This window comes from Microbacterium sp. K27 (assembly GCF_004794435.1).
In the GTDB taxonomy this organism is placed as follows: Bacteria; Actinomycetota; Actinomycetes; order Actinomycetales; family Microbacteriaceae; genus Microbacterium; species Microbacterium maritypicum_A.
Window position 1 is genome coordinate 1 of record NZ_SSDK01000046.1, and the last position, 55,037, is coordinate 55,037.

Sequence of the window (55,037 nt, forward strand, 5' to 3'; positions counted from 1 at the left end):
CGCTGTTGAGTTCTCAAGGATCGGATGCTCCCACGACCCAGCCATCACAGCCAGGCCCGAAGGGCAACTTCTCTATCTTACCCACTCTCTCTTGCTTGTCAAATCGGCGCGCCGCGCGGATCGAAGATCCGCAGCGCAGCTGATGACAGCCGCAGAAGAGGTGGAGTCCCTATCCTAGACGCAAGCGCCTGATCTCTCAAGTGAGAGTGGATCGGGAGTGGTTCTCCGCTTGAGGGGGGTGAAGCTCTTGGCTCCTCCGCGTCCCTGTGGGGCGAACAAGTAATAAGTTACGTGGATCTCGGGGTTCTGGCAAATCGGGCCACACCACCCGGGCGTGTCGCTGGTGCTCTCTCCCATGTTTCCGCCGGATCAGGAGTAGTTTCCGCCCTCTGTGGGGGTCGGGAGTACGATCGCGCCATGCCTGCATCTGCGGATTTCCGCCCGGTCGTTCCCCCGCACGATGAAGCCTCGGGGAATGGTGACGCGGGCGCCGCGCTGCTCGATCGCGTGCGGCGTGAACTCGGGATCGACCGTGGCTCGACGGTGCTCCCGCCTCCCCCGACTGTCCCGCTTCCCTCCCGACTGGCCACCGGCACGCTGGCGTGGGCGAGCGTCAGCGCGGCGGTTCTCGCGGCTGGCTGTTCCCCCGTCTCGCTGGATCCGGCCCGCGTCGCCATCGCCTACCGGAGCGACCGCGTGCTCACGATCGATGGCGACGCTCCCCCGGTCTGGTCCCCGTACTCCGGGTTCTGGGAGACCACCGACGGATGGGTCCGCACGCACGGGAACTACCCGCATCACGCTGCCGCGCTGCGTGCGGGACTCCACCTGCGAGAAGACACCGATCCGGCTGCCGTTCGTGTTGCACTCGCGGAGCGGAGGACATCGACGGCCGTCTCCGACATCACATCCGCCGGCGGTCTGGCTGTTCCTGTCGCCGTCGAGAGGCCCGCCGTCGATCGGGCACTGCGCGAACGACCACTCCTCGAGGTCAGCCGGGTGGATGAGGAATCCGCCTCGCACCCCCGTCGATCGGAGCTCACGGCGACGTCACCCGGTTCCCTCCCCCTGAGCGGCATGCGCGTGCTCGATCTGACGCGCGTCATCGCGGGGCCGGTCTGCACGCGGACCCTCGCTCTTCTCGGCGCCGACGTCTTGCGCATCGATCCCCCGCATCTGCCGGAACCGGCGTGGCAGCATCTCGATACCGGCCACGGCAAACGATCCGCCATACTCGACGCACGCAGTGCCCGACTCCAGGAGTTGCTGGCCGAAGCCGATGCCGTGGTCCTCGGCTACCGACCGGCCGCTCTCGACAGACTCGGGCTGCATCCGGAGCTGCTCGCGCGCCGACACCCTGGGCTCATCGTCGCGCAACTCAGCGCCTGGGGTACGGAGAGTCCGAACCGCGCCGGCTTCGACAGCCTCGTGCAGGCCGAATCCGGCATCTCGCGCATCGAGTCCGCGGAAGGCGGGCGTCCAGGAGCGCTCCCGGCGCAGGCCCTCGATCACAGCGCCGGGTATCTTCTCGCCGCCGCGGTGACCACGCTGCTCAGGCGGCGGTCACGGGAGGGAGGGTCACGGATCGTGCGCACGTCACTGCGTCGCATCGCCGCGGAGCTGCTCGGGATGCCGCGCCGTGGAGACCCCGCAGCCGAGGTCGAGTTCGACGTTCGGCCGCACCTCGCGCGATTCGATGTCGACGGGAGCGCCCTCGTGACGGCGCGACCCGCTCTGCCGGGTTTCGAGTTCCGGGCCCCGCATCCCTGGGGATCGGATCAGCCCGTCTGGTGACGGCCGCGCACCGACAGCGCGACGCAGAGGACGAACGTGATCGCGCCCCACAGCGCACATGCCGGAGGAAGAACCCGGTAGGCGAGGTGCTGGACGGTGAACTCCGCGTCGAGCGGACCGAAGACGACGAGTCCACCGACCCAGGCGGCGAGCAGGATCACGGGAAGCGACACCCACCATGACACACGCAGCCAGGTGGGTACCGACTGCGTGATTGCGCGACGCGGAGCCTGCCGACGCAGCCACAGGAGCGCCCAGACACCGATGATGGCGAGGCCCACCAGGCTCGACCCGTGCTGAAGCCACTTGAAACCGGGGAGCGGACCCCACATCTCATCGAGCCCGGGAATCAGACCGACGCCCCATCGTCCCTCGTGCGTGAAGAGGTCCCACACGATGTGCGAGAGCACCCCGATCACGAGCGACGCGGCGAGCAGGACCGGATACGCGCGCTTCTGACCGATGCCGACCGCCGCTCGTGCTGCCGTGGCCCCGCGATCGGTCCAGTCCTCGGGCAGCCGCCGCGCCACCCACAGCGGACCGAGTTCGGGAACCGCCGGACGCAAGACGACCCGCCAGATCAGGAACAGTGCGAACGCGAGCAGCGCGGTCCACACGACGTTGCCGAACGTATGCGTGAACGAGTAGTTCAGTCCGACACCCCGCACGAACAGTGGCAGGTCAGGCGCCATCGCGCCGATCGCGATCGCCGCCGACACCAGCGGCGTGCGGACGAACGGCAGCGCGACCAAAGCGTGACTGGCGGTGAACGGCATCCGACCCTGCTACCCGAAGACCTCTGCTGCCGACAGCCGGGGACTCAGCCGAGGAAGACGCCGGCGAGGGTCTTCTTGCCGCGGCGGAGCACGGAGACTCCTCCGGGAAGGGTGCCCTGGACCGCGGCTGTCTCGTCTTCGACCCGTTCGCCGTCGAGAGTGACGCCACCCTGCGTGATCGCACGCCTGGCTTCGGACAGGCTCGCCACCAGACCGGTCGACACCAAGACCTCGACCACCGGTGCACCGAGAGCGACCGTCGCGTTCGGAAGCTCCTCCAGAGCGGTGCGCAGCGTGCCGGCATCGAGCGCGGTCAGATCACCCTGCCCGAACAGTGCCTCGGACGCGGCGATCACGGCCGCAGTCGCCTCGACACCATGCACCGTCGCGACGACCTCGAGGGCGAGCCGCTTCTGCGCAGCCCGACGGAACGGCTCGGTCGCCACGAGTTCGGCATATTCCTCGATCTCGGCTCTGCCGAGGAAGGTGAACACCTTCAGGCGATCGATCACGTCGGCGTCGGTCGTGCTCAGCCAGAACTGGTACATCCGGTACGGGCTGCACATGTCGGCATCGAGCCAGATGGCATTGCCCTCGCTCTTGCCGAACTTGGTGCCGTCGCTGTTCGTGATGAGCGGCGTGCCGATGGCATGCACCGACGCTCCCTCGGCACGACGGATGAGGTCGGTACCACTGGTGAGATTGCCCCACTGATCCGAGCCGCCGGTCTGCAGCACGCAGTCGTACTGCCGGTACAGCTCGAGGAAGTCCATGCCCTGCAGGATCTGGTAGCTGAACTCGGTGTAGCTGATGCCCTCGTCGGAGTTCAGGCGCGCGGCGACCGCATCCTTCTTGAGCATCGTGCCGACACGGAAGTACTTGCCGATCTCGCGCAGGAAGTCGATCGCGCTCAGCGGGGCCGTCCAGTCGAGGTTGTTCACGATGCGGGCGGCGTTGTCGCCCTCGAAGCTGAGGTAGCGCTCGACCTGCGTGCGCAGGCGACCGACCCAGTCCTCGACCGTCTCCCGAGTGTTCAGCGTGCGCTCGGCCGTGGGGCGCGGATCTCCGATGAGTCCGGTCGAGCCGCCGACGAGGCCGAGGGGCTTGTGGCCGGCGAGCTGGATGCGGCGCAGCGTCAACAGCTGCACGAGGTTGCCCAGGTGCAGGCTGGGAGCCGTCGGATCGAACCCGCAGTAATACGTGATGGGGTCTCCCGCGAGCAGGGCGCGCAGCGCCTCCTGGTCGGTGGACACATGGACCAGACCACGCCACACGAGTTCGTCCCACACGTTCTCGAACGTGGGATCGATCGCCTGGGGTGCGGTCGTCAGAGCGGGAGTTGACACGCGCTCCAGGCTATCAGCGCAGCGCACCGGCGAAACGACTCACACCGGCCCGTCGAGAAGAGTGATCTCGTCCGCAGACAGAGAGATCGACGCGGCATCCATCGCGACGTCGAGCTGATCGACCCTGCTGCCGCCGAGGATCGGGCGGATGCCGCGGGCCAGCTGCCAGGCCAGCACGATCTGCCCCCGTCCGAGCCCTCGCGCCGCCGCGACCTCGCCCAGCACCGCGAGCCGACCTGCGGTTCCGGGATGGTCGTACACCGGGGGCACGGGCTTCGCGGGATTGTCATAGGCCCCCGAGAGCAGGGGCGTGTACGCCCAGATCTCGAGCCCGTTCGCCAGGGCGAAGTCGCGCTGCTCATCGCTCAACACACCGAAAGGATGGGCGACCCCGGGGGGAAGCGTTCCCGGTCGCGTGCGCAGGTACGTGCTGTTCAACTGGAACGCGTCGATGGGAACGCTGCCGATGGACCTGGCGTGCGCACGGGCGCGCTCGATGCGCCAGGCCGGGTGGTTCGAGGCACCGACGCGGCTCACGGTGCCGTCTGCGGTGAGCGCCGCGAGAGCGTCCACGGTCTCCTCGATCGCGACGGCCCGATCCTCCTGGTGCAGCCACAGCAGGTCGATCCTGTCGACGCCCAGACGCGCGAGGCTCCCGTCGACAGCAGCGCGGACGGCTCGCGGGGAGAGCCCTGTCCGATGTTCGGGCCAGGACCCGGGCCACAGGGGTTCGGCACCGACCTTCGTCGAGATGCGGACCTGTGCTCGCGCCTGCGGTCGCGCCGCGAGCCAGCGTCCGAGAACCTCCTCGGAGGCTCCCCCCTGCCCCGTGTCGCTCACCCAGAAGCTGTAGCAGTCGGCGGTGTCGATCCAGATGCCGCCGCGCTCGACGAAGCGGTCGAGCAGTGCGAATGAGGTCTCCTCGTCGACGAGCGTGCCGAAGGACATCGCTCCGAGGACGAGCGGGGATGCAGAGGCGTTCCGGTTGGTCATGACCTCACTGTGCAACCTGGAGTGCGCTCCAGGTCAAGTCCTATGCTCGGTTCATGACCACCTACACGCCGGCGGAGGCTGCGGCACGCTCCGGATTCAGCATCGACACGCTCCGGTACTACGAGCGCGAGGGCATCCTGCCCGCCGTGTCCCGCACTGCGGGCGGACATCGGGCGTACACCGACACCGAGCTCGGACTTCTGGAGTTCCTCAAGTGCCTTCGCGAGACGGGCATGCCCGTGGAACGCCTGCGTCGCTACGGCCGGCTCTGCCAACGCGAGGACACCGTCCCCGAGCGGATAGCGCTCCTCGAGGAGCACGCCGCGACGGTCGAGAAGAAACTCGCCGACGTTCTCGCGCAGCAGCGGCGTCTGGTGGAGAAGCTGGACTGGTACCGGTCGAGAGGCTGAACTGCCGTCAGCTGTGCGCGGCCCACCACACGAGGAACGCGGCGCCGAGGGCGATCACCCAGCTCACCAGGCTGCCGACGAGGAAGTACTCCGCGCGGGCCCCGGTCTCGCCGTCGCGCGAGATCTCCGGGAATCGGACGATGCCCTTCGCCGCGAGCATCGCGGCCAGGATCGGATAGGCCGCAGCGAGAGTGAGGATCAGGACGAGGATGCGCTCCAGCGGTCCGATCAGTCGTCCGCCCTTGAATCCGCTGCGCGGATCTCGGGGCGCTGCCACCGGGAGCGTCGCCGACATCGCGACAGCATCCTCCGTGGCGTCGTCGGAGACACCATCGACCGTCTCGGAAGCCACCGGGGTCTCGGCGGCCGCGACAGTCCCCCTCGACGCGCTCGCTGCCGGGTCTGCCGGGTCCGCCGGGTCCGCCGGGAGCCAGGTGTGCTCCCCGTCGAGCGCCGCACGCACCACGAGATTCGAAGACTCGAGGAGGAAGACCCCGGCCCCCAGCGCCAGCAGCGCGAGGTCGAAGGGGACCTCACCGAACGGCGATCGGAGGTGCCAGATCGCGCCGATCAGACCGGCGTCGGCACGGGCACCGAGCCCGACGACGGCGCCGACGCTCACGACCGCGAGCAGCACGGCGGGCCAGAACCCCAGCGGGGCGGGGCGTCCGGTGGGCATGCACCACACCCAGAGGGCACCGACGACGATCGCGAGCACCATGGGAAGGAGCGCGTCGCTGACGCTGCCGAGCAGGAGCAGGATGACAGCGACGGAGAGATACCCGATCCAACGGCGCGGTGCGAACTGACGCACCAGGTCGGCGGCGCCGACCGCCAGCAGGATGAATCCGGCGACGATCATGCGCGCTCGCCTCGGAGCGCGGCGACGCCCTCGATGAGTGCGGCCGTACCCGCTGTGCGCAGCGACTTCGAAACGCTGGGCTGTGTGATCCCCTCTTCGGTCGCGAGCTCCTGCTGCGATCGACCGAGCAGACGACCGTAGGTGAGCCGTCGTTCCCGCTCGCTCATCGCGCCGACCACCTCGTCGCGGACGAGGAGATAGGCGTTCGATGCGGCGATCGTGCTCTCCATGACCTCATCTTGCCCCGGGGCTCCGACAATCCAGGATCTCGTGCGCGGCACGGCGCGACCCTCACGGGCGTGCACGGTCTCGATCGCCGCGCGGGCCGCATACCACCCCGGTCCGTCGGCGAGCTCGCGATGGACCGACTCGACAGGACGCACCTCCCCCACACCGATGCCGAAGCGGAAGGCGATGCCGTCGGGCAATCGCAGCTGGATCATCAGCAGCGACACCATCGCGTCGCTCAGATCGCGGTAGACACCCTGCTGCTCGTCTCCTACGGTGGGCGTGAGCGGCTGCGTCGCCAGCGGGAGGTCGACCTCCACCGCGGCTATGGTGTCGTCGAGGACGCGTTGCGCGGCGGTGCGATCGTCGAGTCGGCGAGACCCCACGATGTCAGCGAGTACCGCGATGACCATGGCATAACCATAACACGAATAATGCTCGACTTATGCGCTTATCGGCTATATCTTGAGAACATGCCTGAATCGCACATGATCCCCTGGTCTCAGGGCACCTGGACCAACGCCCCCGCCTCCCCGTCCACCCTCCCCGACGGTTCGGCTCCGCTCGACATCACCGCCGTGGAAGGCAGCGATGCCTGGCGGCACACCGCCTACGGCTTCGTGCACGATAACGAGCACGCTCTCCTCGCCCCGCTCGCGGTGGGCGAGGCCATGGAGGTCGCTTTCCGGGCCCCGTGGGACGGGCAGTTCGACCAGGCGGGCGTATTCGTGCGCATCGACGACGAGCACTGGGTCAAGACCGGCCTGGAATACGCCGATGATCACCTCGGGCTCGGCGCCGTGGTCACCGCGGGAGGCTCCGACTGGTCGGTCGGCCACGTCGACGAATGGTTCGAGAGCGAGATCACGGTGCGTGTCAGCCGCTGGGCGGACTCCGTGATCGTGCGTGCCCGCGCCGACGACGGACCATGGCGACTGGTGCGGGTCGCGCCGTTCGACGGGCAGTCCGCAGCTGCAGCCGGCCCCTTCCTCGCGGCGCCCACCCGGGCCGGACTCACCGTCCGCTTCACCCGCTGGGAGCGGTCGGCGGCCGACGCCGAGCTGCACTAAACCGCCGCGGACCGGCCGCCGACGCCTTCGGCTAGAGGCCGAGGGCGTGGGCGGCGGCCTGCGCGCGCGAGACCAGCTCGGCACGCTGCTCCGCGACCCGCACAGGGGCGGTCCCCCCGGCGCCGGTGCGCGATGCGACCGAACCCTCGATCGTCAGGACTTCGCGCACCTCGGGCACGAGATGCGGCGACACCGACAGCAACAGCTCGTCGGAGGCATCCTCCAGCCCGATCCCCTGCTCCTCGCACGCACGCACGAGCGCACCCGAGATCTCATGGGCATCACGGAAGGGCACCCGGCGCTTCACCAGCCATTCCGCGACATCCGTCGCGAGAGAGAAGCCCTGCGGAGCCAGAGCTGCCATCCGTTCGGTGTCGAAACGCAGCGTCGCGATCATGCCCGCGAAGGCGGGGAGCACCACCTCGAGGGTCTGAACCGAGTCGAACACGGGCTCCTTGTCCTCCTGCAGATCGCGGTTGTACGCGAGCGGAAGGCCCTTGAGCGTGGCCAGCAGACCGGAGAGGTTGCCGATGAGGCGACCCGACTTGCCGCGAGCGAGCTCGGCGATGTCGGGATTCTTCTTCTGCGGCATGATGCTCGAACCCGTGGAGTAGCCATCGTCGAGCGTGACGAAACCGAACTCGCGGGTGTTCCAGAGGATGATCTCCTCGGAGAGGCGCGAGATGTCGACACCGGTCATCGCCGTGATGAACGCGAACTCCGCCACGACGTCGCGGGCCGCGGTGCCGTCGAGGGAGTTCTCGGCCGGGCGGTCCAGACCCAGCTCCGTCGCCACGAGCGTCGGATCGAGACCGAGCGTGGAACCGGCCAGCGCTCCCCCGCCGTACGGTGAGACGCCGGCACGACGCCGCCAGTCCACGAGGCGTTCGAGTTCGCGCACCAGCGGCCAACCGTGGGCCTGCAGGTGATGGGCGAGCAGCACCGGCTGCGCATGCTGCAGGTGCGTGCGTCCGGGCAGGATCGCGGCGGGATGCGCTTCGGCCTGGGCCACCAGCGCGTCGATCACCCGCAGGATGTCACGGGCGATCACCCGCGCATGATCGATCAGGTACATGCGCACGAGGGTGGCGATCTGGTCGTTGCGGCTGCGACCGGCGCGCAGGCGCCCGCCCAGCTCCGGCCCGAGCTCGGCGATCAACGCCTGCTCGAGCGCACCGTGCACGTCCTCGTCGGTCGGCACCGGTCGCAGCGTGCCGTCGGCGACCTTGCGCGCCACGGCATCCAGCCCCTCGTGCATCCGTCGTGCCTCGTCGGGTTCGAGGTATCCGGCAGCTTCGAGCGCCGTGGCATGTGCATGCGAGCCGGCGATGTCGTACGGCGCGAGGATCCAGTCGAAGTGCGTGGAACGGCTCAGCTCGACCAGTTCCGGCGACGGGCCCGTGGCGAAGCGGGCGCCCCAGAGCGCGCCCTCGTTGGTGCCTTCGTGTGTCGGTTCGCTCATCACGCGTCCTTCTTGCCGAGGAGCCAGACCAGGAGGGCCTTCTGCGCGTGCAGACGGTTCTCCGCCTCATCCCAGACCACGCTCTGCGGCCCGTCGATCACGCTGGAGTCGACCTCATAGCCGCGATCGGCAGGGAGGCAGTGGATGAAGATCGCCTCGGGGTCGGCGAGCGTCATCGTCTCGGGGGTGACCTTGTAGCCGCCGAGATCGCGGATACGTGCGAGCTTCTCCTCCTCCTTGCCCATCGAGACCCATGTATCGGTCACCACGACGTCGGCACCGGCGGCAGCCTCGACCGGGTCGGTGTAGAGCGTGATCGAGCCACCGGTCTCGGCAGCGCGGCGATCCGCGGCCTCGATGACATCCGCGCGGGGCGCGTAGTCCTCCGGCGACGCGATGCGCACGTGCATGCCCGCCGTCACACCGGCGAGGGCGTACGAGTGCGCCATGTTGCTCTGTCCGTCGCCGAGGAACGTGAGCGTGAGCCCCTTCAGATCTCCCTTGTGCTCGCGGATCGTCAGCAGATCGGCGAGCAGCTGGCACGGGTGGAAGTCGTCGGAGAGCGCGTTGATGACGGGCACCCTCGTGCCTTCGGCCATCTCTTCGAGCCCGGACTGCGCATAGGTGCGCCACACGATGGCCGCGACCTGGCGCTCGAGGACGCGCGCGGTGTCGGACGGCGTCTCTTTGCCGCCGAGCTGGCTGCTCGCGGTCGAGATGATCAGCGGCGAGCCGCCGAGGTCGGCGATGCCCACCGCGAACGAGACACGGGTGCGCGTGGAGGACTTGTCGAAGATGACCGCGACCGTCTGAGGACCGGCCAGGCTCTTGTCGGCCCAGCGGTCCTTCTTCAGTTCGATGGCGAGGTCGAGGATCTCCGCCTGCTCGGCGGGGGTCAGGTCATCGTCACGCAGCAGGTGGCGGGTCATGCGGATACCTTTCCGGCTACAGAGGCCTGGACGTCGGCGAGAGCGGCCGTGAACAGCTCGCGGAACTCGGCGAGTTCGGCGTCGCCGATGGTGAGAGCGGGCGCGATGCGCACCGTCTCGGGGTTGGCGGCGTTGACGATGAGACCGCGCTCCTGTGCGGCCGCGACGACGGCACCGGCCACCGGAGCGGTGAGCGCGACGCCCACGAGCAGACCACGTCCGCGCACGCCCTCGACCAGTGGGGAGTCGATCCCGAGGATGATCTCGCGCAGCTCCGCGCCGCGACGGGCCGCGTTCTCCACCAGGCCGGCGCTCTCGATCTCGGCGAGCACGGCGTCGGCGACAGCGGTCGCCAGGGGGTTGCCCCCGAACGTCGAGCCGTGCGACCCCGGGGTGAACAGTGCGCTGGCGCTGCCGTAGGTGACCAGCGCGCCGATCGGGAAACCGCCGCCGATCCCCTTCGCGAGCGTGATCGCATCGGGAATGATGCCCTCGTGGCTGAACCCGAACCACTCACCGGTGCGGCCGGCTCCGGTCTGGATCTCGTCGACGATCAGGAGCGCGCCGTGCGCGAGGGTCAGCGAGCGGGCGGCGGCGAGGTAGCCCTCCGGCAGCTCGACCACTCCGGCCTCGCCCTGGATCGGCTCGACGATGATCGCGGCGACGCGGTCGTCCATCGCCGCTTCCAACGCCTCGATCGTGGCGGGGATGTGCTCGACGCCCGCGGGCATCGGCTCGAACGGCGCGCGCATCGATGCCTTCGCGGTGAGAGCGAGCGAGCCCATGGTGCGTCCGTGGAAGCCGTTCTCGAGCGCGAGGATGCGCGGACGCTCGGTGCCCCCGTGCAGCCGGGCGAGCTTGAAAGCGGCCTCGTTGGCCTCGGCGCCCGAGTTCGAGAAGAACACCCGCCCGTCGATACCGGCACCCGCGAGACGCTTGATGCGTGCGGCGAGTGCGAGCTGGGGCGGGGTGGCGAAGTAGTTCGACACGTGCGCGAGTGTGGCCGCCTGCGTCGAGACGGCCTCGACGAAGGCCGGGTGCGCGTGCCCGAGGGAGGTCACCGCGATGCCGGCGAGGAAGTCGAGGTGGCGTCGACCGTCGGCATCCCACAGGTACGAGCCCTCACCGCGGACCAGCAGCGCGAGCCGCTCCCCCGCATTGAGCACGAGATCGCGTGCCGCGTCGTCCTGCCAGACGGTCATCCCGTCACCTCCGACTTTCCCAGGACCACTTCGGTCCCGATTCCCTTGCTGGTGAACAGTTCGACGAGCACCGAATGCGGCACCCGTCCGTCGATGATCGCGGCCGCGTCCACGCCGCCTTCGACCGCGTCGAGGCAGGCGCGCATCTTGGGGATCATCCCCGACTCGAGCTTCGGCAGCATCTCGATGAGGGCCGACGAGGTCAGGTGCGAGACGAGGGAGTCGCGGTTCGGCCAGTCGGCGTAGAGCCCGGGCACATCCGTGAGGATCACGAGTTTGCGCGCATGCAAGGACACGGCGAGAGCCGCGGCGGCGGCATCGGCGTTGACGTTGAGCGACTGGCCGGGATGATCGAGATCAGGCGCGATGCTCGACACCACCGGGATGCGCCCGGCGGCGAGATGGTCGAGCACGGGAGTCGGATCGACTTCGACGACATCGCCGACGCGACCGAGGTCGACCTCTTGGCCGTCGATCACGACACCGCGACGGCGCCCGCCGAAGAGTCCGGCGTCCTCCCCGCTGAGGCCGGTCGCGATCGGGCCGTGCGAGTTGATCTTGGACACCAGCTGCGGATTGACCTGACCGGTGAGCACCATGCGCACGACGCTAATCGCCTCGGTGTTGGTGACCCGGTAGCCGCCCTTGAACTCGCTGGGGATCTCGAGCCGCTGCAGCATGTTCGAGATCTGCGGGCCGCCGCCGTGCACGACGACCGGCAGCACGCCGACGTAACGGAGGTAGGCGATGTCCTGCGCGAAGGCGTCCTGCAGCTCCTCCGACACCATCGCGTTCCCGCCGTACTTGATGACGACGATCTGGTCGCGGAACTTCTTCAGCCACGGCAGCGACTCGATGAGGGTCGTGGCCTTCTGTGCGGCGACTTCGGCCGGGGTGTCCTGGATGTCGGTCATGAGGCGTAGGCGCTGTTCTCGTGCACGTAGTCGTGGGTGAGGTCGTTCGTGAGCACGGTCGCCGTCGACTCGCCCACCTTGAGGTCGATCACGAGGTGCGTGGCGCGCGGCGTGAGGTCGACCTCTTCACGGGGACGGTCGGGGCCGCCCTCCGTGCAGACGCGGACGCCGTTCATCCAGACGTCGACGTCGTAGGGATCGAACTGCGCGTTCGTGGTGCCGATCGCGGCGAGCACACGGCCCCAGTTCGGGTCGTTGCCGAAGATGGCGGCCTTGAAGAGGTTGTTGCGGGCGACCGACCGGCCGACCTCGACGGCGTCCTGCTCGGAGACCGCGTGCTGCACCTCGATCGTGATGTCGTGACTCGCGCCCTCGGCATCGCCCTGCAGCTTGACCGCGAGCTCCTGGCACAGCTCGACCAGCGCGGCGGCGAAGTCGTCGAGGTCAGGCACGACCTCGGAGGCGCCGTTGGCGAGGAGGGTGACCTGATCGTTCGTCGACATGCAGCCGTCGGAGTCGAGCCGGTCGAAGGTCCGCCCTGTCGCACGGCGCAGCACGTCATCGGCCTGGAGCGGCTCGAGGACGGCGTCGGTCGTGATCACGACCAGCATCGTGGCGAGGCCCGGCGCGAGCATTCCTGCTCCCTTCGCCATCCCACCGATCGTCCAGCCGTCGCGGCTGACCACGGCGGTCTTCGCGACGGTGTCGGTGGTCATGATGGCGTGCGCCGCGCTCTCTCCGCCATCAGCGCTGAGCTCGGCGATCGCCTGCTCCGTGCCGGCGAGCACACGCGCACGGAACGTCTCGTCTCCTGTGCCGATGAGACCGGTGGAGCAGATCAGCACGTCCCCGGCGCTGACGCCGAGGAGCTCGGCCGCCTTCTCGGCCGTCTGATGCGTCGTCTGGAATCCGAAAGCGCCGGTGAAGCAGTTCGCCCCGCCGGAGTTGAGCACGACGGCCTCGACCACCCGGTCGGCGACAGCCTGCTGCGACCAGATGATCGGGTTGGCCTTGGCGCGGTTGCTCGTGAAGACGGCGGCGCCGACCTTGCGCGGTCCGCGGTTGACGACGACGGCGACATCGGGCTTGCCGGTGGACTTGAGTCCTGCGGCCACACCGGCCGCCTCGAAACCTGCGGGGGCGGTGACGCTCACGGCGCGACTCCGTTCACTGAGAGGGCGCGGGCCTCAGGAAGCCCCAGCGCGATGTTCATGGATTGGATGGCAGCGCCGGCGGTGCCCTTGACGAGGTTGTCGACCGCGGTGACCACGGTCACCCGGTTCGCGGCGCGATCGATCGCGAGCCCGATCAGCGCGGTGTTGGCGCCGAGCACGTCGGCCGTGCGCGGGAAGCGTCCCTCCGGCAGCAGCTGCACGAAGGTCTCGTCGCCGTAGGCGCTCTGCCAGGCATCGCGGATCTGCGCATCGGTCACGCCGTCGGCGATCCGTGCGGTCGACGTGGCGAGGATTCCGCGCGACATGGGCACCAGCACCGGAGTGAAGGAGATACGGATGCCGTCGGCGTCGATACCCGATGCCGCGGCGAGCGCCTGACGGATCTCCGGTATGTGCCGGTGGGTTCCCCCGACCGCATACGGGTTCGCGGTGCCGAGGATCTCGCTGCCGAGAAGACTCGTCTTGAGGCTCTTCCCCGCACCGGACGGACCGACCGCCAGCACCGAGACGATGTCCGAGGGGTCGATCACGCCGGCGGCGACGCCCGGCGCGAGGCTGAGACTCACGGTCGAGGCGTTGCAGCCGGGAGCCGCGATGCGCGTCGCGCCGCGGAGGTGCTCTCGTTGCTTGACCCCGTCGATCAGGAGCTCGGGGACGCCGTATGTCCAGGGCTCGTGGAACGCCCCGCCGTAGAACGCCTCCCACGCGGACGCCGACGTGAGCCGATGGTCGGCTCCGGCATCGATCACGAGCGGAGCCGCACCGAGCGCATCGGTGTACTGCCCCGACTGCCCGTGCGGGAGTGCGAGGAACACGATGTCATGGCCGGAGAGGATCTCGGGCGTCGTGTCCTGCAGGGTGAGGTGTGCCAGAGAGCGCAGATGCGGCTGGTGGTCGACGAGAGGCTGCCCGGCGTTCGAGTGCGCCGTGACGGTGCGGATCTCCATGTCGGGATGATCGGCCAGGAGACGGAGGATCTCGCCGCCTGCGTAGCCGGATGCGCCGGAGACGGCGACGGAATACGTCATACTTCTACCTTAACGGTCGGGTCCTTCCTCGAAGGGAGGACCGGGGACGGGGCCGGAGGCGGCGACACCGGCTCTCGACCGCTGCGCGTGCGCAGGCAGGAGGGCGGGGTCGCCTACAGTCGGCGGCCGCGGCGTCGGCGCACAGCGATGACGCTCGGAGCGAGCGTCGGAGAAGCGGTGGCGGCCGAAGGCATGTCGCGACAGTAGCGCGGCCCCGGCGGCCACCGCAAATCCACCCCGTCATCTGAGAGGCTGCAGCCCCATCGGCGCGGCGAAGAAGGCGAGCTCGTGTGCGCTCGACACCGCGAACACCCGGCGCATGCGCGCACGGGTCGGGGCATCGGCCTGGGCCGCGGCCCCGGAAGCGTATGTGATCGCCTTCTCCGTCGCCGCCTCGAATGCCGGATCCGCGTACGTCGTGAGCCAGGACGCGAAGGGATGCTGCGGATCCCGCGCGTACTCCCCGAACTCTCCGGCATGCAGGCGTCGGCCGAGGTCGGTGTAGAGCCAGAAGCAGGGAAGGACGGCCGCGACGATCTCGCCGTAGTCGCCGCCGAACGCGACGGAGCGCAGGTGGTCGAGGTACGCGGTGGTCGCCGGCCCCGGCTCCGCGGCGAACGTCGCCGCGCTCACTCCCTGAGCCGGGGTCAGATACGACGCGTGCAGCTCGAGTTCACCCACGATCGAGCCGTGCGCGGAATCGGCCCAGAAGGCCTGTTCCTCCGACGTCGGCGCGAGCCGGGCGGCTTCGGCGAGGACACGGGCGTACTCGCGCAGATACAGCGCGTCCTGCGCGAGATACGTCAGGAAGGGGCCGCGCTCCAGCGTCCCCTCGGCGAGCGCCCGGATGAACGCGAGTTCGTCGATCCCCGCGCGGATCTCCGCGATGTCCTGCCACCAGTCCTCGGCGATGTCGTCAGCCGCCGGTCGAGTCTCTGTCCCCGCACGCTCCCGGAGCCCGGCGAAGTGGTCGATCGGCCCGTGACCCCGCCCCACGCTCAGCGCGTCCCCTGCGCGCAGGGATTCGCGGAGCCAGGCGCGCGCGGCGCTGACCGCATCGGCCGGCCGCTCCCCGCGCGCGAGGAGCGTCGCGAGCGCGGACGACAGCGAACAGCCAGTGCCGTGCGTGTTCCTGGTCGGGATCCGGGTGCCGGCGAACTCTTGGCGCGTCCCGCGATGCGCATCGACCAGCGCATCCGGAGCCGAATCGCCGTCGAGGTGTCCCCCCTTGACCAGGACAGCCGCCCCGACCGCGGCCGACAGCTGCTCCGCCGCGGAGAGCGCGTCCTCCCAGTCGAGGACGTCGCGGCCGGACAGCACTGCGAGCTCGGCGAGGTTCGGGGTCACCAGAGTCGCCCGCGCGAGGAGATCGTGCAGCGCTCGCTCGGCATCCGGATCCAGCAGCCGATCGCCGGAGGTCGCCACCATAACGGGGTCGAGCACGACGACCGGCGGACGAACGCGGTCGAGCCACGCACCCACGACGCGGATGACGTCGGCGTCGGCGAGCATCCCGATCTTCACGGCGTCGATCACGATGTCGTCCGACACCGCATCCAGCTGCGCGCGGAGGAAGTGCGCGGGCGGCACATGCACGGCACGCACTCCCTGCGTGTTCTGCGCCGTCAGCGCAGTGAGGACCGCCATCCCGTATCCGCCGTTCGCGGCGATGGACTTGAGGTCGGCCTGGATGCCCGCGCCCCCGGACGGATCGCTGCCGGCGATGCTGAGCACCCGCGGCACGGCGCCGGCGAGCCAGCGCCGGCGGAACTCCGCTGCCGTGGCCTCGGGATCGTCGGCGGCGCACAGCACCGAGACGACGGCGAGCCCGGCCGCACCGGCGTCGCGGAGGGATTCCGTGTCATCGATGCCGACGCCGCCGATCGCCACGCACGGCAGCGAGCTGGCCGCCACGAGATCACGGAAGCCGTCGACGCCGAGAGGAGCGGGGTGATCGGGTTTGGTGGCGGTCGGGCGGATCACACCGACACCCAGATAGTCGACGGTGCCGGCGGGCAGAGCATCGACCGCGTCGAGATGCGCACGAGTGTTCGCGGTGAGGCCGACCAGCGCGTCGGGTCCGAGCGCCTCACGCGCACGCAGCACCGAGGCATCGCCCTGTCCCAGATGCACGCCGTCGACCCGAGCGCCCCGTTCCCGGGCAGCGACCACGGCGTCCAGCCGGTCGTTCACGACGAGCAGCGCCCGCCCGTCGATCACCCGCGACAACGCGATCAGCTGATCGACCGTCTCGGCGTCGGTCGCGTCCTTAACGCGCAATTGGACGATCCGCACCCCACCGTCGACCGCTCGGCGCACCGTCTCGACGACGCCTCTGTCCCCGCAGAGCGCCGCGTCCGTGACGAGGTAGAGCGAGAGATCGGCGTTCACCGGACGCCGCCTTCGACGCGTGCATCGGCTCTGATGTCGCCGGGGCCCACCGCGGCGAGCGCATCCAGCAGGGCGACGGCGAAGCTGCCCGGCCCCGCGGATGTCGCCGCTGCCCGCTCGGCGGCGATCGTGTAGACGAGGCTCGCGGAAGCCACAGCGGTCAGCGCATCGTGATCCGTCGCCTCGGCCGCACCGAGGAAGGCCGCCATCACCGCGCCGAGCGCGCATCCTCCTCCCGTCACGCGGGTCAGCAGCTCGTGGCCGTTGGCGAGGCGCAGCATCCGCACCCCGTCGGTGATGAGATCGATCGGCCCCGACACTGCGACCACCGCGCCCGTGGTCCGCGCGAGCGTTGCGGCGGGATCGGCTGCGGAGTCCGTGGCGTCGGTGGCATCCACCCCACGTCCGCCCGTGCTGAGCCCGGCGAGGGCGAGGATCTCGGAGGCGTTGCCGCGGATAGCGGTCGGTCGGTGCTGCGCGAGCCGGTGGGCGAGGGCGGTGCGCACCGGAAGCGCACCGATAGCTACCGGGTCGAGAACCCAAGGCGTACCGTTCGCCGCGGCTCCGGCGACCGCCTCCAGACTCGCCGCCCGCTGCTCGGGCGTGGGAGTCCCCAGGTTGATCAGCACCCCGGAGGCGACCCCGGCGAACATCCCCGCCTCGTCGACGATGTCGACCATCGCGGGTGCGGCGCCCAGTGCCAGCAGCACGTTGGCGGTGAATCCCGTCACGACCGCATTGGTGATGCAGTGCGTCAACGGCGGAGCCTCGCGCAGCACCTCCAGGAGGGTCGCGGCGGAACCGGCGAGGTCGTGGGTGGATTCAGGACGCAGAAGATCGCTCATCGCGACATCCCTTCGCTAGTACGAACTAGATCAGGTTCGACGGGTCTGTTCTCAGCCGCGGATCGCGGCACCCCGTGTCACTGCTCGCAGTCTAGCGATCGCTCAGCAGAGCCCTCTCCTCTGCCCGTGTGAGGCCGGCATGGCGCTCCCGGTCGACGCCTCGTGACCGTTCGTCGGCGACGACGCGCTCGATCGTGTCCGTGAGCGGACGAAGCCGCCCGCCGCTCGCGTAGAATGCGCGATTCGAGCGGGTCATGAAGCCACTCATGTCGGTCGGCAGCCACAGCGGCAGGGACCGCGGCCCCGCCCAGTACTCGACGTCGTGCGCACGGAGCCATCCCTCGTCCGCGACGTACACGGAGCCGGTGTGACCGGCCGCGAGGCGCACCGCACCCAGCACATCGGTGAGGGGGTGCTCATCGCCCACGCCGTTGACCACGCCGCTGCGTGTGGCCGTGACGATGTACGCCGCGAGATCGTCGACATCGATGACCTGCGTGCTCCTTCCCTCGAGCGGCGGCAGCAGCACGGCTTCCGAGCCTGCTCGCGCGAACGCCGCCGCCCAGTACCCGAACCGGTCGCTGGGGTCGCCGTCGCCCACGATGAGCCCAGGGCGCACGATGAAGCCGCGCTCCCCCAGGCGCAGGACAGCATCTTCGGCTGCTGCCTTCTGCGCACCGTAGTCGTACTCATCACCCGGGCTCGCAGCCGGATGTCGCGGCGTCGACTCATCTGCTCCGACCGTCTCGTCATCGGAGTACACCGAGACGGACGATACGTAGCTCCAGCGTCCCGCCCGATCGCCGAGCGCATCGACCGCGGTCTCGACCTGCACCGCCTGGGACGAGACGTCCACGACGTGATCCCAGTCCCGCCGCGAGAGATCGGCATAGACGTCGGCATCCTCACGATCGCCGCGCACGAGCACGGCACCCTCGGGGGCCGGACGGGAACCGCGGCCGAGACACGTGACCGCGGCGCCTTCGTCGACCCACCTCCGGGCGATGCGCCCGGAGAGCCAGCCCGTACCGCCGAGGATCAGAACATCCGTCATGATTCCATGTCATCAGGTGGCGGATCTCTGCGGAACCTCCTCCGCCCACAGCAGATCGCTTCAGAGCAGATCGGGGGGCGTGCTCAGACGATCCAGGCCCGCGAGCACCGGGACGCTCCACGCGGGATCGGGCTGCCAACGTGTCCACGCGACGTCGAACGGCCAGTCACCGGACTCGAACGAGGCGATGGCCGCGTCCGCGTGCCGCTCGATCTGCGCCGCCTGCTCGGGGCTGAGACGCCCCTGCTGGATCGCGGCGACGAGCTCGTCCTCGTCTTTGAGGTGGATGCCGCCCTCCGGATCGATCTCGACGTCGAGGATGTGGTCGGACGAGTAGGTGTCGTGATCGGTGCGCAGATGTGCGTTCTCGAGGTTCACGTACCAGCCGGCGAAGGACCAGTCCGGGCCTGTGGTGTCGCTCCAGAACAACCAGACCGACCATGGCAGCCCGGCGGGGGCGATGCACAGCACGCCGTTCCCGCGCCAGGGCTCGACGATGCGCGTCCGCGGCTCGAGCCAGCGACGCGCGAGCGGTACTTCACGCACTCGCTGTCCGCCGAGAGCTCCCGGAGCCTCCTGCAGCGTTCCGGGCGCGAGCCATGCGACGAGCCCCCGTTCGTCGTCGCGCACCACCCGCATCGGAGCGATCCTGGAGGGCTCCCCCGGCTGCCATCCCGGCTTCCGATAGTGCCAGTCGATCTGCATGCCCGACTCGAGGAACGGTCCTTCTCCGAGCGGCCGCGCGTCATCCGGGACGGCGGCCGGAGTGCCCTGGGGGAGGATTCTCATCCCGCCACGGTACTCCGGCGCCGACCGGAATCGTCTGACCGACGACACGGTACGTCCCACGGCGCGGTGCGTCGTGCTCCCGTGCTCAGTCGCGCAGTGCGGCGCCGAAGCGCTGCCCAGCGACCTCGACACCGGCGAGCTTGGCCGCGGTGGCCTCGGCCGCCGTGAGCGTGCGATCGTCGGCACGGAAGCGCAGGGCGAACGTCAGGCTCTTCGAGCCGTCCGGCACGCCCTCCCCGCGATAGTCGTCGACGAGACGCACCGATTCCAGCAGCGCACCGGCACCCTCGGCGAGAGCCGCCTGCACATCCGCGGCCGGAACGTCTGCCGGCAGCGTGAGCGAGACGTCCTGCGTGGCAGCGGGGAACGTCGACAGCGAGGCCGCGACGACCCGACCACCGGCGAGCGACAGGATGCGGTCGAGGTCGACCTCGAACACGGTCGCGCGCCCCGGAAGGTCGGCGCCCTCCGCCACAGCGGGATGCAGCTCACCGACGTAGCCGACCTCTTCCCCGGCGACCCGGAGCGATCCGGTGCGTCCGGGGTGCAGGGCCGCACGCTCGGCCTGGACCACGTCGATGTCGACGCCGGCCGCCGCCGCGATGACGCGGACCGCGTCCAGTGCCTCGGCGAGGCCTGCGGCTTCGGCGGGACGACCGGGCTGACGCGGGGAGACAAGGCCGGTGAGCAGCGCGGAGATGAACCGGTGCTGCGGCGGGATCGACGCGTTCAGGGCGGCGAGCGTCTCATCGGACGGGCGCTCGCCCAGCGGCGGCACCTCGTCCGTGCCGTACTCCACGCCCGGCTCGGGCAGGAAGACCACGCCGGTCTCGAAGATCGCCAGGTCGGTGAGTCCGCGCGAGATGTTGCGGTGCGCGGTCTGCAGCAGACCGGGAATGAGCGAACGACGCAGATACGGCGCCTGCCCGTCGAGTGGATTCGCCAGGCGGATGCTCGGGAGGTGTTCACCCGATGCAGAGCCGTGGAGGTCGTTCTGCGCCTCGGTGGTGAACGGGAACGACGGCGTCTCGACGAGACCGGCAGCAGCCAGGGCATCGGCTACGCGTCGACGACCCTGCTGGTCGGCGGTGAGGCCGCGACCGGACGGGGGCGTCGGCAGCACCGAGGGGATGCGGTCGAGCCCGTGGATGCGGGCGACCTCCTCCGCGAGCGTCCACTTGTCGGTGAGGTCGGGCCGCCAGGTCGGCGGGATCACGCTCCAGCCGGAACCCGCATCCGACGCCGTGACATCGGCACCGATGGTGGTCAGCGCACCGGTGATCTCGTCGTCGGAGTAGTCGACGCCGATGAGCCCCTGCACGAATCCGGCGGGGAGCTCGATCTCGCCGACGAAGACCTCGGTGAACAGCGCGCCACCCTCCTCCGTGAGCGTGCCGCCGGCGAGCTCGACCATGAGGTCGGCAGCTCGGCGGGCGGCCACGAACGGGATCAGCGGGTCGACACCGCGTTCGAAGCGCTTGGACGCCTCACTGGGCAGCTTGTGTCGACGTGCCGAGCGGGCGATGGTCGTGGGGTCGAAGTTCGCCGCCTCGATCAGCACGTTCCGCGTGGTGTCGCTCATCTCGGTCGTGCCACCGCCCATGACGCCGGCAAGGCCGATCGGGCCGGACTCGTCGGTGATGAGGAGGTCTTCCGCGTGCAGAGCGCGCTCGACGCCGTCGAGCGTGGTCATCTTCTCGCCGGGAGTGGCGCGGCGCACCGTGATGCCGCCCGTGAGCTTGTCGAGGTCGTAGCCGTGCAGCGGCTGGCCGAGCTCGAGCATCACGTAGTTGGTGATGTCGATCAGCACGCCGAGCGAGCGCATGCCCGCAAGACTCAGCCGGGCGACCATCCACGGCGGCGTCGGACGTGAGGGGTCGACACCGCGGACGACGCGGGTCACGAACTCGCTCGCACCCACGTTCCCGCGCACGGGTGCGACGTCATCGACCACGGTCGTGTGCCCGGACCCGGGCTGGAGCTCGGCGAAGTCGCGCTCGGCCGGGTCGCGGAAGGTCGCACCGGTGGCATGCGCGTACTCACGGGCCACGCCGCGGAGCGAGAAGGCATATCCACGGTCGGGAGTGACGTTGATCTCCACCGCGACGTCATCGAGGCCGAGCAGAGCGATCGCGTCGGTGCCGACGGGCGCGTCGATGCCGAGATCGGACAGCACCACGATGCCGTTGTGCTCATCGCCCAGGCCGAGCTCGCGCGCCGACGCGATCATGCCGTCCGACACGTGACCGTAGGTCTTGCGGGCGGCGATCGGGAACGGACCGGGAAGCACGGCACCGGGCAGCGTCACGACGACCTTGTCACCGGCGACGAAGTTGTGCGCACCGCAGACGATCCCGCGGATGCCGCCGTTCGCCTCGCCGACGTCGACCTGGCACCAGTTGATGGTCTTGCCGTTCGACTGCGGCTCGGCCTCGAGCGAGACGACCTGTCCGACGACCACGGGACCGGTGATGTCGAAGCGGTGCACATCCTCTTCTTCGAATCCGACGGTCACCAGTGCCGCGAGGACGTCCTCGGGCGTGGCATCCGCTGCCAGATCGACGTACTCACGCAACCACGAAAGCGGGACGCGCATCACACCACCATCCCGTACTGCTCGCTGAATCGGACATCGCCCTCGGCCATGTCGCGCATGTCCTGGACGTCGCTGCGGAACATCAGTCCCCGCTCGATGCCCATGCCGAACGCGAAGCCGCTGTACACCTCGGGGTCGATCCCGGCGGCGCGCAGCACGTTCGGGTTGACCATGCCGCAGCCGCCCCATTCGATCCAGCGCGCGCCGCCCTTGAAGGTCGGGTGCCACAGGTCGAGTTCGGCGGAGGGCTCGGTGAAGGGGAAGTAGTTGGTGCGGAAGCGCGTCTTGGCCTCGGGCCCGAAGAGCTGCTTCGCGAAGTGATCGAGTGTGCCCTTGAGGTGCGCCATCGTGATGCCCTTGTCGATCACGAGTCCCTCGAACTGGGTGAACACCGGCAGGTGCGTGGCGTCGAACTCGTCGGTGCGGTACACGCGGCCGGGGCACAGCACGTAGATCGGCACCTCGCGGTCGAGCATCGAACGCACCTGCACCGGGCTCGTGTGCGTGCGCATCACGAGATGGCGGGAGGTGGGGTCGACGTAGAACGTATCCTGCTCCTGACGGGCGGGGTGGTCGACATCGAAGTTCAGGGCGTCGAAGTTGAACCACTCGTGCTCGAGCTCCGGCCCCTCCGCGATCTCCCATCCCATGCCGACGAAGATGTCGCAGACCTGGTCCTGGAGCAGGGTGAGCGGGTGCCGGGCACCGACGCGGGTGCGCGACGGCACGGCGGTGATGTCGACCCGCTCGGCCTCGAGCCGCGCAGCGACCTCGGCCTCCGCCAGTTCGGCTTCCTTCGCCGCCAGCGCCTGCGTCACCCGCCCGCGTCCCTGACCCACGAGCTTGCCGAAAGCGGCCTTGTTCTCGGGGGCGACCTGTCGCATCGAGGCATTCAGGACCGCGAGCGGCGATCCGTCGGCGACGTGTGCGGCACGAGCCGCTTTCAGCTCGGCGGTGTCGGTGGCTGCGGCGATCGCCGCGAGGGCGTCGGCGACAGCGGCTTCGACCGCTTCCGGGGTGATTTCAGGAGACTCTGACACGAGAATCGAGTCTACCGGGGGCGCGTGGGTCGCTTTCGCGGATCAGCGCGACGCCTCGGACCCGTCGCCCTGCAGGACGATGAGCGAGGTGTTCGTCTCGCCCCCGTGCTGACGGGGATCCGGTACCGCCGGCCCGGCCTTCGGCGAGCGCTTGGCACGGCGCTGGAGGCGGTAGGCGATGTAGGAGAGCAGGAGACACACGGCCACGTACATCGATCCGCCGACGATCGCCGCGGGGATCAGCGGGGACCCGTAAGGCGCCTGGTTGCCGATCTGGTTGATGACGTAGAGGAGCTCCTGGTACGTGATGATGAATCCGAGCGCGGTGTCCTTGAGCGCCACGACGAGCTGCGCGATGATCACCGGCATCATGGCCCGCACGGCTTGCGGGATCAGGATGAAGTACATCACCCCGGTCTTCCGGAGTCCGATCGCATAGCCGGCTTCCTTCTGCCCGCGCGGCAGCGATTCGATGCCGGCACGCAGCACCTCGGCGAGCACGGAGCCGTTGTACACGATCAGAGCGATCACGACGGCCCAATACGGCGGCATCTTCACGCCGATCACGGGAAGGCCGTAGTACAGCAGCATCATCAGGATGAGCACGGGCACCGCTCGCAGCACCTCGATGATCCACCGGACGGGCTCACGCACCCAGGCGTGCTCCGACAGGCGGCCGATGCCGAGCAGGAAGCCGAGGGCGATGGACCCGACGCCGGCGACCGCGAAGGCGGCCAGCGTGGCCAGCAGCCCTTCGCCGAAGCGGACCCAGACGGCGGAGAACGTGAAGATGTTCCACTTCTCGGCGGAGAACTGTCCGGTGGCGAACAGCCTCCACACGACCCAGCCGAGCACGGCGAGGACGACGAGGACCGTGGCGGCTCCGATGAGCCGGTTGCGGGCGATGGCACGGGGGCCGGGGACGTCGAAAAGAACGGAACTCATCGCGCGATCCTCCACTTGTTCTCGAGAACGCGCTGCACCCAGGCGAGCAGCAGCACCAGGACCACGAAGACGACCATGACCCAGAGCAGCACGGCCAGAGCGTTCTCCCCCTGTTCGCTCAATGCCGCCCGGATGGTCCCCAGGTTGGCGACGGAGAAGCCCGCAGCCACAGTGGTGTTCTTCATGAGGGCGATGAGGACGCTCATCATGGGCGGGACGACGGAGCGCGTCGCCTGCGGCAGCACGACGTAGCGCATGACCTGTCCGAAGTTCAGGCCGATCGCTCGCGCCGCCTCGGCCTGGCCGACGGGCACGGTGTTGATGCCGGCTCGCAGCGCCTCGGCGACGTACGTCGCGGTGTAGATGCCGAGAGCGGCCACTGCCAGAGGCAGGGGGTTCACCCGCTCCCCCAGCAGGATCGGGAGGCAGAACGCGAAGAAGAACATGACGAGCGTCAGCGGGGTGTTGCGGATCCAGTTGACGTACACGCCGCCGACGGCGCGGGCGATCGGAACCGGAGACACACGCGCGGCTCCGACGATCAGTCCGAGGATCAGCGCGATGATGCCGCCACCCAGGAACAGCACGATGGTTCCCCACAGTGCCTCTCCCCAGAGGTCGAGGTGGTCGGTGATGACTCCCACTGCTGCTCCTGTCGATTCGGGTTCTCGGGTGGTTCGTGCCGATGAGCGGGGCGGTCGACCGGGTCGACCGCCCCGCCGGGATCAACCGATCGGGTCGACCTCGGGCTGGGTCGCCTTGACGCCGGACGCGCCGAGGTTGTTGTCGAAGATCTGCTGCCAGATCTTGCCGCCGTCGGTCAGCTGCGTGTTGAAGTACTCGGCCAGAGCGTCGTCGCCCTTGGCGAGTCCGATGCCGTAGCGCTCCTCGCTGAAGGGCTCTCCGACGACCTTCAGCTTGTCCGGGTCCTGGGCCGCGTAGCCGATGAGGATCGCCTCGTCGGTCGTGACGGCGTCGACCTGACCGTTCTTGAGGTCCTCGACGCACTTCGAGTACGTGTCGTACTCCTTGGTGGGCACGTCGGGGTAGTTCGTCTTGATGTTCTGGATCGGCGTCGAGCCGGTCGCCGAGCAGACGGTCGTCTCCGCGCTCAGGTCATCGACGCTCTTGATGTCGCTGTCGGCACCGACGAGGAGGCCCTGACCCGTGACGAAGTACGGCCCGGCGAACGAGATCTGCTCCTTGCGCTTGTCGGTGATCGAGTACGTGCCGACGTAGTAGTCGATATCGCCGTTCACGATGGCCTGCTCGCGGTTCGCGGAGGCGATCGCCTGGAACTCGATCTTCTCCGGGTCGACGCCGAGCGATGCCGCCATCCAGCGGGCGATGTCGACGTCGAATCCGGTGCGGTCGCCGGTCACCGGGTCGAGGTACCCCAGACCCGGCTGGTCCTCCTTGACGCCGACCTTGACCGTGCCTGCCGACTCGATCCGGTCGAACGTCGGGCTTCCCTCGATGCTGACGTCGGTCAGCACGGTCCACGGCGTGCTGCTGGAGGTGTCGCCCTCGTCGCCGCCCTCCGGGGCTCCTGTGCTGGACGGCGTGCCGCTGTTGCAGGCCGTGAGCGCCAGCAGCGCGGCCGCTGCGATTCCGATACCTGCCAGTGTCCGTGTGCGTCGCATGTGCGTCTCCTTCGTGTGCTGTGTGTGCAGGGTCTGTGTGGTCGGTGCGGGGGCGTCAGTGCGTGAGGAGCTTCGAGAGGAAGTCCTTGGCGCGGTCGCTCTTCGGGTGCGTGAAGAACTCCTCGGGAGTCGCCTCCTCCACGATCCGTCCGTCGGCCATGAAGACGACGCGGTCGGCGGCCTTGCGGGCGAAGCCCATCTCATGGGTGACGACGATCATCGTCATGCCGTCCTGGGCCAGCTCGACCATGACGTCGAGGACCTCGTTGATCATCTCGGGGTCGAGGGCGCTGGTCGGCTCGTCGAACAGCATCACCTTGGGCTGCATCGCGAGGGCGCGGGCGATCGCCACGCGCTGCTGCTGCCCGCCGGACAGCTGGGCCGGGAGCTTCGATGCCTGCTGCGCCACGCCCACGCGTTCGAGCAGCACCATCGCCTCCTTCTCGGCATCCGCCTTCTTGAGGCCGCGGACCTTGATCGGGCCGAGGGTCACGTTCTCGAGGATCGTGAGGTGTGCGAAGAGATTGAAGGACTGGAAGACCATGCCGACGTCCGCACGCAGGTGGGCGAGTCCCTTCCCCTCTGCCGGCAGCTCCTTGCCGTCGATGCGGATGGTGCCGCTCGTGATCGTCTCGAGGCGGTTGATCGTGCGGCACAGGGTCGACTTGCCGGAGCCGGACGGGCCGATCACGACGACGACCTCTCCCGAGTTGACGGTCAGGTCGATGTCGGTGAGCGCCTGGAAGTCGCCGTAGTGCTTCTGGACGTTCTCGACCACGACAAGCGGGGTATCAGAGGTCATCATTTCTCCAAACTAGCCACGTCGGACGCGGGTCTCCAGGCACCTCGGTGAGATTTACACGTTCGTAATCACCTGATCGCGGCACCAATGCTGCTGTGCATGGGTACCCCGCGGCCCGCCCCCACGGGCCGCGGAATCGTCCTGCTGCAGCTCCCCAACGACAGTTGAGCAACAGGCGACGATCGTGCGCGATCGACCTCACAATGGCAGAGCGCCACCCACGGTGTCAGACTTCTTGAGCATTTCTTGAGCAGTCAGCCGCGCTGATCCCGGTAGTAGTCGGCTGCCCCGGGGTGCAGCGGGACGGGGCCGGTGAAGATCGCCGAACGCCGGTCCAGCAGCGCGGCGGTCGGCACCTCCCCCGCGATGCGCAGACGTGCATCGAACAATCCGGCGAGCACGTCACGAGCGACGGCGTCCGGGGTGGAGGCTGCGGTGACGAGATAGTTGGGAACGGCCATCGTGGGCGCGGAATCCTGCAGGCCGTAGGTGCCGGCCGGGACGTCGGCCGGTCGGTACGCGTGCGAGTACCGTTCGTTCACCTCGTTGACCCACTCCTGCTCGATCGGGAGCAGGCGGACCGATGACCTCTCCGAGAGCTCGGCCACCCCCGGGGTGGGCAGCCCGCCGACCCAGAAGAAGCCGTCGATGTCGCCACGCTCCATCGCCTCGATCGACTCGCTGAGGTCGAGCTGGGGATTGCGCACGGAGCCGAGATCGACACCTGCCGCATCCAGCACCCGAGCGGCGATCACGTTCACCCCGGAGTTCTCCGCACCGAGGGAGATGGTGCGGCCGGCCAGATCCCCGATACCCGAGATCTCCGACTCTCCGCGTACGACGACCTGCACGTACTCGTCGTACAGGCGGGCGAGGGCCTGCACCTCCAGCGGATGGTCGAAGGCGCCGGAGCCCGCCACCGCGTCTGCCGCGGCGTCTCCCTGCGCGAACCCGATCAGCGCCTCCCCCGAACTCACCCGCAGCAGGTTGTCGACGGAACCCGCCGTCTCCTGCGCGACCATCCGGATATCCAACGAGTCCGACAGGTCTTCGGCCAGGTGGCTGCCGTAGTCGTAGTAGACGCCGGTGGACCCGCCGCTGGCGATGGCGTACTCCTCGTCCGTCCACTCGCTCGCACGCGGACTGCACGCGGTCACGCCGACCGCCAGCAGGAGAGCGCTCGCGCCGGCGAGCAACCGTCGCACGCCGGCCGTCACGGGGTCGTCCCATCGTGGAGCACGAGTGTGACAGCGAGACCGCCGCCCTCCGCCGCAGCGACGGCCAATTCGCCGCCGACCGTGGCGAGCAGGTCACTCGCGATGGCGAGGCCGAGTCCGGACCCCGGGGTGTCCCCGCTGTCGGCACTGCGCCAGAACCGGTCGGTCGCCGCCGCGGCCTGCTCCTCCGTCAGCCCCGGACCGTGATCGCGGACGGTGATCCGGCAGACCTGGCCCTCGCGTTCCGCACCGATCTCGATCGGCGCGCCCTCGGGAGAGAACTTCACGGCGTTGTCGATCACCGCATCCAGCGCACTCTCCACGATCGTCCGGTCGGTCACGCTCATCACCGGCGAAACCCCCGTGGCACGCAAGACGACCCCGCGCTGGGCGGCGACGTCGCGCCACGCGTCCCGTCGGCGAGCGGCGAGCGTCGCGAGGTCGACCGCCGAGATGGTCGAGTCGCCTCGTCCCCCACGAGCCAGCCCGAGGAGCGTTTCGAGGATGCGGGTCATCCGTCGCCCCTCTTCCCGCGTCTCCTCGACATCACCCTGCCACTCCTTCCCCAGTCCCGTCGCCAGATGCTCGACGCGCAGGAGCAGGGCGTTGAGGGGGTTGCGCAGCTCGTGGGAGGCATTCAGCGCGAACTCCTGCTGCCGCGTCATCACACGCTCGATCTCGTCGGCCATGCCGTTGAAGACCTGCGCCATGCGGCGCAGCTCCGGCGGACCGTCGTCGGCGGCGACACGCGCGTCCATCTCGCCCCGCTCGATCGCCACCATCGCCTCGTCGAGCCGTCGCACCGGCGACAGCACCCACCGGGCGAGCCGGAACACGAGCAGCACCCCGAGGGCGACCAGCACCAGCGCGATCGCCGAGATGAGCAGGATCTGCTGGAGGATCGCCGCGCGCGGCGCCTCCACATCTCCGGCCACCAGCACGGCACCGATCACGTCCCCGTCGTCGAACACCGGCTCGGCCAGGGCGGCGTCCGCGACGGTCCACGGGAACAGGACCGTCGGCTGCTCGGCACGCCGCCCGGAAAGCGCGAGTCTGACCCGCTCGGCGTCCTCGTCCGGGAGCGCGGCCGGGTCCTGCTCCCCCGCCGCCCAGACATTGCCGCCGAGATCGAAGACCGTGACCTCGATTCCGTACACCTCGCGGAAGCGCGCCACCTCGGCGTCGATCACGGCGGCGCTGCCGGACCGCAGGGCCTGACGCGCACTCGTGACGAAATACCCGAGGTCGCCGAGCTGCTGCGTGTAGAACGCCTGCTGGACGCTGTGCGCCGCACTCCATCCGGCTGCGCCGCCGAGCGCGGCCAGGATCGCGACGAGCGGCACGAGGAAGACGATGATCAGACGGCGCCGCATGGCTCAGGACCCCGCAAGACGGTAGCCGACTCCGCGCACGGTCTCGATGACCCCACGGACTCCGGTCTTCTTCCTGATCGCTCCGACGTGCACCTCGAGCGAGTGCCCGAACCCGCGCCAGTCGGTGTTCCATACCTCACGGATCAGGCGCTCCTTCGGCACCGCCACCCCCGGGTATCGGGCGAGGACGGCGACGATGTCGAACTCCTTGCGTGTGAGGTCGATCGCCGTGCCGTCGACGAGCACCTGACGGGCGACGAGGTCGATGTCGACATGGCCGTCGTGCAGCAGCACCCGGGCGTCGGCCTCCGGTCTCATCGGCCTCGACCTCCGGGTGACCGCCTCGATCCTGGCGAGGAGCTCGTGCACGTCATAGGGCTTCACGACGAAGTCATCCGCGCCCGCGCGCAGTCCCTTGATGCGTTCGGCGACCTGGTTGCGGGCGGTCACGATCACGATCGGAACCTCCGAGCGCCCCCGGATGCGACGGCACAGGTCGACGCCGTCGATGTCGGGGAGACCGAGGTCGAGGAGGACCACCTCGGTGTCGGCTCCCAGCATGCCCAGCGCGGCAGCGCCGTCCGCCGCGCGCACAGTCGCGTATCCCGACCGTCCGAGGAAGGCCTCGAGCGCCCCGGCGACCCGGTCGTCGTCCTCGACGATCAGAATCCTCATCGACTCCGCTTCCTGCTTCCCTCGGCGCCCGAGAACTCAGTCGCGAGCGGACGCACGCTGTGCAAATGCACTCTCGTAGAGGCACACGCTGGCGGCCGTCGCCAGGTTGAGGGATTCGGCACGACCGAAGATGGGCAGCTTGAGCACCTGGTCGGCGAGGGCCAGCGCATCGTCTTCGAGCCCCCGCGCCTCGTTCCCGAAGAGCCATCCGGTGGGCTCGGCGAGCACGCCCTCGGCGCGCGCCTCCAGGAGATCGTCACCCTTCACATCGGCTGCGAGGATGCGGAGACCTGCATCGTGTGCGCGCTTGACGACATCGGCGAGGTCTCCCCCGACCGACACCGGGAGGTGGAACAGCGAACCCGTCGTGGCACGCACCACCTTCGGGTTGTACGGATCGACGGTTCGTCCCGTGAGCACGACGGCATCGGCGCCCGCCGCATCCGCCGCCCGGATGATCGTGCCGAGATTGCCGGGATCGCGCACCTCTTCGCAGATCGCCACCAGTCGCGGCGCGGCGTCGAAGATGTCGCGCACGGAGGTCGGTGTCTGCTGCACCACCGCCACGAGTCCCTGCGGAGTGACGGTGTCGGCCATCGCGTTGAGGACGTACTCGGTGACGTACTCGACGTCGATGTCGGCATCGGCGGCCTTCGCGCGGATGTCGGGGTGCCGCTCCCACCCGTTAGGCGTCGCGAACAGCTCGACGATCGCCTCGGGACGATAGGTGAGCGCTTCGCGCACGGACTGCGGGCCTTCCAGAAGGAACAGGCCCGTCTCGGTCCTCGCGCTTCGTTTGGTCAGCTTCGCGACGGCTCGGACTCGGGGCGAACGGGGGTTCTCCAGCACGATCACAGTCTAGGGAACGCCGGGCTGGTTCCCGCACCATCGGGATAAGGTGCCGGGATGACCCACAGCGCTGCTGCGAACACCTCTCGTCGGCGGGTCGCCCTCGCCGTTCTCGCTGTCGCGACGGTCGGGATCGGTCTGGTCGTCCATCGCGGCATGAGCGGTGCGGTCGGCGACATCGCGGGCGACGCGCTGTACGCCGTGCTCATCTACCTGCTCGTGGCCCTCGTCGCCCCGCGATGGCCTCGTCCCGCTGTGGCGTTCCTGTCCTTCGTGGTCTGCGCCGGCGTCGAGCTGCTCCAGCTCACCGGCCTTCCGCGCGAATGGGGAGCGATGTTCCCGCCGATCCGACTCGTCCTCGGCTCGGGCTTCGACCTGCGGGACCTCGCCGTGTACGCGATCGCGGTCGCCGCGACCTCCCTGATCGACATGGGAGTCACGCGGGCCGTGGGCCGCAGTGCATCCAGAAACGCCACAGGGCGCCCTCCCGAAGGAGAGCGCCCTGTGTGAAGAGGTGCTTACGCAGCCGACTTCGGTGCGTTGACGTCGGAGGGCAGAGCCTTCTTCGCCGTCTCGACCAGCGTCGTGAACGTCGCCGCGTCGTTGACCGCGAGGTCGGCGAGCATGCGACGGTCCACCGTGACACCGGCGATGCCGAGGCCCTGGATGAAGCGGTTGTAGGTCATGCCGTTCTGGCGAGCCGCAGCGTTGATGCGCTGGATCCACAGGCGACGGAAGTCACCCTTGCGCTTGCGACGGTCACGGTACGAGTAGACCAGCGAGTGGATGACCTGCTCTTTGGCCTTCCGGTACAGGCGCGAACGCTGTCCGCGGTAACCGGAGGCGCGCTCGAGGATGACCCGGCGCTTCTTGTGGGCGTTTACTGCCCGCTTGACTCTTGCCATTTTCCTGTGTTCCTATTCGTGCGTTCGGCGCGCGTCAGCGACCGAGAAGCTTCTTCGCGACCTTGGTGTCAGCCTTCGACAGCACCTGGTCCTGGTTCAGACGACGGGTGCGACGGCTCGACTTGTGCTCGAGGTTGTGGCGCATCCCGGCCTGCTGCTTCTTCAGCTTTCCGCTTCCGGTGATCTTGAAGCGCTTCTTAGCACCCGAGTGGGTCTTCTGCTTCGGCATCTTCTCTTCCTTCGTATGGCGCCTTCTCAGGCGACGGTGTCAACCCGCGGTGCGGGAGTTCTGGGGGCGGGAGTCACTCCGCCGGAGCTGCGGCCGGTGCGTCCGACTCGTTCTTCGCGTCGCGCGAAGCCTGCTTGTTCGCCGCGCGCTGCGCGTCACGAACCGCATTCTGCTCCTGCTTGGCCTCGGACTTGCTCTTGAGCGGCGCCACGATCATGACCATGTTGCGACCGTCGATGGTCGGGTTCGACTCGACCGTGCCGAGCTCGGCCACGTCTTCGGCGAACTTGCGCAGCAGACGAACACCCTGCTCGGGACGCGACTGCTCACGACCACGGAAAAGGATCATGGCCTTGACCTTGTCGCCGGCCTTGAGGAACCCCTCGGCGCGCTTGAGCTTGGTCGTGTAGTCGTGGGCCTCGATCTTCAGACGGAAACGGACTTCCTTGAGGATCGTGTTCGCCTGGTTGCGGCGAGCTTCCTTTTCCTTCTGGGCGGCCTCGTACTTGAACTTGCCGTAGTCCATGATCTTGACGACGGGCGGCTTCGAGTTGGGGGCGACCTCGACGAGGTCGAGATCGGCTTCCTGCGCGAGGCGCAGCGCTGCCTCGATGCGGACGACGCCGATCTGCTCACCCGCGGGGCCGACGAGGCGGACCTCGGGGACGCGGATGCGCTCATTGGTACGGGGATCGCTGATGCGGAACTCCTTAGACGATGTGATTCGGCCACCGCGATGCTGTCTGCATCACGGGCGAAATCGGAATCGTCCCCGCCCACCGGCATTCAGACGCCGGCTCCGCACCCTACCTGCCGGGTCCGTCTTGCGAACGGAGCCGGTGGAGTGCAAGACCCGGTAGCCTTGAACGGCAAGCGCGGGTGGGAAGTGAATCCTCTTTCGATCCGGAGCATGACGCTCCGGAGCCCGCCAAAGTCTAACAGAAAGCAAGGCGAAGTGACGAACCAGGCACCGGACGAGGCTGCACGCGAGCGCGAAGAGCGCTGGGCACGTCAGGAGGAGGCCGCATCGTCGGCCACACGAGACATCGCCGATGTACCCGCCGTCGAGGTGATCACCACCGCCGCCGTGCACCTCATGAGCGCGGCAGCCGTCAAGCTCGGGCTCGCCGACGATCCGGACGCCGCGGCGCAGATCGACCTCGACGAAGCGCGCAAGCTCATCAACGCCCTCGCCGGACTCATCACCGCCGGCGCTCCGGAGATCAGCGATATGCACGCGCGCTCCCTGCGCGACGGCCTTCGTTCACTGCAGCTCGCCTTCCGCGAGGCCTCCACGATCCCCGACCCGATCGGCAAGGGCCCGGGCGAGAAGTGGACCGGACCGGTCAACTAGCTTCGGCGCAGGTGTGAGACCTGCGCAACCGACGGGCTCACGAAGCCGCGCATTCTCCGCCGCCGACAGAGCCGAGATGGCGGGCGAAGAAGCGCGCGGCATCCTCGCCGGCGAACTGCGGGACGCCCGTGTGGCCGCCCATGTTGGCGTAGAGCGTCTTCTCAGTCGATCCGAAGGCGTCGAACAGGTCGAGCGCCATCCGGCGCTCGTTGCCCTCGTCATCCCATTGCAGGAGGACATGCAGCGGGATGGTGACCCGACGCGCCTCCTCCAACGTCGTACGGGGCACATAGCTTCCGGCGAAGAGGCCTGCCGCGACGATGCGTGAGTCGATCGCGGCGAGACGTACTCCGATTGCGATCACCCCACCGGAGAATGCCGTCCGCTCGCCGATCTCGGGAAGGGCAAGAGCCTCGTCGAGCGTGGTCTGCCATTCCGGCACCGCCTGATCGACGAGAGGAAGTATCAGCTGGTCGATGACCTCCTCGCCCGGCTCTTCGCCGACAGAGATCGCACGAACGAGGTCGGCCCGCGCCGCCGCCGCGCCAGGCAGCGGCGTTCGGTCGCCCGCTCCGGGCGCCTCGATCGAGATCGCAGCGAAGCCTTGCGCCGCCGCGCTGCGCGCTCGCGCCGCCAGGCGGGAGTACATTCTTCGCATGCCGATTCCGCCGGGTTGGCCCATCAGGATGAGGGGAACCGGCGCGGAGGAGGAAGCGGCTGGCGGCGTCCACATGATGCCGGAGATGTCACCGATGGTGAATTCGCGCTCGGTGAGGCCGCCGTCGAGGTTCTGTTCAGACGTGAAGTGCATGGTCATGCCTTTCGGGAGTGCTGCTGATATGCGGCGCTCCCGGACGACCTATCGCCCGACCGTGACTCCCCGGAGGAGCACCGACGTCACTTCGTTCACGGATACCACCTCCTCACTTCCTGCACGGATCTCCGACGCTATCAGCACCGGCAGCAGCGATCGGACCGCGCACCTCCCTGCGGAGACGCGTTCCCGTTCCCGCCCGCGGTCCGACGTGGAGAGCGTCATCTCCGGCGATGAAGGATCAGGGCTCCAGGATCAGGGGGTCCGCAGTGGAGGGGCCGCCGCACGGGCCATCAGCGTGGGTCCAGGCGATCGGTTCCTCGGATTCGTGGATGACGGTGCCCTGCGCGTCGAACAGGCGGATGTCGACGTCCTCGGGTGTCGACATGTCGAACATGAGCCGCCAGGTCCCGTCGTCCTCACGGGACGCCGCGAACAGGTTGGTCGAGACGGTCTCGTCCTCCCCCGGCGCCGGTGAGCACTCCGCGTCCACGCAGAACTGGATGGCCGCTGTCTCCGGGAATACGCTCACGTCGACGACCACCCCGTTGACGTAGCCGATCGCCGGGCACGCGGTATAGCAACCCGTGGTGCCGGTCGCGGCACCACCCAGGAGCGCGACCACGACGAGGACTCGCATCAGACCGCGGGACATGCCCCGATCGTAGCGAACGCTCTCAGACGCTGCGGCGGAGCTTCACGGTCAGCGAGTCGGCGAGCACAGCGATGCGATCATCGGACGCCCAGCGCTGAGCGAGACGCGAGAGCACGGCATCGAGCACCTCACGCTCCAGACCGTCGACGAGCTCGAGGACCACGATCAGCTCGGGGCCCCGGAGCCGCGCGTCGGGATCGCCCGCAGCCACCGCCACGTCGATCACTGCCAGTTCGTGCGCCACGCTCTCCTGGAGAGCCGTGAACACCTCTGTCGACAGGAAGCTGGGCTCCCAGCGCTGCTCCTGAGCGATCGCCCAGACCGCGGGACGCCGGATCACGAACTCCGTCTCTGACGTCGGGTCGAGAACGATGAGATCGGTGTCCTCCGCCGACGCCGCCAACGCGGCTCGAACGGCCTCGACGGGGATCGGTCGCGCGGTCGGATCCCATGCCTGCATCGCCTGCACGGACGAGAAGACCGGCTGCACGCGCCGGCCGTCAGGCGCCGCGACCGTCACGATGGACAGTTCCTGCGTCTTGTCGACGGTGAGACCGCTCGGCGCGACCCCCTCCTCACCCTTCTCGGCGATAAGCGGAATCAGCACGCGCGCGGTACGGAAGGCGTCGACCACGTCGACCTGGCTGCCTTCACCCGCACGGAACCGCAGCAGCGCGGCCAGCAGAGCGGGATCGGCGGAACCGTCGTCCGACGCGTGCGGATTCGACTCGAAGCTGCGCCCCTCCCAGGGGACGCCCGCCGAATCGCCGTGGTTGTGCGATTCCGGCCCACAGGCGTGCGCGTCAGTCTCCTGCGACATCCAGAGCCTCAGCCAGCGTGAACGCGCCGGCGTAGAGTGCCTTGCCGACGATCGCACCTTCGACGCCCAGCGGCACGAGCTCGCGGAGCGCGGCGATGTCGTCGAGGCTCGAGATCCCGCCGGATGCGACGACCGGTTTCGGGGTACGTGAGGTGACCTCGCGGAGAAGTTCGATGTTGGGGCCGCGAAGAGTGCCGTCCTTCGTGACGTCGGTGACGACATAACGGCTGCAGCCGGCGTCTTCGAGGCGGTCGAGCACCTCCCAGAGGTCACCGCCCTCCTTGGTCCATCCGCGGGCGGCGAGCGTCGTCCCCCGGACGTCGAGGCCGACCGCGATCGCCTCGCCGTAACGGCCGATCACATCGGCCGCCCACTCCGGGTTCTCCAGCGCGGCCGTGCCCAGGTTGATCCGGGTGGCGCCGCTCTCCAGAGCCGCCTCCAACGTCGCATCGTCGCGGATGCCTCCGGAGAGCTCGATGCTCACACCCTTGAACTGCTTGATGACCTTGCGCAGGATCGGCGCGTTGCTGCCACGGCCGAATGCGGCGTCGAGGTCGACGAGGTGGATCCACTTCGCTCCCTGCGCCACCCACTCCCCTGCGGCATCCAACGGGTCGCCGTAGCTGGTCTCGGTTCCGGCCTCACCCTGGGTCAGACGGACGGCCTTGCCCCCGGCGACATCGACCGCGGGAAGGAGCGTGAGCGAGGGGGACTGCGCGAAGTCGTTCATGGGGTCCTTGGATCGGGAAGCTCTACGGCCCGGTGCGGGCACGAGAACCGAGGGTAGTCCGCCGGACGGCGGGGAACAAAACGGGTGACGCCTGCCGAAGACGTCAGAGGCTTCCGACCCAGTTGCGCAGCAGCTGGATGCCGGCTTCCCCGGACTTCTCCGGGTGGAACTGCGTCGCCGAGAGCGGCCCGTTCTCGACGGCGGCGAGGAACGGGTCGCCGTACGTCGTCCAGGTCAAAACGGGCTCGGGGAACGGCGGGATGACGTCGAGTTCCCAGGACTGCGCGGCGTAGGAGTGCACGAAGTAGAAGCGCTCCTGCTCGATGCCTCGGAAGAGCACGCTGTCGGCACCGGGCTCGACCGTGTTCCAGCCCATGTGCGGCAGCACCGGGGCATTGAGCTCGGTGACCGCGCCGGGCCACTCGCCGAGCCCTTCGGTGTCGTGACCGCGCTCGACGCCGTGCTCGAAGAGGACCTGCATCCCGACGCAGATCCCGAGGACCGGACGGCCGCCGGCGAGACGGCGATCGATGATCTCGTCCCCTCCGTGGGCGCGCAGGGCATCGCGGACGGCCTGGAACGCCCCGACACCGGGAACGACGAGTCCATCCGCCTCGAGAGCGGTGGCGCGGTCGCGCGTCAGCACGGCATCCGCGCCGGCGGCGACGAGCGCCTTCACCGCCGAGTGGACGTTGCCCGACTCGTAGTCGAACACCGCGACCCGGGGCGCTGCGCTCACAGCGCACCCTTCGTGGACGGGATCCCGTCGACGAGCGGATCCAGAGCCTTGGCCTCGCGGAACGCGCGGGCGAACGCCTTGTACTCCGCCTCGGCGATGTGGTGCGGATCACGCCCGCCGAGCACACGCACGTGCACGGTCAGACCGGCATTGAAACTGATGGCCTCGAATGAGTGACGCACCAGCGAACCGGTGAAGTGCCCGCCGATGAGGTGGTGTTCGAAGCCTTCAGGCTCTCCCGTGTGCACGAGATACGGACGACCGGAGATGTCGACGACCGCCTGCGCCAGTGCCTCGTCGAGGGGAACGAGCGCGTCGCCGTAACGGGAGATCCCGGACTTGTCCCCGAGAGCTTCGAGAATGGCTTGGCCGAGCACGATCGAGACGTCTTCCACCGTGTGGTGCGCGTCGATGTGCGTGTCGCCGGAAGCTCGCACCGTGAGGTCGGTCAGCGAATGCTTCGCGAAGGCGGTGAGCATGTGGTCGAAGAACGGCACAGACGTGTCGATACGGCTCGCCCCGGTGCCGTCGAGGTTCAGCTCGAGCTCGACGGTGGACTCCGACGTGCTGCGCACACGGTTCGCGGTGCGCGGGGTCAGTGCGGGGGTGCTCATGAAGCCGATCCTATCGAGGCCAGCGCCTCGAGGAACGCGGTGGTCTCGGCCTCCGTGCCCGCGCTGACCCTGAGGTGTCCGGGGATGCCGACATCGCGCACGAGCACGCCGCGGTCGTACAGCTGCTGCCAGGTGGCCCGCGGGTCGGCGACGCCGCCGAACAGGACGAAGTTCGACCACGATTCGTGCGGCTGGTATCCGAGCGCTTCGAGGGTCGCCGTGATCCGATCGCGCTGCTCGACGATCTCCTCCACCATCGCGAGCATCACGTCGGCGTTGCGCAGGGCCGCTATCGCCGCCGCCTGGGTGAGAGCGCTCAGGTGATAAGGCAGACGCACCAGGCGCAACGCGTCGATGAAGGCGGGGTCGGCAGCGAGGTACCCGACCCGGGCCCCGGCGAAGGCGAAGGCCTTGCTCATGGTGCGCGAGACGGCGAGACGCGGGCGCCCGTCGAGCAGGGTCAGGGCGGAGATCGCATCGCGCGGCGCGAACTCCTGGTACGCCTCATCCACGATCACGATGCCACGGGCCGCGTCGTACACGGCTTCGATCACGTCCAGCCCGAGCGGCGTGCCGGTGGGGTTGTTGGGAGAACAGAGGATGACCACATCGGGATCGGCGGCCCGCACCTGCTCGGCAGCCTCGTCCGGGGTGATCGTGTAGTCGGGCTGACGCGTGCCGGCGATCCAGCGTGCTCCCGTCCCCTGGGCGATGAGCGGGTACATCGAATACGTCGGCGCGAAACCGAACGCCGTGCGCCCGGGACCTCCGAAAGCCTGGAGGATGTGCTGGAGAACCTCGTTCGAGCCGTTGCCGGCCCAGATCTGCTCCGGCGTGAGCCCGTGCCCCAGGTACTCCGCGAACGACTCGCGGAGCGTCGTGAACTCCCGGTCCGGATAGCGGTTGACGTCGCGGATCGCGACGGCGATGTCGTCGAGGATGTCGCTCGCCACCGCGTCGGGGATCGGATGCGTGTTCTCGTTCACGTTGAGCGCGATCGGGAGCGGCGCTTGCGGAGCACCGTATGGCGTCAATCCGCGAAGATCGTCACGTAGCGGGAGATCGTTGAGGGAGAGGGTCACCCTTCCCATGTTAAGCGGCGCCTTGCCTCGATGACGCAAAGTTGCTGCTGTGCTGCCGCCGCCGGATCAGTTCACGTACTGGGCCGGGATGGCGAGCGTCTGGCCGATCTGGAGTTCTCCACCGCGCAGCAGGTTCATCCGGCTGATCTCACCGATGACGTCGCGCGGGTCGGCATCGGGAGCGACGCTGGTGGCGATCGACCAGAGGGTGTCTCCCGGCATGACGGTCACGGTCTCGACGCTGACGGCGGCCGAATCTGCTCCCGAAGCGATCGCGCTGCCACCGCTGAGCGCCGCGAAGGCGATACCGATCGCGAGCGGGACCGAGGCGAAGGCCAGCAGCACGGCGCGGCCACGCGTCGTCAGTCGGAGTCGCGTCGTGGGACGGGTCGACGCCGGAATGACTGCTGCGGTGCTGAAGCTGATGCTGCTCATGTGGTGCTCCTTAGCCTGTCCCGGAGCGGTGAGGCCGCCGGGGAAGTTGGCGTAGCGTTCGCATTCTCGTCTCGGCCGGGAGCCGTGAATGCGAAGCTACGTACCGAAGATATCTTCGAGTTCGAACATCTGTCAAGTATTCTTCGAAACCGAATCCGGAAATGAGCCGACACGCTCGAACAGATCTTCCAGATCGGCCCGTTTCTCGGATACGGTTTCGATAAGGACACCCCACCACGGGCCTCCGACATTCGAAGAGGGACGTCGGATCACGCACTGAAGGAGCACCATGAGCGAGAACTCTGCCCCCGAGTCGGAGGCACCGCGCACGCGCCGCCGGAAGAGCCTCAGCCCGAAGCAGATGGCGATCCTAGAGGTCATCCAGAACTCGATCGCGCACCACGGCTACCCGCCGAGCATGCGCGAGATCGGCGACGCCGTCGGTCTCAAGTCCCTCTCCAGCGTCACCCACCAGCTCGGGCAGTTGGAGCTCAGCGGCTATCTGCGTCGCGACCCCGGGAAGACCCGCGCCATGGAAGTGCTCATCGACCTGCCGGGGGCCAGCACCGAGAACCCCGCCGACGTGGCGACCCCGGTCGGCGATGCGGCACTCGTCCCCCTCGTCGGACGAATCGCCGCGGGTGTGCCGATCACCGCCGACCAGCAGGTCGAGGAGATCTTCCCGCTCCCCCGCCAGCTGGTGGGCAAGGGCGACCTGTTCATGCTCAAGGTCTCCGGCGAGTCGATGATCGACGCCGCCATCTGCGACGGCGACTGGGTCGTCGTCCGTTCGCAGAACAGCGCCGAGAACGGCGAGATCGTCGCGGCGATGCTCGACGGCGAGGCCACCGTCAAGGTGCTGCGCCGTCGCGACGGCCACACGTGGCTGCTCCCGCGCAACTCGGCGTTCGAGCCCATCCTGGGCGATGAAGCCGTGATCCTCGGCAAGATCGTGGCGGTGCTCCGCGCGGTCTGAGACGAGAGCACGACGAAGGCCCTCCCGGTTCCCTGGAGGGCCTTCGTGTGCGCCCCGCGTGACGCTCGTGCCAGCGCCCCATAGGCTCGAAGCATGACGTCGTCCCCCTACGGTTCCTGGCCTTCGCCTTTCTCCGCGGCATCAGTCGCGGCGTCCTCTCCTCGCATCGACGGCGCCCGCTTCGTCGGCACGGAGATCTGGTGGGGTGAGTCGGTGCCGTCCGAGAAGGGACGGGTGACGGTACGGAGTTCCACGGGCGCCGAGGTCCTCCCCGCGCCCTGGAACGCCCGCTCCCGCGTGCACGAATACGGTGGTGGCGCCTGGACGGCGGACGATCGGGGGACGCTCTACTTCGTCGACGCCTCAGACCAGCGGGTGCGCCGCCTGACCCCCGACGGGGATCTCGTCACGCTCACCGCTGCCGGTCCCGCGCACGGAGGTCTGCGCATGCAGGACGGACGTCTGCTCGCCGTGCGCGAAGACCTCTCGACCACCCCGCACCTCCGCGCGATCGTCGAGATCCCGCTCGACGGCTCCGCCGCAGAAGACGAGTCCGCGGTCAGCGTGATCGTGCAGGGCGAGGGGTTCTTCGCCCACCCCGCATTCTCCCCTGACGGGACCCGCGCCGCGTGGGTCGCCTGGGAACGGGGGAAGATGCCGTGGGAGAGCGCGCGCGTGCAGATCGCCGAGGTCGACGGAGGCCTCCCGCGGACGATCCCCTCGCGAGCGGCGCTGCAGCCCGAGTGGCTCAGCGACACGGAACTGGTCTTCGCCGACGTCGCCGATGACCGCTGGACACTCCACCGCATCGCCATCGACGGGGTGACGCCTTCCGGATCCCCGCGGCCGCTGGCCCCGTCCGATGCCGACACGGGCTACGGGCTCTGGGTGCTCGGCAACCGCTGGTATCAGCCGTTGGAGGACGGCCGCATCGTCGCCGTCCGCACGAACGGGCGCGACGACGTCGTCGTGATCGACACCGGAGGGGGCGAGAGCATCATCGAGTTCCCCGGCGACGGTCATGTGAGCGTCGATGCGGTCCACGGCACCCGGGTGCTGCTCTCCGGCAACGGTTCCCGGGTGGCGGCGGGGCTCTGGTGCGTCGATATCGAGTCGGGGGAGGTCGTCGCCGTGCGCGGCGGGGAGCCCGTCGATCCGCGCTGGATGCCGGCGTCGATGTCGATCGAGATCGACGGTCCGCACGGCGCCGTGCACGCATTCGCCTATCCGCCGGCGAACCCCGACGAGGAGGCCCCCGACGACGAGCTCCCGCCCTACGTCGTGCTGGTCCACGGCGGACCGACGGCGCATGTGACCGGGGCAGCCTCGGCAGCGATCGCCTTCTACACGAGCCGCGGGATCGGCGTGCTCGACGTGAACTACGGGGGCTCCACCGGCTATGGTCGTGCCTATCGCGAACGCTTGGACGGCCAGTGGGGTGTCGTCGACGTCGACGACGTGATCGCGGCGGCGCGGGGCCTGGCTGCCTCCGGGCTCGCCGACCCCGACCGCCTGGCCATCCGCGGCGGATCGGCAGGCGGCTGGACCGTGCTGTCGGCACTGGTACGAGGCGGAGCCTTCGCCGCGGGGATCAGCCGCTACGGCGTCGCCGACCTGCGCATGCTGGCCGCGGAGACTCATGACTTCGAGGCATCGTACATCGACGGTCTGGTGGGCCCGCTGCCCGAGTACGAGCATCTGTACGTCGAGCGTTCACCGCTCACGCACACAGATCGCATCACTGTCCCCGTCCTGCTTCTGCAGGGCGGCGAGGACCGCGTCGTCCCTCCATCCCAGTCCGAGGCGATCCGCGATGCTCTGGCAGAGCGCGGCATCGAGCACGAGTACGTCCTCTATCCCACCGAGGGACATGGTTTCCGGAGCGCGGAGACCATCGTCGACTCCCTCGACCGCGAGCTGGCGTTCCTCGGCCGCGTCTTCGGCTTCCACCCGCGCCCGTGACGGGCTGTCGACTCGTCACGGCAGTGCCGTGAGGGTCGGGGCCTGAGAGCCCGGGGCTACTCTCCCACGCGATTGCGCAGACGCATGGCACGGTCGGCCTCACGGGTGTCCTGACGCTCGCGCAGGGTCTGCCGCTTGTCGTATTCGCGCTTGCCCTTCGCCAGGGCGATCTCGACCTTGGCACGACCGTCGGAGAAGTACAGCTTCAGCGGGATGAGGGTGTATCCCCCGGCCGAGACGGCGTGCGCGATCTTGGCGATCTCCTCGCGATGGAGGAGCAGCTTGCGGATGCGTTTGGCCGAGTGGTTCGTCCAGTGCCCCTGCGAGTACTCGGGGATGTGCACGGAATCGAGGAAGACCTCGTTCCCCTTCACGAACGCATAGCCGTCACTGAGGTTGGCGCGACCCTGACGCAGCGACTTGACCTCGGTGCCGGTGAGCACCATCCCCGCTTCGTACGACTTCTCGATCGTGTAGTCGTGACGTGCGCGACGATTGGTCGCGACGACCTTCTCTCCGCGTTCCCTGGGCATGATGCTCTCCTGTTGCCGTGATGAGCTCGATCGATCGTTCCGACCGAGCAGCCTTTCAGGCTATCAGGTACGCAGCCAGCGTCGGATCGCGAAGCCGGCGGAGAGCGCGGCGAGGATCACGCCGATCCCGATCAGCACGGGAACCACGAGAGCCGCGTCCTGCATCGTGACCCATGTGGTGATGAACGGCACCCTCCCCCGCAGGTAGCCGTTGACCCCGAAGTGCATACCGGCGACGACGGCGGCGCTGGCCAGAGCCGAGCCGAGGAAGGCGGCGAACACGCCCTCGAGGACGAACGGCGTCTGGATGAAGCGGTTCGAGGCTCCGACCAAGCGCATGATGCCGATCTCCTTGCGCCTCGCATACGCGGACAATCGGATGGTCGTGCCGATCAGTAGGGTCGCCGCGATGAGCATGAGCACGGCGATTCCCACCGCGATGTAGGTCGCGACCGTCAACGCGGAGAACAACGGCTCGAGATACTGCAGCTGGTCCTTGACCTGCTCGACCCCGGCCTGTCCGCTGAAGGCCTCGGCGAGCACCTGCGACTGACCAGGATCCTTCATCGTGACGAAGAACACCTCGAACGCCTGGTCGGGCGAGAGCACGCTCGCCTGGTCCGCGCCGAGCTGGTCGACGAGCTTGGCGTACGTCTCTTCCTTCGTATCGAAGGTCATGGAGCTGATGAGCGGCTTGAGCGCGTCACCCTCGAGCTGAGCCCGGACGGAGGCGACCTGCTCCTCGCTCGCCGCGCCGTCGAGGCACGTCTCGGATTCCGAGACCGCCGAACACATGTACACCGCCACCTGGGCACGTTCGGCCCAGTACCCGCGCATGACCCCGATCTGCCCCTGCATGAGGATCGCGGCGCCCACGAACGTCAAGGAGACGAAGGTGACGAGCACGACGGAGATCACCATCGAGATGTTCCGCCGCAGGCCGCCCAGGGCTTCGGTCAGGATGAGTCCGATTCTCATGAGGTCGGGCCCACTTCCTCGTCGTCTTCATCGGAGAGTCCGAGGCGATCGGCGACGCCGAGCTCGGCGACGTCCACCGTCGGCAGAGCGATCGGATGGGTACGCGGCCGGATCACCGTCGGAGGTTCCACGACAGCACGAGGCTCCGCGACAGCAGGGGTCTCCGCGACAGCAGGAGGCTCCACGACTCCGGCCGCGGCGCCGGTCTCCGGGGAATGCACCGGCTCCGGAGGTTCGACCGTGCGCGGGGCCGGGGGAACCACGGTCTCTCCCTCGCGGTCGACGGAGGACGCGGCCGCCTTGCGCTGAGTGCTGAGCTCCTCGGCCAGCGCGGCACGCACCACCGAGAGATCGGCTGTCTGACGCTGCACCTCCTGGACCGCGGTGAGAGCAGCCGCCGCCGCCGCTCCGCGCACCTCCTCCGGGACGAGGCGCGGGATGTTGGAGGTGTCGCCGTATCCGCCGTGCACCTCGTCGCGCACCATCTCCCCGTCACGCAGCTCGATCACTCGGCGCTGCATCTGGTCGACGAATCCGGCTTCGTGCGTGGCCATCAACACAGTGGTGCCGCCGGCGTTGATGCGAGCGAGCAGCTGCATGATGTCGACCGACGTCGCGGGGTCGAGGTTTCCGGTCGGCTCGTCGGCGAGCAGAACCTGGGGACGGTTGACGAGGGCTCGCGCGATGGCGACCCGCTGCTGCTCTCCACCCGAGAGCTCGTGGGGCATCCGCTTCTGTTTGCCGTCGAGACCCACGAGGGCGAGAGCCTCCGGAACCGCCTGCTGGATGAAGCCGCGCGACGAACCGGTCACCTGAAGCGTGAACGCGACGTTCTGGTAGACCGTCTTCGAAGGCAGCAACCGGAAGTCCTGGAAGACCGACCCGATGTGGCGGCGGAAGTAAGGTACCTTCCGGTTCGCGAGCGCGCGCAGGTCTCTGCCGAGCACCGCGACCCGCCCCGACGTCGGGACGTCTTCGCGCAGAATAAGGCGCAGACAGGAGGACTTGCCGGAACCCGAGGCTCCGACGAGGAAGACGAACTCCCCGCGTTGCACCTCGAAGTCGACTCCGGAGAGGGCGGGCTTCGACGTCCCGCGGTAGCGTTTCGTGACGTTCTCGAACCGAATCATGGCGCTACGAGCCTACGTGCGGGCTGTCGCCTGGCCGCGAGCGACACCCCGCACGGCGCTTCCGCCCTCAGGGCCGGATGGGGAGAGCTCCCCATCGGCGACCCGGTGGCGCGTCGCCTCCCACTGCTATACATGAAGATGTCGGCTGCAGGAAGCAGCTGCCGAGTTCTTTCAAGGGGGAGCCATGACAACGCCCGCAGGATGGTACGACGACGGATCGGGTCGACAGCGCTGGTGGGACGGCCAGCAGTGGACCGAGCACTTCGCCCCGGAGGCCGCGGACGCCGCGGTCGATCCCGACGCGCACGCCGGGTCCTCGGAACAGGCCGGGTCCTCGGCATCGTCGATCGACGACACCGTGATCCGTGCATCCGACGACACCGCGACCACACCCCCGTCGCCGGACGCGACCGCACCGACGACTCCCCTGAGCGACGACCTCGGCGCCTACTCCGCACCAGCCGCTCCGGCCGCTCCAGCCGCCCCGGCGGAGGTTCCGACGCCGTCGGCCGACGTCTACCCCGGCACCGCACCGGCGTACTCCGGCAGCACGACGGGGTATCCGGCTGCAGCCCCGTACGGGCAGCCTGCCGTCGAGGAACCGAAGAAGCTCTCGATCCTCGGACTCGTGGGGCTCGGGCTCGGGGTGCTCGGCACCATCCTGGTCTTCATCCCGGTGATCGGATTCTTCGGCTTCATCCTGCTCGGCGCGGGATTCATCGTGTCGCTCATCTCGCTGTTCCTCAAGGGGAAGAAGTGGCCGGGCATCGCCGGACTCATCCTGGCGGTCGTCGGGACGATCATCGGCATCGTGATGTCGTTCGTCTACCTCTTCGCCTTCGCGCAGGGAGTGAGCGAGGAGATCGACAAGCTGCCCACCTCTTCTCCGTCGATCGAGGCCACCGCGCCGAGCGATACCGACGGCTCCGAAGGAACGGATGTCGGAGTTCGTCCGACCGCTCCTGAGGTCGCGCAAGGTCTGACGGCCATTCTCGCCTCGTCGGGTGCAGAGGGGTACACCGAGGCTCAGATCACCTGCCTCGCCGACCTCTTCGTCGCCTCCGACCTCGACAATGCGACGCTGCGCACGATCGCCGACAGCGACGGCACCCTCACCGACACCGATGCCCTGTACGGTGTCGCCGAGGTGCTCGGCGACACCGATGCGATCACCGGGTGCTTGGTGCCCTGACCCGTCCCCAATGGGCCAAGAAGGCCTCGGGAGCACCGTGCTCCCGAGGCCTTCTTCACGTGATCGTCTTCTCATTCGACACAGACCCCGCAGCGCCGCTACCGTCGTCACTGACGGCCGAGCCCCTGTGGAGAGGCCAGCGTGGCGAGACGACCTCACCGCGCATCCGCCGACCGAGAAAGACGCACGGAACGCCTGATGACAACACCTGCCGGCTGGTACGACGACGGCTCCGGAAACCGACGGTGGTGGGACGGACTGCAGTGGACGGAGCACGTCGTCACCGGGCAACACGCACCCGCCACCGAGACGACCGCAGCCGAGACGACCGCAGCCGCGTCGACCCCCGCCGGGTCGACTCCGGAACCGGCCGCACCTGTCGTTCCCTCCGCCGACGCCGAGCAGGCGCCCTTCGTCCCGCCATACACGCTCGCCGGCCAGACGTTCTCTCCATCGGCTGCCGCAGCACCCCAGACCAGCACGACCTCCGCGCCCTATGGAGGGTATCCGGCGGCCACGTGGCCGGTGACTCCTTCTCCGCAGCCTGCGGCCGGAGTGCCGGTGGTGGGCATCTTCGGCCTGGTCGCCGTCATCGTCGGCGTCGTCAGTGCCTGCATTCCCGCGATCGCGATCGCCGGATGGGCCCTTCTCGCGGTCGGGTTCGTGATGTCGCTCATCTCCCTGTTCCTCCGCGGAAGGAAGTGGCCGGGGATCACCGGTCTCGTCATCACCGTGGTCGGTGCGATCCTCGCTGCCGCTGTGTCCTTCCTGGTGGCCGCGACGACCTCGTCGCCGGATACCGACGGCACGTCGTTCGGCACTCCCAGCGAACGGCCGACGGATGGCGGCACCGCCACCGAGAGCCAGGACCCCTCGTCGATCGAGGGTGCCGAGATGGTGCCCTTCGCCGACCTCGAAGTGGGCGACTGCCTGCCATTGGTCGAGTACGGCGAAGACGAATTGGTGTTCGAGCTGCCCGTGGTTCCCTGTGAGCAACCGCATACCGACGAGGTCTTCTTCATCTACGACGTCGAGGACGGCGAATTCCCCGGCGACGACGTGCTGAACGAAAGTGCGTGGAACGGCTGTTATGAGGCGTTCGAGGCGTATGTCGGCAGATCCTACGAGGCTTCCGAACTCGACTTCTACAACTACCAGCCGACGAAGGCGACCTGGATCCGGGAGAACGACCGCACCGTGCAGTGCATCCTCTTCAGCTACGAGGATGTGACCGGGACCCTCCGCGACTCCGGGCGCTGAACGCGCGCGCGCAGCAAGAAGGCCCCGGATCGCTCCGGGGCCTTCTTCGTGGACTCAGTCCTCGATCTTGCGCTTACGCCAACGGATGCCCGCGGAGATGAAGTCGTCGAGATCGCCGTCGAAGACGGCCGCAGGGTTGCCGGACTCCTGACCCGTGCGGAGGTCTTTCACCAGCTGCTGGCCGTAGAGGAAGTAGGAGCGCATCTGGTCGCCCCAGCTCGCGGTGATGTTGCCCGCGAGCTCCTTCTTCTTCGCCGCCTCCTGCTCCTTCTGCAACAGCAGCAATCGGGTCTGCAGCACGCGCATCGCTGCGGCGCGGTTCTGGATCTGCGACTTCTCGTTCTGCATGGAGACGACGATGCCGGTCGGGAGGTGGGTGAGGCGCACGGCCGAGTCGGTCGTGTTGACCGACTGCCCACCGGGACCGGAGGAGCGGAAGACGTCGACGCGGATATCGCTCTCCGGGATGTCGACCTCGGTGGCCTCCTCCATCAGCGGGATGACCTCGACGGCGGCGAACGACGTCTGGCGCTTGTCGGCCGAGCCGAACGGGCTGATGCGCGCGAGGCGATGCGTTCCGGCCTCGACCGAGATGGTGCCGAAGGCGTAGGGCGCGTCGATCTCGAAGGTCGCCGACTTGATGCCCGCGCCCTCTGCGTAGGACGTGTCCATGACCTTGACCGGGTACTTGTGCCGTTCCGCCCAGCGCAGGTACATGCGCATCAGCATCTCGGCGAAATCGGTGGCGTCGTCGCCGCCCGCGCCGGAGCGGATCGTGATGATCGCGGATCGCTCGTCGTATTCGCCGTCGAGCAGCGTCTGCACCTCGAGCTGGTTGATCAGGTCGGTGAGGGCGGCGAGTTCGGCACGAGCCTCCTGTGCGGAGTCCTCATCGCCCATCTCGTTCGCGAGCCCGACGAGCACCTCGAGGTCGTCGAGACGCTGAGCGATGCCGGTAATGCGGGCGAGCTCGGACTGACGGTGGCTGAGTGCGCTGGTCACCTTCTGCGCGTTCTCGGTGTCGTCCCAGAGGTCGGGGGCGCCGGCCTCCTCGCTGAGACGCGCGATGTCGTCGCGGAGACGGGAGACATCGACGACCTCGCTGATGTCGCCGAAGGTGTGCCTGAGCGCCTGGATTTCGGCGGAGAGATCTAGTTCGAGCATGACACCTCAGCCTAACGTGCCGCCTGCCCGCGCGGGGACCCCGTCGTCCGAGATCCCTGGTCGAGCGGAGTAGCGTGAAGCTGTGAGCAGTGCATCGACGGTCCTTCGGCAATTCGGACCCATGGTGTACCTGCCGACGATCCTCTTCGCACTCGGCGAGGGAGCCGTGATCCCGCTGATCCCGGTGCTCGCCGCGTCCATGGGCGCAGACGTGGCGTTCGCGGCACTCGTGGCCTCCGCGCTCGTCATCGGGCAGCTGTGCGGGAATCTCCCCGCCGGATGGGCAGTGGGCAAGGTCGGCGAGAGATACACGATGGTGATCGCCGGCGTGATCGCGATCGTCGCCGGGATCGGGATGGTGTTCGCGCCGTCGCTGGGCGTGCTGGCGGCATCCGTGTTCCTCCTCGGGATCTGCGCGGCGGCCTTCGGTCTCGCCCGGCACGCCTTCATGACCACTCGGGTGCCGGTCGCCTTCCGCGCGCGCTCCCTCTCCCTTCTCGGCGGCAGCTTCCGCCTCGGCATCTTCATCGGACCGTTCGTGGCCGCAGGACTCCTGCAGCTGTTCGGGAGTGAGAGCGCGGCGATCTGGTTCTTCCTCGCCTGTCTCGTGGTCATGGTGGTGCTGGTGCTCTTCGGGCCCGACCCGGAGAAGATGATCCCTCCCGTTCCGGCGAGCGCCCACGAGCGCTATCTGGAAGACTCCGGCGAGGCGGTGAGCGGGTCGATCCCGACAGTCGAACGCCTGGGCATCTTCCAGACGATGTGGCGCCAGCGGGCGGTGCTCGGACGCCTCGGACTCGCCGCCGCGTCGCTCTCCGCCGTGCGCTCGGCTCGTCAGGTCGTGCTGCCGCTCTGGGGACTGTCGCTGGGATTGGACGCCTCGACCATCGCCCTCGTCGTCGGTGTCTCCGGGGCCATCGACTTCGCCCTGTTCTACGCGAGCGGGCAGGTGATGGATCGCTTCGGTCGACTGTGGGCGGCGATGCCCGCGATGGTGCTGATGGGAGCCGGCTTCCTCGCGCTGTCCTTCACGCACGACGTCGATGCGGCGGTGCTGTGGTTCGGCATGTTCGCCGCGGTCCTCGGTGTCGGCAACGGCCTGTCGAGCGGGATCCTGCTGACCCTGGGCGCCGACGTCGCGCCGAAGCGCGAACCCGCGGCCTTCCTCGGTTCCTGGCGCACGCTCACCGACGCGGGCGGGGCGATCGCTCCGCTACTGGTCTCGGCCATCACCGCTGTCGCCGCCCTGCCGTTCGCGGCGGCCGCGATGGGTGTGGTCGGTCTGGTCGGCGCCCTCGGCTTCCTGCGCTGGATCCCGCAGTTCGTCCCTCGCGAGCGACCGGAAGCCGACGACGACTCCTCCGAAGGAGAGCAGGAATGATCTCGATTCTGGAAGCGGACGCCCACCGCCTGATCTCGGCCTTCGCTCCCCGATCGGAGCGCGACCGCGCCGCGCAGGCCGACTTCGCCTCGTTCTTCGGGGCCGACGGAGGCCCGGTGCATCGTGAGTCGGGCCCGGATCACCTCACCGCGTCATGTGTCGTGTTCGATGTGTCGCTCGAGCACACGCTGCTCGTCTTCCATCGCAAGGGGCAGTTCTGGGTGCAGCCGGGAGGTCACGTCGAGGACGGAGACGATTCGGTCCTGAGCGGTGCATTGCGCGAACTGCGTGAGGAGACGGGTATCGCGGTGGACCCGGCGGCCGCACCTCTCGCCTACGATCTCGACCATCACGGACTTTCGTCCCGCTTCGGCTCCTGCGCCTCGCACCTCGACGTCGGGATCGCCGTGGTCGTCGACCGCGACGCTGCGCTCACGGTGAGCGAGGAATCGGAAGACCTGCGCTGGTGGCCGGTCGACGCGCTGCCGGCCGAGGTGCCGCCGCAGCTCGTTCCTCGACTCGACGGACTGCTCGCGCAGCTGCGCGCCCCACGCTGATCCCCAGGGTCCTGTCACCGCAGGGGCCGGTCACCACAGGGGCCGGTCACCGCAGGGCGGTGCGACTCGTGGCGGTCGACTCCAGCGGGACGCCGTCGGGCACGAACACGGACACCAAGGGCGGACGCCACTCCGCCGTGACGGTGACTCGTGCGGTGACGCCGTCAGGCGTGCCTGCGGCGGTGATCGACGCCTCCCCCGGCAACGCGGACACCATCGCCTCGGCTTGCTGCTCGACGCCGTCATCCGTGAGTTCGGCACGCACGCTGCCGTCGCGCACCGCCAGGGTGAAGCCGTCCGCTCCGGCGAGCGCGGCGGAATCGGCGAGCGCATCCAACCGCTTCTGGGCGATGTAGAGATCGGTCGCGCAGACGCACACGAAGATCACGGCCAGAGCCAGAAGCACGTAGCCGAGGGTGAGGAGCAGCACACTCCCCTCTTCGTGGTCGCCGACGGCGCCCGTCCCTGTCCGGGACAGGTCTCTCATTCTGCGCCCCACAGTCGCGACACCTTCTGCACCGCTTCGGCTTGCACGGGGACAGCGGTCGAGCGATCGAGTCCGAGCATCTCCGGCACCAATGGAAGTCGCACCGACGTGGTGACGGTGACGACGATGGTCGCCCCGGCTGACGGGCACTCGACCGCGCGTGGGGTGCAGGCGATCGTCAGATTCACCGCTTCCTCATCCAGACCGTACTCGTCCACGATCCCCGCCAGCACCGCATCGCTCCTCTCCGCCGCCGTCGTCGCATCGGGTGCGCGCGCGACGACACGGGCGACGTGCCGTGCTGCTGCCTCGGCTCCGAGCGTCTGTTCCTGGATCGCACCGAGCGCGATCACGAGATAGATGAGCGGCACGAGAAGGATCACCCCCACCGCGATGAACTCGAGCGCGGCTGATCCCTCGTCATTCTTCTCCGAAAGTCTCGGCAGGTGCACGAGCCTCCACCTCCATCGCGAAGGGGAGGCCGATCAGTCCGAGCAGCGGAAACGTCGTGCGGACCCGGACGTCGACCGTCTCGTACGGCGGGGCGCCGGAGACGCCGATTCGGATGTCCTCGGCGTAGTCCGCCCCCACCGCTCGCGAGATCACGTCTCTGGTGCGTGCGATGCCCTCCTCCGGGGTCGTATCGGCGAGAGCCGCGTGGTAGGCGCCTTCGACGGCAGCGTCGTGCACCACGTTGCGCACGTACACCGCGAAGGCGAGCTGCAGCACAGCGAGTGTGAGGGCGGTGAGGAGCGTTCCGACCAGCACGAACTCCACCGGGCTGGAGCCGCGATCATCCGCGCAACCACTCCGGTCCTCCATGTCAGAGCCCCGAGACCCTCTGGATCGCCTGCTCGAACAGCGAGGTCAGAGCAGGACCGGCGACGGCCCAGATGAGCACCACCAATCCCGCGGTCATCAACGTGACGAGCACCCATCCGGGAACATCACCCGTTTCGTCGTCGATAAAGGCGCGGAACCGGGGTGCGGCGTCATGCCAGGGGCGTCGCCGCTGCTCCTGCGTTCGTGCGGTCATGGTGGTCCTTTCGTCGTGCGGTCAGCCGATGCCGAGCCGGAGGATGAACAGCCCTGGATACACGGCGAAGAGCACCGAGAGCGGAAGGATCAGGAAGACGAGCGGGAGAAGCATCAGGATCTCTTTGCGTCCCGCCTGCTCGATCAGCACACGTTTCGCGTCTTCGCGCGCATCACCCGCCTGAGCGTGCAGTACCGCGGCGAGGGGCGCACCATGCTCGAGCGCCGCGATCACCTGGTCGACGACGCGCGACAGTTCGGGAAGCTGGAGGCGTCGCGCCATCTCGTGCAGTGCGTCGGCCAGCGGCGAGCCCGTGCCGACCGCGAGCACCACCTGGCGCAGTTCAGCAGTGAGTTCGCCGGAGCCCACGTCGGCCACCCGACGCAGAGAATCGAGGAACCCCTCACCTGCGGAGAGGCACAGAGCCAGGAACTCGAGAGTCGTCGGGAGCTCGTCGGTGAGTCGCACCCGGCGAGCCTTGGCCCTCACAGAGAGCTGAAGGTCGTACGCAGCGGCGGCAGCCGCCCCGCAGAGCATCGGCATCACACTCGTCGGCACCGTCAGCCGTCCGGCCAGCGCGAGCACGGTCAGCACGACTGCGCCCACACCGATCCCGGCGAGGCCCCAGCCCAGTTGCCGACCACGGAACGATGCGGGGCTCGTGCGCACACCCGCCTGCGCGAGGCGCTGGCGGAGAGCCTCTCCCCCGCCGACCAGCCTCTCGAAAGCGCCCCGCGCACGCTCCCACAGCGTCCGCCCGCTCGTGGGAAGTGATCCCACCGCGGGGAGGACACCTCGGGGCAGGTAGTCGTCAGCGACGACATCGCGCACATACGGCCCGATCCGCACGACGAGAGATGCCGCTCTCCAGCGCGGAAGCACGGAGAGGATGCTCAGCATCCCCGCAGCGAAGCCGCACCCGATCAGAACCGCGATCGCGAGCGCCGAGACCCCGTTCACCCGAACCACCGCCGCGGCTCAGGAAGCCTGCCGATGCGGACCATGATGTGAAACGCGACCACCGACACCGCTGCTCCCAGGCAGATCACGAGCATCCCTTCGGGAGTGCCGTACGCTGCTGCTCCCTCAGGCCGGAGAACGAGCAGCCCCATGATCACCCAGGGGGCGATCGCGCCGAGGACGGCCGCGCCCCGGATCCATGACTGGCGAGCCTCGACTTCGCCCCGCAGGGCGGCATCCGCCCGCACCGAACTCGACAGCGCGCGCAGCACACTGATCAGTTCCGTGCCGCCGACCTGACGCGCCATCCGCAATGTCTCGGCGATGCGATCGCCGACGGGGTCGGCCAGCGTGGATTTGAGTCGGTCGAGGCTGGTCTCGAATCTGCCGCTCGCACGCAGATCCCTCGCGAACACGACGAATGCCGGTCTCAGCGTCTTCGGCGCGGACTCCGCCAGGCTCGCCACTGCGTCGGGGAGCGACAGGCCCACGCGGATCGCCGCGATCAGAAGATCGCACACGTCCGGCCAGAGCTGTCGCCGCAACCGTCGCAACCGCGCTCGGCGCCCCCGCAACAACACGATGGGTGCGACGGCTCCCGCGACGCCCGCCAGCAGCGCGAGTACGGCGATCCCGGTCAGGAGCCAGGCGACCGATGCGGCTATCAGTCCGGCCGCGGTGACGATGACGAGGAGCGCGCGCCGGGAGAGCCGGTCGAAGCCGGCCTCCTCGATCAGGCGGACGAGTCGCCCTCGCCGGGTGGCCACCTCGGCCGCGTCCGATCGCGGCCACATCCAGGGCGACAGGCACAGAAGCACCCCGGCCGCGAGGAGGGCGCCGACGAAAACTGTCACGACACGATCCCGATCAGGCGTGGCTCGCTGCGGCCGGTGCCGATGCCGTCGCTCGTTGGCGCACCTGCCCGATAGACGCTCCTGGTCTGCAGCCGTCCTCCGGCGAGGCCGCCGGTCGGCGCGATGATCTCCTGCACGTGTCGCTGCCCCGCGCGGTCCCTGGCGCAGTGCACGACCAGGTCGACAGACGCGGCGAGTGCAGGGGCGACGAACTCACGATCGATGTTCCGCCCGGCCAAGAGTGGAAGGATCGTGAGCTTCTCGATGGCCTCGGCCGCAGAATTCGCATGCACGGTGCATGCGCCCGGCACCCCGGTGTTGAGCGCGAGGACCAGATCGAGAGCTTCCGCGTCGCGGACCTCGCCGATCACGAGACGGTCCGGTCGCATACGCAACGCCTCCTTCACCAGCCTGCGCAACGTGATCTCCCCGGTCCCCTCGAGGCTCGCCTGTCGCCCCTGCAGCGCGACGAGATCGGGCCCGTCCACAGCCAGTTCGAACGTCTCCTCCACCGTGACGATGCGTTGAACGTCTGCGCACGAGGCCAGCAGCGCGCCGAGCATAGTGGTCTTCCCCGCGTGCGTGGCGCCGGAGACGATCACGCTCTTGCCGTCGTTCATGGCCACCCGCAGCAGCTCGGCGACATCGGCGGGCATCATCCCCTGCGCGGCGAGCGCTCCGAGAGATCGGTACTTCGGCAGGAACTTGCGGATGTTGACCGCCCACGAGCCCCTCACCACATCAGCGATCGCCACATGCAGACGGGACCCGTCCGGCAGCGAAGCATCCACGAACGGCTGGCTGATGTCGACCCGCCGACCGGTCGACTGCAGCATGCGCTCGACGACGTCGCGCACGGTCCCTTCGTCGAGACGAAGGGTCGTCCGCTCGGCCGTTCCCTCTCGCGCGACGTGCACGTGTCCCGTTCCGTTGAGCCAGATCTCCTCGATCTCCGGATCGTCGAGCAGCGGTTGCAGCGCACCGAATCCGCTGAGCGACGCCATGACCTCTCTCACACACGCCGCTTCATCGTCGATCAGGGCCTCGCCGCGAGCGAGGGCGAGATCGTCGTGACGCCGGACCTCCGCATGGGTGATCCGCCATGCCGCGTCCGGATCGACGGACGGATCGATGCCCTCGGCACGCAGACGCGACCGCACGCGCTCTGCGACAAGGGCGGACGGATGACTCACCCCGGCATCCTCGCAACAATCCGAGGCCTGCCTCGGAAGTTATCCACAGGCCTTCCCCGCGCCCGACTGTCGGCCGGCGCGGACTACGGGCTGATCCCCAGACATGCGGATTCGGTGATCAGTAGACTGATTCCACCGCGCGGGAGTGGTGGAATTGGCAGACACGCAGGATTTAGGTTCCTGTGCCCCAGGGCGTGTGGGTTCAAGTCCCACCTTCCGCACGAGAGACGACGACGATCTTTCTCCGGTCGTCACGACATCGCTCTGTTCTACCGCCGACCATTCACGACCGACGGGACTCCCCCAGTGCTCGAAACCATGCTGCACGCACCGACCGCTCTCATCCCCTGGCTCGATCCTGCGACGATCATCGGGACCGCCGGGCCGTGGGCACTGCTCGTGGTGTGCTTCATCATCTTCGCCGAGACCGGTCTGCTCGTCGGATTCCTGCTTCCCGGTGACACCCTCCTGGTGATCGCCGGCCTGCTCTCGCACCCGATCGCGGGCTCCGAGCACGGCGTCTTCGGCATCAACGTCTGGTGGGTCGCCCTCCTGATCGGCCTCGCGGCGTTCGTGGGCGGTGAAGTCG

The 55,037-nt window shown here is 68.6% G+C and carries 59 protein-coding genes, 1 tRNA gene and 1 riboswitch (1 of these 61 running past the window's edge); of the genes, 13 read left to right on the forward strand and 47 right to left on the reverse strand.

Annotated features, from left to right (window positions below; genetic code table 11):
* Nucleotides 1–417 precede the first annotated feature (417 nt).
* Nucleotides 418–1,794, forward strand: coding sequence for a CoA transferase (locus tag DW307_RS15695; protein WP_136025177.1), 1,377 nt, complete (start codon nt 418–420; stop codon nt 1,792–1,794).
* On the opposite strand, the gene DW307_RS15700 is transcribed toward DW307_RS15695, so the two are convergent.
* The 3 genes from DW307_RS15700 to DW307_RS15710 are packed head-to-tail and all read right to left on the reverse strand — an operon-like array spanning nt 1,779 to nt 4,909.
* On the reverse strand, nt 1,779–2,570 hold the full coding sequence (locus DW307_RS15700; RefSeq protein WP_136025178.1) for a DUF4184 family protein: 792 nt from the start codon (nt 2,568–2,570) through the stop codon (nt 1,779–1,781). The two genes, DW307_RS15695 and DW307_RS15700, sit on opposite strands and share 16 nt — an antisense overlap.
* 44 nt (nt 2,571–2,614) lie before the next feature.
* Nucleotides 2,615–3,916 (reverse strand): tyrosine--tRNA ligase, encoded by a 1,302-nt coding sequence (tyrS, locus tag DW307_RS15705; protein WP_029265636.1) that lies wholly within the window; start codon nt 3,914–3,916, stop codon nt 2,615–2,617.
* Nucleotides 3,917–3,955: 39 nt separating this feature from the next.
* Nucleotides 3,956–4,909 (reverse strand): aldo/keto reductase, encoded by a 954-nt coding sequence (locus tag DW307_RS15710; RefSeq protein WP_136025179.1) that lies wholly within the window; start codon nt 4,907–4,909, stop codon nt 3,956–3,958.
* A 53-nt stretch (nt 4,910–4,962) separates the two neighbouring features.
* Between DW307_RS15710 and DW307_RS15715 the strand changes: the two genes are divergently transcribed.
* The gene (locus DW307_RS15715) at nt 4,963–5,319 is read left to right on the forward strand and encodes a MerR family transcriptional regulator (RefSeq protein WP_136025180.1); all 357 of its coding nucleotides are present in this window, start codon (nt 4,963–4,965) and stop codon (nt 5,317–5,319) included.
* 7 nt (nt 5,320–5,326) lie between these two features.
* Here the strand turns inward: DW307_RS15715 and DW307_RS15720 are convergent, their stop codons facing one another.
* Both DW307_RS15720 and DW307_RS15725 read right to left on the reverse strand, forming a co-directional pair.
* On the reverse strand, nt 5,327–6,181 hold the full coding sequence (locus DW307_RS15720) for a hypothetical protein (protein WP_136025181.1): 855 nt from the start codon (nt 6,179–6,181) through the stop codon (nt 5,327–5,329).
* Nucleotides 6,178–6,822, reverse strand: a complete 645-nt coding sequence (locus tag DW307_RS15725) for a SatD family protein (RefSeq protein WP_029260623.1) — start codon at nt 6,820–6,822, stop codon at nt 6,178–6,180. The genes DW307_RS15720 and DW307_RS15725 overlap by 4 nt, the downstream gene beginning before the upstream one ends.
* Nucleotides 6,823–6,882: 60 nt before the next feature.
* Here DW307_RS15725 and DW307_RS15730 point away from each other — a divergent pair, with 60 nt between their 5' ends.
* Nucleotides 6,883–7,479: a DUF1349 domain-containing protein gene (locus DW307_RS15730; protein WP_029260622.1), complete on the forward strand. Its 597-nt coding sequence runs from the start codon at nt 6,883–6,885 to the stop codon at nt 7,477–7,479.
* Between the two features lie 31 nt (nt 7,480–7,510).
* Here DW307_RS15730 and argH read toward each other — a convergent pair whose 3' ends face one another.
* The 20 genes from argH to DW307_RS15830 all read right to left on the reverse strand — a co-directional run bounded on the left by argH (nt 7,511) and on the right by DW307_RS15830 (nt 30,408).
* Nucleotides 7,511–8,941: an argininosuccinate lyase gene (gene argH / locus DW307_RS15735; RefSeq protein WP_136025182.1), complete on the reverse strand. Its 1,431-nt coding sequence runs from the start codon at nt 8,939–8,941 to the stop codon at nt 7,511–7,513.
* Nucleotides 8,941–9,870, reverse strand: coding sequence for an ornithine carbamoyltransferase (gene argF, locus DW307_RS15740; RefSeq protein ID WP_021199752.1), 930 nt, complete (start codon nt 9,868–9,870; stop codon nt 8,941–8,943). The genes argH and argF overlap by 1 nt, the downstream gene beginning before the upstream one ends.
* The gene (locus DW307_RS15745; protein ID WP_136025183.1) at nt 9,867–11,072 is read right to left on the reverse strand and encodes an acetylornithine transaminase; all 1,206 of its coding nucleotides are present in this window, start codon (nt 11,070–11,072) and stop codon (nt 9,867–9,869) included. Before DW307_RS15745 ends, argF begins: the two co-directional genes overlap by 4 nt.
* The gene (gene argB, locus DW307_RS15750) at nt 11,069–11,986 is read right to left on the reverse strand and encodes an acetylglutamate kinase (protein ID WP_029265642.1); all 918 of its coding nucleotides are present in this window, start codon (nt 11,984–11,986) and stop codon (nt 11,069–11,071) included. The genes DW307_RS15745 and argB overlap by 4 nt, the downstream gene beginning before the upstream one ends.
* Nucleotides 11,983–13,140: a bifunctional glutamate N-acetyltransferase/amino-acid acetyltransferase ArgJ gene (gene argJ, locus DW307_RS15755; protein ID WP_136025184.1), complete on the reverse strand. Its 1,158-nt coding sequence runs from the start codon at nt 13,138–13,140 to the stop codon at nt 11,983–11,985. The genes argB and argJ overlap by 4 nt, the downstream gene beginning before the upstream one ends.
* Nucleotides 13,137–14,189, reverse strand: coding sequence for an N-acetyl-gamma-glutamyl-phosphate reductase (argC, locus tag DW307_RS15760; RefSeq protein WP_136025185.1), 1,053 nt, complete (start codon nt 14,187–14,189; stop codon nt 13,137–13,139). The genes argJ and argC overlap by 4 nt, the downstream gene beginning before the upstream one ends.
* 240 nt (nt 14,190–14,429) lie before the next feature.
* The gene (locus DW307_RS15765; protein ID WP_136025186.1) at nt 14,430–16,580 is read right to left on the reverse strand and encodes a bifunctional hydroxymethylpyrimidine kinase/phosphomethylpyrimidine kinase; all 2,151 of its coding nucleotides are present in this window, start codon (nt 16,578–16,580) and stop codon (nt 14,430–14,432) included.
* The gene (thiM, locus tag DW307_RS15770; RefSeq protein ID WP_136025187.1) at nt 16,577–17,425 is read right to left on the reverse strand and encodes a hydroxyethylthiazole kinase; all 849 of its coding nucleotides are present in this window, start codon (nt 17,423–17,425) and stop codon (nt 16,577–16,579) included. The genes DW307_RS15765 and thiM overlap by 4 nt, the downstream gene beginning before the upstream one ends.
* A riboswitch (TPP riboswitch) is annotated at nt 17,416–17,510 on the reverse strand. (Overlaps the previous gene by 10 nt.)
* 6 nt (nt 17,511–17,516) lie before the next feature.
* Complete coding sequence (locus DW307_RS15775) at nt 17,517–18,479, reverse strand: NAD-dependent epimerase/dehydratase family protein (RefSeq protein WP_136025188.1); 963 nt, start codon at nt 18,477–18,479, stop codon at nt 17,517–17,519.
* Between the two features lie 60 nt (nt 18,480–18,539).
* On the reverse strand, nt 18,540–19,268 hold the full coding sequence (locus DW307_RS15780; RefSeq protein ID WP_136025189.1) for a DUF402 domain-containing protein: 729 nt from the start codon (nt 19,266–19,268) through the stop codon (nt 18,540–18,542).
* An 85-nt stretch (nt 19,269–19,353) separates the two neighbouring features.
* The gene (pheT, locus tag DW307_RS15785; RefSeq protein WP_136025190.1) at nt 19,354–21,864 is read right to left on the reverse strand and encodes a phenylalanine--tRNA ligase subunit beta; all 2,511 of its coding nucleotides are present in this window, start codon (nt 21,862–21,864) and stop codon (nt 19,354–19,356) included.
* Nucleotides 21,864–22,904 carry a phenylalanine--tRNA ligase subunit alpha gene (gene pheS, locus DW307_RS15790; protein WP_021199762.1) on the reverse strand — a complete coding sequence of 347 codons (1,041 nt, stop codon included), beginning with the start codon at nt 22,902–22,904 and terminating at the stop codon, nt 21,864–21,866. The genes pheT and pheS overlap by 1 nt, the downstream gene beginning before the upstream one ends.
* 42 nt (nt 22,905–22,946) lie before the next feature.
* Complete coding sequence (locus DW307_RS15795) at nt 22,947–23,849, reverse strand: amino acid ABC transporter permease (RefSeq protein ID WP_021199763.1); 903 nt, start codon at nt 23,847–23,849, stop codon at nt 22,947–22,949.
* The gene (locus DW307_RS15800; protein WP_136025191.1) at nt 23,846–24,493 is read right to left on the reverse strand and encodes an amino acid ABC transporter permease; all 648 of its coding nucleotides are present in this window, start codon (nt 24,491–24,493) and stop codon (nt 23,846–23,848) included. The genes DW307_RS15795 and DW307_RS15800 overlap by 4 nt, the downstream gene beginning before the upstream one ends.
* An 81-nt stretch (nt 24,494–24,574) precedes the next feature.
* Nucleotides 24,575–25,492 (reverse strand): glutamate ABC transporter substrate-binding protein, encoded by a 918-nt coding sequence (locus DW307_RS15805; protein ID WP_021199765.1) that lies wholly within the window; start codon nt 25,490–25,492, stop codon nt 24,575–24,577.
* A gap of 55 nt (nt 25,493–25,547) precedes the next feature.
* A complete protein-coding gene (locus DW307_RS15810) occupies nt 25,548–26,294 on the reverse strand; it encodes an amino acid ABC transporter ATP-binding protein (protein ID WP_029260612.1) in 747 nt (248 codons plus the stop codon).
* A 254-nt stretch (nt 26,295–26,548) separates the two neighbouring features.
* Complete coding sequence (locus tag DW307_RS15815; RefSeq protein ID WP_021199767.1) at nt 26,549–27,511, reverse strand: TAXI family TRAP transporter solute-binding subunit; 963 nt, start codon at nt 27,509–27,511, stop codon at nt 26,549–26,551.
* Nucleotides 27,508–28,884 (reverse strand): sensor histidine kinase, encoded by a 1,377-nt coding sequence (locus DW307_RS15820; protein WP_021199768.1) that lies wholly within the window; start codon nt 28,882–28,884, stop codon nt 27,508–27,510. The genes DW307_RS15815 and DW307_RS15820 overlap by 4 nt, the downstream gene beginning before the upstream one ends.
* Nucleotides 28,885–28,887: 3 nt before the next feature.
* The gene (locus DW307_RS15825; RefSeq protein WP_021199769.1) at nt 28,888–29,559 is read right to left on the reverse strand and encodes a response regulator transcription factor; all 672 of its coding nucleotides are present in this window, start codon (nt 29,557–29,559) and stop codon (nt 28,888–28,890) included.
* A gap of 36 nt (nt 29,560–29,595) precedes the next feature.
* Nucleotides 29,596–30,408 carry a TrmH family RNA methyltransferase gene (locus tag DW307_RS15830; protein WP_136025192.1) on the reverse strand — a complete coding sequence of 271 codons (813 nt, stop codon included), beginning with the start codon at nt 30,406–30,408 and terminating at the stop codon, nt 29,596–29,598.
* Nucleotides 30,409–30,465: 57 nt separating this feature from the next.
* Between DW307_RS15830 and DW307_RS15835 the strand changes: the two genes are divergently transcribed.
* Nucleotides 30,466–30,918, forward strand: coding sequence for a ribosomal maturation YjgA family protein (locus DW307_RS15835; protein WP_081860203.1), 453 nt, complete (start codon nt 30,466–30,468; stop codon nt 30,916–30,918).
* Nucleotides 30,919–30,926: 8 nt separating this feature from the next.
* Here the strand turns inward: DW307_RS15835 and rplT are convergent, their stop codons facing one another.
* From rplT to infC, 3 genes are all read right to left on the reverse strand, one after another.
* Nucleotides 30,927–31,313 carry a 50S ribosomal protein L20 gene (gene rplT / locus DW307_RS15840; protein ID WP_021199772.1) on the reverse strand — a complete coding sequence of 129 codons (387 nt, stop codon included), beginning with the start codon at nt 31,311–31,313 and terminating at the stop codon, nt 30,927–30,929.
* Between the two features lie 34 nt (nt 31,314–31,347).
* Nucleotides 31,348–31,542 carry a 50S ribosomal protein L35 gene (rpmI, locus tag DW307_RS15845; RefSeq protein ID WP_017828564.1) on the reverse strand — a complete coding sequence of 65 codons (195 nt, stop codon included), beginning with the start codon at nt 31,540–31,542 and terminating at the stop codon, nt 31,348–31,350.
* Between the two features lie 73 nt (nt 31,543–31,615).
* A complete protein-coding gene (gene infC, locus DW307_RS15850; RefSeq protein WP_096359486.1) occupies nt 31,616–32,242 on the reverse strand; it encodes a translation initiation factor IF-3 in 627 nt (208 codons plus the stop codon).
* A 255-nt stretch (nt 32,243–32,497) separates the two neighbouring features.
* Here infC and DW307_RS15855 point away from each other — a divergent pair, with 255 nt between their 5' ends.
* Nucleotides 32,498–32,896: a DUF1844 domain-containing protein gene (locus DW307_RS15855; protein WP_017828562.1), complete on the forward strand. Its 399-nt coding sequence runs from the start codon at nt 32,498–32,500 to the stop codon at nt 32,894–32,896.
* A gap of 37 nt (nt 32,897–32,933) precedes the next feature.
* Here DW307_RS15855 and DW307_RS15860 read toward each other — a convergent pair whose 3' ends face one another.
* From DW307_RS15860 to DW307_RS15895, 8 genes are all read right to left on the reverse strand, one after another.
* Entirely contained in the window at nt 32,934–33,707 is a 774-nt protein-coding gene (locus DW307_RS15860) for an alpha/beta hydrolase (RefSeq protein WP_136025193.1), read from the reverse strand.
* Between the two features lie 244 nt (nt 33,708–33,951).
* Complete coding sequence (locus tag DW307_RS18185) at nt 33,952–34,365, reverse strand: hypothetical protein (protein ID WP_029260606.1); 414 nt, start codon at nt 34,363–34,365, stop codon at nt 33,952–33,954.
* 22 nt (nt 34,366–34,387) lie between these two features.
* Nucleotides 34,388–35,185: an SseB family protein gene (locus tag DW307_RS15870; protein ID WP_136025195.1), complete on the reverse strand. Its 798-nt coding sequence runs from the start codon at nt 35,183–35,185 to the stop codon at nt 34,388–34,390.
* On the reverse strand, nt 35,169–35,915 hold the full coding sequence (gene priA, locus DW307_RS15875; RefSeq protein WP_021199777.1) for a bifunctional 1-(5-phosphoribosyl)-5-((5-phosphoribosylamino)methylideneamino)imidazole-4-carboxamide isomerase/phosphoribosylanthranilate isomerase PriA: 747 nt from the start codon (nt 35,913–35,915) through the stop codon (nt 35,169–35,171). Before priA ends, DW307_RS15870 begins: the two co-directional genes overlap by 17 nt.
* Before the next feature lie 103 nt (nt 35,916–36,018).
* On the reverse strand, nt 36,019–36,654 hold the full coding sequence (gene hisH, locus DW307_RS15880; RefSeq protein WP_021199778.1) for an imidazole glycerol phosphate synthase subunit HisH: 636 nt from the start codon (nt 36,652–36,654) through the stop codon (nt 36,019–36,021).
* Nucleotides 36,651–37,268: an imidazoleglycerol-phosphate dehydratase HisB gene (gene hisB / locus DW307_RS15885; protein ID WP_021199779.1), complete on the reverse strand. Its 618-nt coding sequence runs from the start codon at nt 37,266–37,268 to the stop codon at nt 36,651–36,653. Before hisB ends, hisH begins: the two co-directional genes overlap by 4 nt.
* Entirely contained in the window at nt 37,265–38,359 is a 1,095-nt protein-coding gene (locus DW307_RS15890) for a histidinol-phosphate transaminase (protein WP_029260603.1), read from the reverse strand. The genes hisB and DW307_RS15890 overlap by 4 nt, the downstream gene beginning before the upstream one ends.
* Nucleotides 38,360–38,416: 57 nt before the next feature.
* Nucleotides 38,417–38,785, reverse strand: coding sequence for a LysM peptidoglycan-binding domain-containing protein (locus tag DW307_RS15895; RefSeq protein WP_021199781.1), 369 nt, complete (start codon nt 38,783–38,785; stop codon nt 38,417–38,419).
* 289 nt (nt 38,786–39,074) lie between these two features.
* Between DW307_RS15895 and lexA the strand changes: the two genes are divergently transcribed.
* A complete protein-coding gene (gene lexA / locus DW307_RS15900) occupies nt 39,075–39,761 on the forward strand; it encodes a transcriptional repressor LexA (protein ID WP_021199782.1) in 687 nt (228 codons plus the stop codon).
* Between the two features lie 93 nt (nt 39,762–39,854).
* The gene (locus tag DW307_RS15905; RefSeq protein WP_136025196.1) at nt 39,855–41,723 is read left to right on the forward strand and encodes a S9 family peptidase; all 1,869 of its coding nucleotides are present in this window, start codon (nt 39,855–39,857) and stop codon (nt 41,721–41,723) included.
* 56 nt (nt 41,724–41,779) lie between these two features.
* On the opposite strand, the gene smpB is transcribed toward DW307_RS15905, so the two are convergent.
* The 3 genes from smpB to ftsE form a co-directional block, all read right to left on the reverse strand.
* On the reverse strand, nt 41,780–42,256 hold the full coding sequence (gene smpB / locus DW307_RS15910) for an SsrA-binding protein SmpB (RefSeq protein WP_021199784.1): 477 nt from the start codon (nt 42,254–42,256) through the stop codon (nt 41,780–41,782).
* 63 nt (nt 42,257–42,319) lie between these two features.
* Entirely contained in the window at nt 42,320–43,234 is a 915-nt protein-coding gene (gene ftsX, locus DW307_RS15915) for a permease-like cell division protein FtsX (RefSeq protein WP_029260601.1), read from the reverse strand.
* Nucleotides 43,231–44,364 (reverse strand): cell division ATP-binding protein FtsE, encoded by a 1,134-nt coding sequence (gene ftsE / locus DW307_RS15920; protein WP_021199786.1) that lies wholly within the window; start codon nt 44,362–44,364, stop codon nt 43,231–43,233. The genes ftsX and ftsE overlap by 4 nt, the downstream gene beginning before the upstream one ends.
* Nucleotides 44,365–44,548: 184 nt before the next feature.
* Between ftsE and DW307_RS15925 the strand changes: the two genes are divergently transcribed.
* A complete protein-coding gene (locus DW307_RS15925; protein WP_029260600.1) occupies nt 44,549–45,556 on the forward strand; it encodes a DUF2510 domain-containing protein in 1,008 nt (335 codons plus the stop codon).
* Between the two features lie 198 nt (nt 45,557–45,754).
* Nucleotides 45,755–46,816, forward strand: coding sequence for a DUF2510 domain-containing protein (locus tag DW307_RS15930; RefSeq protein ID WP_136025197.1), 1,062 nt, complete (start codon nt 45,755–45,757; stop codon nt 46,814–46,816).
* Between the two features lie 54 nt (nt 46,817–46,870).
* Here the strand turns inward: DW307_RS15930 and prfB are convergent, their stop codons facing one another.
* On the reverse strand, nt 46,871–47,980 hold the full coding sequence (prfB, locus tag DW307_RS15935) for a peptide chain release factor 2 (RefSeq protein WP_029260598.1): 1,110 nt from the start codon (nt 47,978–47,980) through the stop codon (nt 46,871–46,873).
* Between the two features lie 121 nt (nt 47,981–48,101).
* Between prfB and DW307_RS15940 the strand changes: the two genes are divergently transcribed.
* Both DW307_RS15940 and DW307_RS15945 read left to right on the forward strand, forming a co-directional pair.
* A complete protein-coding gene (locus DW307_RS15940; RefSeq protein WP_029260597.1) occupies nt 48,102–49,361 on the forward strand; it encodes an MFS transporter in 1,260 nt (419 codons plus the stop codon).
* Nucleotides 49,358–49,918: an NUDIX hydrolase gene (locus DW307_RS15945; protein ID WP_051667890.1), complete on the forward strand. Its 561-nt coding sequence runs from the start codon at nt 49,358–49,360 to the stop codon at nt 49,916–49,918. The genes DW307_RS15940 and DW307_RS15945 overlap by 4 nt, the downstream gene beginning before the upstream one ends.
* 46 nt (nt 49,919–49,964) lie before the next feature.
* Here the strand turns inward: DW307_RS15945 and DW307_RS15950 are convergent, their stop codons facing one another.
* From DW307_RS15950 to DW307_RS15980, 7 genes are read right to left on the reverse strand one after another with little or no spacing between them, the layout of a single operon-like run.
* A complete protein-coding gene (locus DW307_RS15950) occupies nt 49,965–50,405 on the reverse strand; it encodes a pilus assembly protein TadG-related protein (RefSeq protein ID WP_046398939.1) in 441 nt (146 codons plus the stop codon).
* Nucleotides 50,402–50,857 carry a hypothetical protein gene (locus DW307_RS15955; protein WP_021199793.1) on the reverse strand — a complete coding sequence of 152 codons (456 nt, stop codon included), beginning with the start codon at nt 50,855–50,857 and terminating at the stop codon, nt 50,402–50,404. The genes DW307_RS15950 and DW307_RS15955 overlap by 4 nt, the downstream gene beginning before the upstream one ends.
* Nucleotides 50,826–51,227 (reverse strand): TadE/TadG family type IV pilus assembly protein, encoded by a 402-nt coding sequence (locus tag DW307_RS15960; RefSeq protein WP_136025198.1) that lies wholly within the window; start codon nt 51,225–51,227, stop codon nt 50,826–50,828. The genes DW307_RS15955 and DW307_RS15960 overlap by 32 nt, the downstream gene beginning before the upstream one ends.
* Before the next feature lies 1 nt (nt 51,228).
* On the reverse strand, nt 51,229–51,441 hold the full coding sequence (locus tag DW307_RS15965) for a hypothetical protein (protein WP_136025199.1): 213 nt from the start codon (nt 51,439–51,441) through the stop codon (nt 51,229–51,231).
* 21 nt (nt 51,442–51,462) lie between these two features.
* A complete protein-coding gene (locus DW307_RS15970; protein ID WP_136025200.1) occupies nt 51,463–52,401 on the reverse strand; it encodes a type II secretion system F family protein in 939 nt (312 codons plus the stop codon).
* Nucleotides 52,398–53,255, reverse strand: coding sequence for a type II secretion system F family protein (locus DW307_RS15975; protein ID WP_136025201.1), 858 nt, complete (start codon nt 53,253–53,255; stop codon nt 52,398–52,400). Before DW307_RS15975 ends, DW307_RS15970 begins: the two co-directional genes overlap by 4 nt.
* Nucleotides 53,252–54,448, reverse strand: a complete 1,197-nt coding sequence (locus DW307_RS15980) for a CpaF family protein (protein ID WP_136025202.1) — start codon at nt 54,446–54,448, stop codon at nt 53,252–53,254. The genes DW307_RS15975 and DW307_RS15980 overlap by 4 nt, the downstream gene beginning before the upstream one ends.
* Nucleotides 54,449–54,587: 139 nt before the next feature.
* Between DW307_RS15980 and DW307_RS15985 the strand changes: the two genes are divergently transcribed.
* Nucleotides 54,588–54,669 (forward strand) — tRNA-Leu (locus tag DW307_RS15985).
* A gap of 97 nt (nt 54,670–54,766) precedes the next feature.
* On the forward strand, nt 54,767–55,037 hold the beginning of the coding sequence (locus tag DW307_RS15990; protein WP_168441054.1) for a DedA family protein. 509 nt of this gene lie beyond the right edge of the window; only the first 271 of its 780 coding nucleotides appear in the window; it begins with the start codon at nt 54,767–54,769; its stop codon lies beyond the right edge, outside the window.

Bases quoted from the DNA above. Each gene is read 5' to 3' on its own strand.
- thiM (WP_136025187.1), bottom strand. From the start codon at position 17,425: ATGAGCGATCTTCTGCGTCCTGAATCCACCCACGACCTCGCCGGTTCC.
- DW307_RS15950 (WP_046398939.1), bottom strand. From the start codon at position 50,405: ATGAGAGACCTGTCCCGGACAGGGACGGGCGCCGTCGGCGACCACGAA.
- DW307_RS15835 (WP_081860203.1), top strand. From the start codon at position 30,466: ATGACCCACAGCGCTGCTGCGAACACCTCTCGTCGGCGGGTCGCCCTC.
- DW307_RS15965 (WP_136025199.1), bottom strand. From the start codon at position 51,441: ATGACCGCACGAACGCAGGAGCAGCGGCGACGCCCCTGGCATGACGCC.
- DW307_RS15820 (WP_021199768.1), bottom strand. From the start codon at position 28,884: ATGCGGCGCCGTCTGATCATCGTCTTCCTCGTGCCGCTCGTCGCGATC.
- DW307_RS15720 (WP_136025181.1), bottom strand. From the start codon at position 6,181: ATGATCGTCGCCGGATTCATCCTGCTGGCGGTCGGCGCCGCCGACCTG.
- pheT (WP_136025190.1), bottom strand. From the start codon at position 21,864: ATGCGCGTCCCGCTTTCGTGGTTGCGTGAGTACGTCGATCTGGCAGCG.
- DW307_RS15860 (WP_136025193.1), bottom strand. From the start codon at position 33,707: ATGCACTTCACGTCTGAACAGAACCTCGACGGCGGCCTCACCGAGCGC.
- DW307_RS15870 (WP_136025195.1), bottom strand. From the start codon at position 35,185: ATGTCGCAGGAGACTGACGCGCACGCCTGTGGGCCGGAATCGCACAAC.
- rplT (WP_021199772.1), bottom strand. From the start codon at position 31,313: ATGGCAAGAGTCAAGCGGGCAGTAAACGCCCACAAGAAGCGCCGGGTC.
- DW307_RS15825 (WP_021199769.1), bottom strand. From the start codon at position 29,559: ATGAGGATTCTGATCGTCGAGGACGACGACCGGGTCGCCGGGGCGCTC.
- ftsX (WP_029260601.1), bottom strand. From the start codon at position 43,234: ATGAGAATCGGACTCATCCTGACCGAAGCCCTGGGCGGCCTGCGGCGG.
- smpB (WP_021199784.1), bottom strand. From the start codon at position 42,256: ATGCCCAGGGAACGCGGAGAGAAGGTCGTCGCGACCAATCGTCGCGCA.
- DW307_RS15730 (WP_029260622.1), top strand. From the start codon at position 6,883: ATGCCTGAATCGCACATGATCCCCTGGTCTCAGGGCACCTGGACCAAC.
- argB (WP_029265642.1), bottom strand. From the start codon at position 11,986: ATGACCGACATCCAGGACACCCCGGCCGAAGTCGCCGCACAGAAGGCC.
- DW307_RS18185 (WP_029260606.1), bottom strand. From the start codon at position 34,365: ATGTCCCGCGGTCTGATGCGAGTCCTCGTCGTGGTCGCGCTCCTGGGT.
- DW307_RS15710 (WP_136025179.1), bottom strand. From the start codon at position 4,909: ATGACCAACCGGAACGCCTCTGCATCCCCGCTCGTCCTCGGAGCGATG.
- priA (WP_021199777.1), bottom strand. From the start codon at position 35,915: ATGAACGACTTCGCGCAGTCCCCCTCGCTCACGCTCCTTCCCGCGGTC.
- DW307_RS15945 (WP_051667890.1), top strand. From the start codon at position 49,358: ATGATCTCGATTCTGGAAGCGGACGCCCACCGCCTGATCTCGGCCTTC.
- DW307_RS15890 (WP_029260603.1), bottom strand. From the start codon at position 38,359: ATGGGAAGGGTGACCCTCTCCCTCAACGATCTCCCGCTACGTGACGAT.
- DW307_RS15795 (WP_021199763.1), bottom strand. From the start codon at position 23,849: ATGAGTTCCGTTCTTTTCGACGTCCCCGGCCCCCGTGCCATCGCCCGC.
- DW307_RS15775 (WP_136025188.1), bottom strand. From the start codon at position 18,479: ATGACGGATGTTCTGATCCTCGGCGGTACGGGCTGGCTCTCCGGGCGC.
- DW307_RS15895 (WP_021199781.1), bottom strand. From the start codon at position 38,785: ATGAGCAGCATCAGCTTCAGCACCGCAGCAGTCATTCCGGCGTCGACC.
- lexA (WP_021199782.1), top strand. From the start codon at position 39,075: ATGAGCGAGAACTCTGCCCCCGAGTCGGAGGCACCGCGCACGCGCCGC.
- DW307_RS15960 (WP_136025198.1), bottom strand. From the start codon at position 51,227: ATGGAGGACCGGAGTGGTTGCGCGGATGATCGCGGCTCCAGCCCGGTG.
- DW307_RS15925 (WP_029260600.1), top strand. From the start codon at position 44,549: ATGACAACGCCCGCAGGATGGTACGACGACGGATCGGGTCGACAGCGC.
- argF (WP_021199752.1), bottom strand. From the start codon at position 9,870: ATGACCCGCCACCTGCTGCGTGACGATGACCTGACCCCCGCCGAGCAG.
- DW307_RS15930 (WP_136025197.1), top strand. From the start codon at position 45,755: ATGACAACACCTGCCGGCTGGTACGACGACGGCTCCGGAAACCGACGG.
- DW307_RS15780 (WP_136025189.1), bottom strand. From the start codon at position 19,268: ATGAGAATCCTCCCCCAGGGCACTCCGGCCGCCGTCCCGGATGACGCG.
- DW307_RS15940 (WP_029260597.1), top strand. From the start codon at position 48,102: ATGGTGTACCTGCCGACGATCCTCTTCGCACTCGGCGAGGGAGCCGTG.
- DW307_RS15905 (WP_136025196.1), top strand. From the start codon at position 39,855: ATGACGTCGTCCCCCTACGGTTCCTGGCCTTCGCCTTTCTCCGCGGCA.
- argC (WP_136025185.1), bottom strand. From the start codon at position 14,189: ATGACGTATTCCGTCGCCGTCTCCGGCGCATCCGGCTACGCAGGCGGC.
- DW307_RS15810 (WP_029260612.1), bottom strand. From the start codon at position 26,294: ATGACCTCTGATACCCCGCTTGTCGTGGTCGAGAACGTCCAGAAGCAC.
- ftsE (WP_021199786.1), bottom strand. From the start codon at position 44,364: ATGATTCGGTTCGAGAACGTCACGAAACGCTACCGCGGGACGTCGAAG.
- hisB (WP_021199779.1), bottom strand. From the start codon at position 37,268: ATGAGCACCCCCGCACTGACCCCGCGCACCGCGAACCGTGTGCGCAGC.
- DW307_RS15715 (WP_136025180.1), top strand. From the start codon at position 4,963: ATGACCACCTACACGCCGGCGGAGGCTGCGGCACGCTCCGGATTCAGC.
- DW307_RS15745 (WP_136025183.1), bottom strand. From the start codon at position 11,072: ATGACCGTCTGGCAGGACGACGCGGCACGCGATCTCGTGCTCAATGCG.
- DW307_RS15700 (WP_136025178.1), bottom strand. From the start codon at position 2,570: ATGCCGTTCACCGCCAGTCACGCTTTGGTCGCGCTGCCGTTCGTCCGC.
- DW307_RS15805 (WP_021199765.1), bottom strand. From the start codon at position 25,492: ATGCGACGCACACGGACACTGGCAGGTATCGGAATCGCAGCGGCCGCG.
- DW307_RS15695 (WP_136025177.1), top strand. From the start codon at position 418: ATGCCTGCATCTGCGGATTTCCGCCCGGTCGTTCCCCCGCACGATGAA.
- DW307_RS15725 (WP_029260623.1), bottom strand. From the start codon at position 6,822: ATGGTCATCGCGGTACTCGCTGACATCGTGGGGTCTCGCCGACTCGAC.
- prfB (WP_029260598.1), bottom strand. From the start codon at position 47,980: ATGCTCGAACTAGATCTCTCCGCCGAAATCCAGGCGCTCAGGCACACC.
- rpmI (WP_017828564.1), bottom strand. From the start codon at position 31,542: ATGCCGAAGCAGAAGACCCACTCGGGTGCTAAGAAGCGCTTCAAGATC.
- argH (WP_136025182.1), bottom strand. From the start codon at position 8,941: ATGAGCGAACCGACACACGAAGGCACCAACGAGGGCGCGCTCTGGGGC.